Source organism: Kitasatospora sp. NPDC058063, assembly GCF_042885395.1.
Lineage (GTDB): Bacteria > Actinomycetota > Actinomycetes > Streptomycetales > Streptomycetaceae > Kitasatospora > Kitasatospora lactacystinica.
In genome coordinates this window covers 132452-187913 of sequence record NZ_JBHVSD010000014.1, presented here as the reverse complement: position 1 = coordinate 187913, position 55462 = coordinate 132452, and the positions used below count along the sequence as shown (strand labels likewise).

The window sequence follows — 55462 nt, the reverse complement described above, 5'->3', positions numbered from 1 at the left end:
CGACGAGCCGACCGGCGCTCTGGACTCGGCCTCGGCCGAGGACGTGCGCGAGCTGCTGCTGGACCTGAACAGCGACGGCCAGACCATCCTGCTGGTCACCCACGACGTGCAGCTGGCCGCGAGCACCGCGCGCCGCACGATCGAGTTGGTGGACGGCGCGGTCGAGCGGGACGTCGTCAACGACGGCAGCGGCGCCGGCCCGGCCGCCCGCACACCGCTGACCCGTCCGGCGGGAGAGGTCCGATGACACTGCGCAAGCCGCCGATGCCCCGGCGCGTCCTCGAGGTCGGTTTCCGGGCCGTGGCCCGCCTGCTGCCGGCGGTGAGCCGGTGAGCGCCCTGGGCAAGGTCGTACGTTCCGGCGTGGGCCGCCGTCGGGTCCAGTCCCTCGTCCTGGCCCTGACGACGTTCGCCGCGGTGACGTCCTCCGTGCTCTCCCTCGGGCTGCTGACTGTCGTTCAGGCCCCGTTCGAGCACGCTTTCCGGGCTCGGAACGGGGCGCACCTGGCGGTCCAGTTCGACGGCTCGAAGGTCACGGCCGCGCAGGCCGCCGCCACCGCTCACGCCGCCGGCGTCACCGAGGCGGCCGGGCCCTACCCGGTCGCCGCCGCCCTGGACACGACGATCGGCACGGACTGCTCCGAGCAGGACTGGGCCGGTCACGACAACGGTCCGATCACCGTCACCACCCGGCCCGACCCGGGCAGCACCTCCGGGATGGACCAGCTGGCGCTGACCCGGGGGCGCTGGCCGACGAGCCCGGACGAGATCGCCCTGCCGTGGCAGCACTACGCCGCCGACTGCTTCGGCGATTCGGTGGTGTTCTCCTCCCTGCCGGGCAGGCCGTCGTTCAAGGTCGTCGGCTTCGCCGGCTCGGTGACCGACAGCGCGACCGGCTTCGCCACCGCCGACGGTTTCGCGCGGCTCACCGCTGCCGGCGCCACGTCCGACGTCCAGATGCTCTACCGGTTCGCCAAGGCCGGGACCGCCGCCGACATCGCCACCGGCAAGCAGGCGGTGGCCGCCGCCGCGCCGGCCGGCGCGATCGAGAGCGGACAGTCGTACCTGACCGCGGAGCAGCAGGCGACCGGCAACGCCAAGGCCTACGTGCCGTTCCTGATCGCCTTCGGGATCCTCGGGCTGTTCATGTCGGTGCTGATCATCTCGATCGTGGTCAGCGGGGCTGTGGCCTCGGGAATCCGGCGCATCGGGATTCTGAAGTCGTTGGGCTTCACCCCTTCGCAGGTGGCCCGCGCCTACACCGCGCAGGCCGTGATCCCGGCGACACTCGGCGTGGTGCTCGGCACGGTCTTCGGCAACCTCCTGGCCGTGCCGATCCTGGACGGGGCCACCAAGCAGCTCGGCGCGGCCAGTGCCACGATCCCGTTGTGGGTCAGCGCCGTGGTGCCGCTGGGCACCCTGCTGATCGTCGGCGTCACGGCTTTGATCCCGGCACTGCGGGCCGGCCGGATGCCGACGGTACGGGCCCTGGTCGTCGGCCGCGCCCCCAGGGCCGGGGGCGGTCGGGCGGCGCAGCGTCTGGCCTCGCGGCTGCCGCTGCCCCGGGCCGTGTCGCTGGGGCTGGCCCAGCCGTTCGCCCGGCCGGCCCGGGCCGTCCTGGTCGGTGCGGCGGTGCTGTTCGGCGTGGTGAGTGTCACGTTCGCGGTGGGGCTGGAGTCCGGGTTCAACAAGTACCTGGACGCCAGCACCTCGGGCTTCAACGTCGCGTCGGAGTTCGTGATCCCCACGGCCGACGTGGGCGTGCCCTGGGGTCGCTACGGCCCCGACGACCCGCGCACCCCGCACCTGGACGCCGCCGGGGTGGCCGCCGCGCTCGCCGGGATCCCGGGCACGAAGACCGCGTTCGGCTGGGGCGAGAGCGGCGCGACCATGGTCGGCGCCCCGCCCGGCGGCGAACCGCCGAAGGTGTTCACGGTCACCGGCGACTTCTCCTGGACGCACCTGGAGCTGCTGTCCGGCCGCTGGTACGCGGCGCCCGGCGAGGCCGTGGTCGGTGACAAGCTGGCCACGGCGGTGGGGATCCACGTCGGTGACGACGTCACCGTGGTGCAGCAGAACAGGCAGCTGTCGCTGAAGGTCGTCGGGATCAACTTCGACACCAACCAGGGCGACTACACGGTCATGACGGATGCGGCCACCTTCACCGCCGCCGGTCTGACCCCGCACATCGACATGTTCAACGTCGAGCTGGCCGACAACGTCGACGGATCGGACTGGTCCACCTCGGCCGCCGCCGCGCTGACCCCGCTGAACGCCTCGGTCCAGCCGAGCTCGGGCGGGGGCAAGAACATCATTGTGATCACCATGGGCGCCCTGGTGGCCACGCTCACGCTGATGATGATCGCGGTCGCCGCGCTCGGGGTGCTGAGCACGGTGGTGCAGGACACCCGGGAACGGGTCCATGACCTGGGGATCCTCAAGGCCCTCGGGATGACACCCAAGCAGACCGTCGCGATGGTCCTGACCTCGGTTTCCCTCACCGGCCTGATCGCCGGGCTGATCGGGGTCCCGCTCGGGGTCGCGGTGGAGAAGGCGACGCTGACCCCGATGGGGAACGCGATCGGCCGGCACCTGCCGCCGAGCGTGTCCCACGTCTACCCCACCGGGCTGCTCATCCCCCTGCTGGCCGGCGGGATCGTGATCGCCCTGCTCGGGGCACTGCTGCCGGCCTACAGGGCGGCCCGGTCGCGGACCGCCACCGCGCTGCGGACCGAGTAGGACCGAGGGCGCGGCGCCCTGCGGATGCAGGCCCCGTCCGGGGCACCGCTGCCCTGTCGGGACGGTGGAGGCGCCGCCCCGCAGGATTCCCCGGGTTCCCCGGGTCGTGATCCTCCCTGCGAAGCCGAGGACACCGACGGCCCTCCCTCGCTGGACCCCGCCCGGTGAACGCCCCGGCGTCGTACCTCGGAGCCCGGACGGGCGGGCCCGGCGCCAAGGCGTTCACCGGGCGTAGTCGACCTCGGGGAAGCCGGGGGAGGGACCGTCGAGCAGCCGCCCCCGGTCGCGGAGGTGGAGGTCGAAGAAGGCTCGCGGGTAGGCGCGTTGGAACGCCTGTGCCCGATGCCCGGGAATCGTCCCGACCTCTTGCTCCAGATCGGGCGGTGACATGCCCAGGAGAGGGGCGAGCAGCGGCAGGATCAGCACATCGTCGCCGAACGACAGGTGCGCGGCTCCCCGTACGGTCAGATGCAGGCGCCAGCCGCGCAGATGCGACCAGAACGCGCGCAGGGCGGGGTTGCTCTCCATGCCGCCCTTGCCCAGGGTGTCCACGACCAGGAACGGACGGTCGAGCCCGGCGTCCACCACCGGGCCCGCCGCGCCCCCGTCCAGGCTCGCTCCCGCCGTGATCCGCCCGTCGGTGAGCATCGTCGCGGCGGTGGTGGCGCCGCCCAGGGAGTGACCGAGCATCCCGACGCGCCGCAGGTCGAGAGCCCCGCGCAGGCCTGTGGGCAGCGGGGTGCGGCAGACGCCGGGGTGGCCACCCGAGCGGAGGACGGCGAGCCGGTCCAGGACGAACCGGATGTCGGCGGTACGGACCGCGAGGGCCTTGGCGTAGTCGCTGATCCCGCCCTGCGGATTCGTCTCGACGCGTCCACCGGGGAAGGCGACCGCCGCCGCGTCGTAGGTGTGGTCGACGGTGACCACCAGGAAGCCGTGACTGGCGAGGTCTTCCACGACGCCGGTGCCGAACGACCGTGACGCGTTGGCGCCGGGAGAGTAGAGCACGACGGGCAGGGGGCCCGGCGGGCCGCCGACGGGAGCCCCCTCGTGGCCGTGGGTGCCTCCCAGTCGTACCCGGCCGGGAGGCAGGCCGAGGAGGCTCAGGTACCGGTCGGCCGCCGCCGGAGGCATCCAGGGAACGGTGGGGCGGTCCGCGCGGCCGCGGGCGGGGTACCAGATGCTGATCATCAGCTCACGGCAGGGGCGGGAGGGCACCCAGGGGTCCGGCCGCGCGGTGTCGGCCAGGTGCAGCGCGATCGTACCCAGCGGGTACGGTCCGTTCGGGGCGGGCAGCTGGAACCGCACGGGTTGCTCCTGCGCCGGTCGCGCGACGGCCACCGGCGCGAGCGGACCGAGGGTCATGGCGGCGGCCAGTCCGGCGCACGAGGACAGCAGTGTTCTCCGATTCATGACTCCACTGTTTCGTCCGACGGGCCCGGCGGCTTCGCCCCCGGGAAGGAACCCGGTGTCAGCCCAGGAGGGTACGACGGGCATCGGCCGCGCGGATGACTCAGCCCGTGAGATGACGTCCTCCGGGCTGACTGGCCCCGGGCCCCCGCTTGGATAGCGTGGTCGGCATGGGCGACGGGGAGTCACGGCCGCTGGTGGCCGGACGTCTGCGGGACGGACAGTGGCACGGCGTGGACACGGTCGCGGCCGTGCTCCTCGCCCTGGCGTTCGGCGCGAGCGAGACGCTGAGCGGTGGCTGGGGCGCGGGAGCCGTGGCGGCGCTGGTCTGGCTGCCGATCGCGGTACGGCGCAGATGGTCCGTCCGGGTTCTGTACACGGTCCTGGCCGGAGCGGTCCTCGCCATGGCGTTCACCGGATGGGAGGAGTCCTGGGTCCCCGTCGGGGCCGCCCTGTACACGGTGGCGGCGCAGGAACCGCGGCGCCGGTCCGTGACGGCGCTCGGCTGCTCGCTGGGCGCCGTCGCGGCGGCCATGGCCCTCGTACCGCGACCGGTCCCGGCCTCCGGGGTCGCGTGGGGCATCGTCTTCGCCTCCTTCATGATGACCCTGCCCTGGCTGGTGGGCACCGCGCTGAGAGAGCAGCGGTCGTACGCGGAACTCGCCGCCCGGCAGGCCGTGACGGAGGAGCGCCTGCGGATCGCCCGCGAGCTCCACGACGTGGTGGCCCATCATCTGACTGTCATCGCGGTACGGGCCGAGGTGGCCCGTGCGGTGGCCTCCACCAACCCGCAGGAGGCCGAGCGGACCCTCGCACTGGTCGGGACAGCGGGCCGGACGGCGCTCACCGAGATGCGCCGCATGCTCGGCGTTCTGCGATCACCCGGTGACGGAGCCGAGTCGGGGACCGCCCCCGGTCTGGCCGACCTGCCCGCACTCGCGGACGGCGCCGGCCCGCGCGTGGAGCTGTCCGTCGACCCGGATCCACCGCTCCCCCCGGGGGTGGAACTGGCGGTCTACCGGATCGTTCAGGAAGCCCTCACCAATGTCGTCAAGCACGCGGGATCGGCGGACTGCCGGGTGAACCTCTCCCGGACGGGCCCCGAGGCCGTCGAGATCGAGGTCGTCAACGACGCGCCGTCCCGGCTCCCGTCCCGGTTCCCGCCCCGGTTCCCGCCCGGGCGTCCTGGCGGCGGGCACGGACTCGTCGGGATGCGGGAGCGGGCGGCCATGTGCGGCGGGACCCTCTCCGCCGGCCCCCTGGCGACGGGCGGATTCCGGGTGCACGCGCGGCTGCCCTGCGGATCGGAGACAGCACGGTGAACCGGCCGGTCCGGGTCCTCATCGCCGATGACCAGGCGCTGTTGCGGGCGGGCTTCCGCCTGCTCATCGAGAACGCGCCCGACCTCACCGTCGCAGGCGAGGCCGTCAGCGGCGAGCAGGCCGTCGAACTCGCCCTGCGGCTGCGGCCCGACGTCGTGCTGATGGACATCCGGATGCCGGGCACGGACGGTCTGGAGGCCACCCGGCGCATCTGCGCGGACCCGGACGCCGCCGGCACCCGGGTGCTGGTCCTCACCACGTTCGACCTGGACGAGTACGTGTACGCGGCACTCCGCGGCGGAGCCAGCGGATTCCTCCTGAAGGACATCCTCCCCGCCGACCTGCTGACAGCCTTGCGGGTGGTCGCCGCCGGCGACGCCCTGCTCGCGCCCACGGTCACCCGCCGTCTGATCCGCGAGTTCGCCGGACGCCACGAGCCGCGCCCGCGACTCACCCGGGAGCTGGCGGGCCTGACCCCACGGGAACGGGAAGTGCTCCGATTGGTGGCCCGGGGACTGCCCAACCGCGCGATCGCCGAGCATCTGGGGCTGAGCATCGCGACCGTCAAGACACATGTCCGGCGGCTGCTGGCCAAGCTCCACGCCCATGACCGGGCCCAGATGGTCGTCATCGCCTATGAGACAGGCGTGGTCACCGCAGGCGGGAACCCCCCGTCCGCGGGCTGACGCCTCACCGGCCGGGACGGTGTACCTGCGGACTCCCCCGGCGGTGGGTCGTGCCGACCCCGCGCGGTTCCGTGTGCGGCGGTCCTCGACCTCGGTGCGGCGCTCGGCCGGTCCGGCCGCGACGACGCGTTCGACCAGCCGGCCGGGGTTGGTGCCGCTCTCGCGACGGCCCGGGCAGTGATCCGGACACCGAATCGCCGCCATGCGGAACCTGGGAGCCGATCGGCATCAAAGCCTTCGATCAGCAGGCGATTTCTTGAACAGAACGTTAAATACAAGGCCCTGCCCCGTATTTGGGTGTAGGCTCTGAAGCACAGAGGGTGGTCCGAAGGGCCGGCATGACGATGATGCCGACGAATCACCCCGGACAGGGGGAGCACCATGATCTACAACATCGAGGTCGCGCGGGCCACGATCGACGAGCGTCTGCGGGAGGCCGAGAAGTACCGCCTCACGCGCGCGCTCCGGCTCAAGAGCCGCGCCGAGCGCACCACCCGACGCGCACACCGGGCCCTGGCAGGTCTGATCGGCCCGGCCGTATGAGCATCACCCTCGACGGGCCGCCACCGCAGCACCGGTGACGGCCCGTCCGCCATCTGCAAAGTGAACCGGCCCCCGGGCGGTCTTCCACGGCACCGGAGCATGTGGGGCGAGCATGTCGTCGAACTACAACTCCAGACCGCTGATCCCGGAGATCACGGTCGAGGGCGATCGGGCCGGGCGGATCCGTAGGCGGCAGACCGTCGGCGAGCTGCTGGCGCTGGAGGTGGGGCTGCCGGAGGACTTTTTCTCCCGGGACCGATGAGTTCGGGTGGCGCCGGCGGTCAAACCTGAGAAAGCAACGACAGCCGACCAGGGAGACCTGAAATGTCCAGCACCGCCACCACCACGACCACCGCCACCGCCACCGCCGCGAAGTCCGGCACGGCCGTGGTCCGGGTGGCCTGGACGCTGCGGGTCCTGCTCGCGCTCTTCTTCGCCCTGGCCAGCGCGCTGCCCAAGCTGCTCGCGCTCCCCGCCGCCACGACCGTTTTCGACGCCATCGGGGCAGGCCACTGGTTCATGTACCTGACCGGACTCGTGGAACTGGCCGGAGCGGTCGGCCTGCTGGTCCGCCGGCTGGCCGGGCCGGCCGCGATCGCGCTGATCATCTTCCTGGCGTTCGCGTTCATCACCCAGCTCACCGCCATGCACGGCGAGAACGCCGGGACCCCGTTCATCTTCATGGTGCCGCTGGCCGTCATCGCCTGGAACCGGCGCGCCGAGACGGCCGAGCTGCTCGGCCGCTCGCGCTGACCTGGTGCCTGGGGGTCCGTCAGCAGAGGGCCGACGTCGCGGCGCCCTGTCTGGTCCGGCGGGTGGCCGCTCGTGCAGTGGACCGAGCGCGGGCGTACCGGTCAGGGGCTGCGCGGGCGGCTGGTGGGGATCGTGCTGGTGGACGAGGACACCGGTGCGCCGATCGGGGCGGCGCGGGCGCTGGTGCGCGGCGTTCTGCATGTCCTGGACGCTCTGTCGGGGTTCGCCGGGTCGGCCTTCCGGCCCTTCGCCAGGCAGCGCAGGGTGCGGGCGGAGGCGCGGTCGTAGTGGAGCGTCGGCATCGGCATCTCCTTCGTCGGGGCATGCAAAAGGGCCCGCCTCCCCGGTGGTGGGGAGACGGCCCTTGGTGCGGGGGGCGGGTGGACGCGTTGTTCGTCGGGCTCAATATTGCGGTTTCGTGCTTGCCCGGAAGCGGGATCCGGCTACGGCGAGCCGTCCTGAGCTTGCGAGCGACTCCACGCCACATCGCGGTGTCATTCCAGACATCCACCGACTCTTCTGACTCCCGAGTCACCGGCGGACCGCAGCATGGGGGCTCGGAAGCTCCCCTCGATCACCCCATCCCGTCCGTTGCCACTGCCGGAGAGAAGGTTGTCATGAGCGCATCTACCCGTACCAAGTTCGCCCGTTTCCTGGCCGTCCCCGCCCTTGCCATGGCGAGCACGATCCTCGCAACCGCGCCCGCGAGCGCCGGAGGACTCTCCATAGGCGTCAACGGCGCCACCGTCGCGGATGCCGGGCGGACACTGAACGTCTCCGTCAGCTACCGGTGCCTCCCGATATTCGAGTGGGTCAAGATCACCGTCCAGGCCACGCAATCCGCCGTATCGGGCGTCGGCTCGGTCCGGCTCCCCTGCACCGGCGGGGAGACCGTGACCATTCCGGTGGGCGTCACCTCGCCCGGTGACACGTGGATCAGGTCCTCGGTGAACGTGGTCGTGCACATCTACGACGCCGAGCTCGACCGCGGCGGGGCCGCCGCCACCGTCGTCGCCAACTGACCGGCGTCCACGGAAAACGAAACGGCCGGTCGATCCGAGGATCGACCGGCCGTCCCGGCTTGTCGGGGCCCGCCCTCCACCCGGGCACTTGTGCACCGGCAGCCCGGCCGTGTCATGCGCACCCGGTCGGCCCCTTGCCTCGGGCCACCCCGCCGGCCTTCGGCGGCAGGGCCTTCCTGCTGCGCCGCCCGAGATCGACCATGCCGTGGTCACCGCGCTGCTCCAGTTCCGGATGGCCACGACCGAGCAACTGCGCACACTCCACGTTCTCCCGGTCGACCTCGATCAGGAGCACCGGCACGTCCGCGCCGCGGTCGCGCAGCACCAGGTCGGTGAACAAGGAGCAGCAGCGCGGGATCGCGTGCTCGACCTCGGTGGAGAACGCGGCCAGGTGCCCGTAGCCGCCGCGGGCGGGAAAGCCAGCGCCTCCACACCGCCCTGGCCGCCGACGGGAGCGCCGTCGGCGTGCCCGGGCCGCGGGCCGGGACCGGGACCGGGACCGGGACGTGGTCGACGCCAGCGGCGGCCGTGGGGCACCCGGCATTCGGCCCATCGGGCCCGCCCTCCAAGGGCGACCCCTGCGCGTCCCTGTCACGGCACCGGCCCGAAATGGCTATGCACATGGTTATGAGAATCACCTGCCGCGCCGCTCTCGGCGTCCCGTTGATGACCGCCGCCGCCCTGCTCCTGCTCCTGCCCGCCGGCCCGGCCACCGCAGCCACCGGAAACCTCTACCTCAACAACGAAGAGGTCTACACGGACCCCTCCGGCTGCTACCCCCTGGAGGACTCCAGCATCGTCGACAACAACACCGACACGGCCGTGACCGTCTACTCGGGTCCGGACTGCAACGGAGAGGAGCTCGGCCGCATCAGCGCCGGTGACGACGAGATCACCACCGGCGCCCAGAGCCTCTTCATCCCCTGATTCCCCGCCCCGATCCCGCCATCAGCCCCGGACCGGCCCGGATCGTCTTTTCGCAGATGTAAACGGTTTGGCGTTGCCGTTCGACTTCTGGGCATGAGGCGTCAGGTAACCCAACTGCTCGGCTGGACCCCGGTGGTGCCCTTCGTGGCACTGGGCAGTCAGCCCTCGTGGATCGTGCTGGCCCTGCTCGGGGCTCTGGGGGTGGCGGCGCGGCAGCTGACCGAGTGGCAGCGCCGCCGCACCCTGGTCGCGCTGGTCGAACGGTCGCCGCTGGGCACCCTCGTGGAACAGGAGAGCGAAACGGGCGGACCAGGCATGCGGGTCCAGGTCGGCGTCCGGCCGACCTGGGGAGCACCGGACACGGACAAGCAGAGCCAGGGGGCCAAATGACCGAGACGGAGAACAGGCGAATCCCGACGGATGTCGCCGAAGCCGTCACCGTTCTCTTCCGGGCGGTGTATCGCGACGTGCTGGCCTCAACCATCCTTCTGGCCGGCCGGACGAACGCCGCCGACCTCGTCCAGCACGCCTTCCACGAAGCCGCGCTGCAATGGGACGAGGTCGGCACCCGCCCGCTGGACGGCCAGAAGGCGTGGCTCAGGACGGTGTGCCGCAACAAGCACATCGACGGCCTGCGCCGGGACGCGACCTTCAACAAGATCCGCATCGACGTCTGCGAGTTCTACACCACGGCCCCGCACGACCCGGCAGACGTCATCGTGGCCCGCACCGCGCTCGACCGCTGCTGGACGGCGATCCAGGCCATGCCCCCGGCCCAACGGGACGCCGTCCCCGCGCCGAGCGAGGCCTTCGTCCAGGAGGAACTGGACAAGCTGGTGGCCTGGATGAGCACGCCGGCCAGGCCCGCCGTCACTCCCCCGGTCGTGCCTCCCCCGGCGCAAGACATCAGGTTCCTGAACATCGCGGAAGCCGCCGCCCTGCTGCACGTTCCGAAGCTGACCGTCGACCGCCTCGTTCCGTCGGAGGCAACCAGGTCCCTGGCCCCGGTGTCACGGTGATGCGCGGCCTTGACCATGGCCGCGACGTCCAGCGGGCAGCTAAAGTCCGTCACTCCCACACGCCGGACAGGCCGCTCGTACCAGTCGGCTGCTGGGTGGTCACCCGTCAGCGACAGGCATGATCAAGGGCTCGGTGGCCCATCCACACCGCAACATCGCATACCCTCAGCGCGCTGACCGTCTCCGGCAGGTCCGCAGCCTGCCGGAGGTCGAGCAGCAGGCGGTGCAGGGAGCGGTCGTCCTCGCGCATCGCGGCATGCAGCGAAAGCCAGAACGGGCGCGGGCGGCCCAGCGCGCAACGCACCACCGTGTCGTAGACCGGAAGCAACTGCGGACGCTTACGGGCCAGGATCTTCCCCGCGATCACCCAGCCCAGCCCGTGCTGGGACTCCAAAAGCCGCCACGCCTGACCCGCCGGCGAACCGTCGGCCACCGTGGCGGCGTCAACGTGCGCCAGGTCCACGCCAGCCGGGATCGCGGACAGCAGGTCAGCCAGTTCGTCGCCGAGCGGGCCCTCCAGCATGCCCAGCTTCAGCTCGACCGGGATGGACACCGAGAGGGTTTCCACCGCGATCAAGTCCTCCGCCGTGATCCGACCGGCGATCTCCGGGCGATCTCCGCCACCGGCCAGATGCTCGAACCGGCTCCCCGTGAATGGAGCCGCATCAGGCGGCAGGCCAATCCCGTAGTAGCGGCGTAGGTCTCCGACGACACGCTCGGCATCGACCAGCGCGCGCAGCCGCTTCCCCAACAGTGACACCGGGGCCCCGGCCGTCTTGGCGGGAGAGAACATGGGTACTCCGTCCGACGCTGCGGTGCTGCAGGGCTGGGCGCACACCCTGAACATGGGCACCGGCCAGTATCGGGACGACTACGCCCACAACACAAGCCAGGGCGCCCCGGTGTACACCTACGCGCAGACCGGGCAGTCCAACCAGTGGTGGTGGGTGGCGAACAACGACGGCAGCACGGTCACCTTCTCCTCCTACGAGACCCAGCAGTCCGGCGGCCTCGACGCCTGGTGGTACCGCAACCTCACCCGCGACAGCGGCAACCGCGGCGTCCTCGGCCCCCAGCAGCGCTGGGGCGCCGGCATCGGCTTCGGCACGCTGCCCGGTGAGGAGCGCCGGTGGTACGCGGACGGTGACGCCGGGACGTACATCCACTCCAACGCCTGGAACGGCGACTGCCTGACCGCCCATGCTGGAAGCCAGGTGACGATCGAGGGCTGCCGTGGTGGTGCAGACAGCATGCCTGGGCGGGCAGTGCCCGCCTGCGCCTGGCCCACTGGCGGCCCTCTCAGGTGCCCTTCCGCCACTGGGCCGATCACGTCGGCGTGCAGATCACCGGCCCGGTCGACATCCGCCGGATGCGCAAGAGCGTCAAGGTCGAGAAGGCGGGACGACGACCACCAGGAGACCTTCCGCGGTCACTACGCCCAGGACACCACCCTGCGCGTCATCTCCGGACGCGTGATCGCCCAGGCCCAGCAGCACTGGCTCGACCAGGCCCGCCCCGTACGACTCCCCTTTCAGCACCACCGGGTCGCTGTGCGAGGTCGTGCCGCTGCGCTGCCTGGAGTGCCGCAACGCCTGGATCCTGCCCCTACCTGCCGCAGCTGCTGCTGTTAGCCGACCATCTGCAACGGGTCCGCCTGTGCGCCTGGCGCCCGCGCAGTTCGCCGCCCGCTGGGGCCGGTCCCGGCGCAAAAGCGACGTGGAGCTCCGATCCTGCTCTCCGGGGAGGGGAGGTCGGGCCTTTCGCCGGCCCCGGGTCAGCGGACGATGACGACCTTGCCCGCGACGGTGCGCGACTCGGCCAGGGCGAGCGCGGCCGCGGCCTCGTCGAGGGGGAACTCTGCGGCGACCTGGGCGGTGAGCGTGCCGTCGGCGAGCAGGGCCAGCACCTGGGTGAGGTCCTCGCGCAGCCGGGCCCGGAAGGCCGCGGGGCGGCGCCTGCCCGCCCACAGGTTGTAGAAGTGCGCGGAGCGCCCGTTGGGGAGCAGGTTCCACAACACCAACCGGGCGAACAGGTTCAGCACCGGGAGCCGCGAGTCGCCGGCCTCGTCCTTGGTGGCGGCGGTGCCGTAGGACACCAGGACCCCTCCGCGGCGCAGCAGTTGCCAGGACCGCGCCAGTCCGGCGCCGCCGACGTGGTCGAACACCGCGTCGACGCCGTCGGGTGCGAGTTCCCGGATGCGCTGGTAGGCGTCCGGGTCGCGGTAGTCGACCGGGGTCGCACCGAGGGCGCGGACGGTGTCGTGGTGGCGTGCGGAGGCCGTGCCGATCACCGTGATCCCGGCGTGCCGGGCCAGTTGGACGAGGGTCGAGCCGACGCCGCCGTTGGCGCCGAGCACGACGATCGTCGCGCCCCGGGCCACCTTCGCCGTCCGGTGCAGCATCTGCCAGGCCGTCACGCCGTTGACGACCACGGTCTCGGCGTCGGCAGCTGTCACGCCGTCCGGCACGGGGACGGCGTCCCCGGCGTCGATCAGCAGGTGGCTGGCCCAGGCGCCGGTCTTGGTGACGGCGGCGAAGCGGCGCCCGGTCATCGCCGGGTCGACGCCGGGGCCGGTCGCGACCACCGTGCCGACCACGTCGTAGCCGGGCACGAAGGGGAAGGGTGGCTGGTCGTAGTACTTGCCGCGGCGCATCTGCTGCTCGGCGAAGGAGACGCCGGTGGCGTCCATCCGCAGCAGGACCCGGCCGTCGGTCGGCGGCGGGAGGTCGCGGGTGCGCAGCCGGAGGCCGTCCGGCTCGACCTCGCCCGGCAGGACGACCTCGATGGCGCGGGTGATGACGGCGTCGTTCATGGCGTGCTCCGTTCGGCTCAGCATTGCTTACGGTCGTAACGTTACGCGCGTAAGCTCACGGCACACAAGGCCTGTCGGCTGTAAGTTTTCACCTGTAAGCTCACGGCATGGGAAACGAATCGAGCACACTGTCCGCCCGCCCCCGCAACCGCCGGGGGGAGGGTGCCCGTCTCCGCGAGGACATCGTGGCCGCCGCGGTCGAGCTGCTCGACGAGACCGGCAGCGAGAGCGCCGTCACCCTGCGGTCCGTCGCCCGCCGGGTCGGGATCGCCGCCCCCTCGATCTACCGCCACTTCCCCGACCAGCCGGCCATCATGCTGGCCGTGGTGCAGCAGGCCTTCGACCAGCTGGAAGCACAGCTCCGCGCCGCCGTGGACGCGGCCGGCGAGGACCCCCGGGCACGTCTGCTCGCCTTCTGCCACGCCTACCTGGGCTTCTCCGAGGACCACCCGGAGCGCTACCGCACCATGCTCGGCGGCGTCTGGGTGCCCGTGCTCCAGGACACCGCCGTGACGCAGGAGGACATGGCCACCCTCGGCATGGCGCCCCTGCACCTGCTCGCCGACGTCCTGGCCGAGTGCGCCGCCGCCGGCCTGGCCGCCACCGACGACCCCTGGGCGGACGCCGTCGCCCTGTGGCTGGGCCTGCACGGGCTGGCCCACCAGCGGGCGGTGACGATCGCCTTCCCCTGGCCCGAGGGAATCGCCGACCGGCTGATCTCCACGCTGGCGCACCTCAAGAGCCAAGGCCCGTCCGATCATTGATCATGCGGCGGCGAGTCGAGCCGAGCTCGCGGTTCGTCACCAGGAGCGCCCACGTATATCGCTGGCCGCCCCGGACGGGTCGGCCCTACGCTCCCGGGGTCAGGTGTTCCTCGAAGGGGTGGGCATGATTCGTAGTTCCACCGTCCGGGCCGTCAATGCGTTGACCGCGCGCTGGGCTGCCGCTCTACCGGAAGGCGGCACGGCCTTCACCACCGCCGGGGTGTGGCCGCTGCTGGCTCTGCTGGCAGACGGCGCAACCGCCGCCGTCCGTACGGAACTTGCCGATGCCATCGGCATCCCGGCAGACCGGGCTGCGGGCGAGGCGCGGAGCCTGCTGGCCGCGATCGATGCGATGCCCGGCGTGCAAGGGGCGCTCGGCCTGTGGACCCACGAAGCTCTGCCGATCGAGCGGAGCTGGCTTGCCGCGCTCCCCGAGCGCGTCCACGGACAGCTCACCGGCGACGCAGCCTCGGACCAGGCTCGACTCGACGCCTGGGCGGCGACGTGCACCGGCGGACAGATCCCGTCGATGCCGGTGACCGTCGGGAAGGACACCCCACTGGTGCTGGCCAGCGCCCTCACGGTCCGTACCGACTGGATCCGGCCGTTCGAATCCGGCGGCCTGGAGGCGGCGGCCGGCCCCTGGCGGGGCAGGGACATGGCCGGCCTGTTCCGGGTCACCGCACTCCTCGACCGCGTGGGAGTCACCCAGACCCCGACAGGTCCCGTCACCGTGCTCCACGTTCTCGGCGCCCAGGGAGTCGATGTCCACCTGTTCCTGGGGACGGAGGACGCCCAGCCAGGACATGTGCTGGCGGCAGCGGTGCGGACCCTCGACAACCGGAGGACAGTACTCCCGGGCGGTCAACTCCCCGACGGCGCTCCGGGCCCCGGGCTGACGGTCGAGCGTGTTCCCAGCCTCGACGGCGAATCGAAGCTGGTGGTGGAAACCGTGCCCTTCACCGTCACCGCCCGCCACGATCTGCTCGAGGACCCTGAGCTGTTCGGCCTCCGAACAGCAACGGACGGAACCCGAGGTCACTTCCCCGGCATCAGCGCCGAGCCGTTGGCGGTCGAGGCCGCCGCACAGACGGTGACTGCCACGTTCGGCGCCCGCGGCTTCCGTTCCGCGAGCGTCACTGCCCTGAGCGTGGCGGGCGTGGGGCTACCGCCGCGGTACCGCTATCGCGCCCGCATAATCAGCGCTCGATTCGACCGGCCGTTCGGCTTCCTCGCCGTCCACCGCACCTCACGGCTCGTCCTGAACGCCGGCTGGATCACCGAACCCGACGCCTTCGAGGAATCGTCCTGGGAATGATGAGCCCGTGAAGCAACGGACGGCACGGGGCAGCGTCGGACGGTCGGGTGCGGTGTGAAGGACGCCCGCCCGAAGCGGCACGAGTGCGGCGGTGTCGTGGCGGCGAAGGAGCTTGCTCGCCGACCGCTCCTCGGGGTCGTGGTGCCCGCCCGGCAGGTGGCCACCGCTGCGCAGCCGTTGCGCGAACGGCGCGGCCGGCGCCTCCGGCCTTGTGCCTCCCCGAGCAGCCGCGTGGATCCGACGCCACCATCTCGGACGACCGGCGCCACGAGGAGCGGACGCAACGCCGGCGGTGCCGCGTCGTGCGGCACCGCCGGGCGGGGCGAGGGGCCTGCGGCAACAGACGGGGCCTCGGGTGGTGCGTGGCGACCGTCCGGACCAAAGGACATGATCACCATGGCCATGCGCCGTCACACCTCGCGGAGGCCCGCCAGCGGGGCCGCGTTCTGCATCCACCTCCCCGGGAACCGCACGCTCGGCGTGCCCTGGATCCTCCCGACCGGCGTCGCGGTCGTCGTGCTCGTCGTCCTGGGCTACGACGTCCAGGCCGCCATCGCGGCGGTCCTCGCCACGGACGCGGTCGCTCGCGAGCTCGGCCAGTCCTCCTGACGGTCCGGTTCATCCGCCGTGGCGGTGCCGCACGCCTGCGGCACCGCCGCGCACCGTGAGGAGGTACGCCGTGCCACGTCGTGAGAACCCCATCGACCCGCACGCCCCGTACGCGGGGCTCGCCCTGCTGCTGCGCCGGGCCCGGGAGGAGGCGGGGCTGCCTCCCTACGAAGCCCTGGCGCATCGGACCGGTTTCTCCGTGTCGGCGCTCGCGCAGGCCGCCTCCGGCAGACGGCTGCCCAGTCTGACGGTGACCGTCGCCTACGGCACCGCCTGCGGCGGCGACCGGGAGTTCTGGGCCGCGCAGTGGAACGTCGCGCGCACTCGCCGTGCCGATGCCGGGTTCTCGGGTTCAGGCCCCGCACTGCCCCCTGACCCCAGCGGTTGCCGGACGGTGGGAGAGTTCGTGCAGTGCCTGCGCGAGCTGAAGGCCTGGGCCGGCGAGCCGTCGCTGGGGTGGGTCTCCCGGCACATGTCCAGGCATCTCGACACCCACGCGGGCCGAAGCACCGTGGGCGACGCGCTGAACCTGCGGCGCCGCAGCCTGCCGCGCCTTCCTCTGCTCGTCGGCTTCGTTCGGAGCTGCCTGCACTTCGCGGCCTCGTACGGGGGCCGTGGCGGCGGACCGGGCGTTCTCGAGTGGTACCGCGGTGCCTGGCACCGACTGCGGCGGGCGCTGTCCGAGGTGGCCCGGGAGGAGGGCGGGGGCCGCTCTGCGACGGCACCGGGCAAGGAGGCCGAGCTCGTCCGGTGGCGTCAGTCGAGGCCGCTCGTCCCCCTGGACTCCGGTCTCCCGGCCGAGGTCGTGACGCTCGCGGACACCCTTCGGGCAGTGGTCCGTTCACGGCAGTGCTCGATCCGCCAGGTCGCCGGGGCGGTCTTCGTCAGCCCCGCCACGATGTCCCGCTACCTGAACGGTCACCGGGTGCCGCCTCGGGATGTCGTCGACAACCTCGCGGCCTTCGCGGCTCCCGGCCCCGGCGACGGGACGGCCCTGCGCACGATGCTCCATGAGCTCCTCTGGAAGGCGCTGAACGCGACCGGCCCGAGGACGCCGCTGACCGTCGAGCTGGCGAAGCGGTTGAATGACACCCACAGCCGTATCGGGGCCCTGGACGCGGAGGTCACCAGGCTGAAGTCCGAGGTCACCGATCTGACGACGCTTCTCCAGCAGGCGTACGAGGACGCCCAGCGGCTCGGCGCAGCCAGGCGCGGTACATGGGGGAAGGCTCCGGTTTCGGTGCCGGTGCCCGTGCCGGTTCGCGGTGACGTGTTCGCCGGCCTCAGGGCTCAGGTCGCGCCGCAGCCGCGCAGGCTGGCGGTGCCGGTGCGCCGGCCGTCGGGGTCGGCGAGGGTGGCGAGGGTGGTCCGCACCGGGGCGCCGTCGTCGGGCTCGGCTGCGGCAAGGGGCTCACAGCCGGTGCCTGCGGTGGCAGGGAGCCGGTCTGCCGTTGCCCCGTAGGACGGTGGCCTGGCCTGTGACCAGGACGGTGCCAGAGGCCGTCGGTCGAGGCAGGTGTCCCGGCAGCCGGAGCCGAGGAGGCCCTTGAGCGCGCCCCCGCCGGGGCAGCCGAGCACGGTGGTTCCCCGGGGCGCCGGGTCTGCGACCGGCGACCGGCGACCGGCGGCCGGAGGGCAGTGCGCGGGGCAGCCGGCGACCAGGCGGCAGGCGGGCGGTCAGCGCCACGTCCGGCCGCTCGCCGCCACAGCCGGGCACGACGGCGTTCGTGCCGAGTTCGGACAGCACGAGCCGCACATCGTCCAGCACGGCGTCCTGCTGCCGGCCGTCCAGGCCGAGCGTCGGCAGCACCGACCTCGCCCAGCGCCGGACGGGCACCGATGTGGGCCCGCCCGGCGACGAGTTCAAGGCTGGCGATGGTGCTCATAGCGCCGTCCCGGTGGCCGAGCCGGAGCGGACTTCGAGGTCACTGCAGGATGCGCTCGCGTACCGGCCGGTGGAACGTGTCGGGCCTCAGTCCACGCACGGGATCCCGCCCGCCTTCACCGCCGGCCCCTGCATCGGCAGCCCCGCCGCCGGGTCGGCGGAGGGATCGCCGGCCGCGGTGGCCGAGGGGACGGCCGTCGGCGCGGGGGTGCGGGAGACGGCGAGGGTGAGCAGGATGCGCCCCGCGGGGACGGCCGACGAGAAGAAGGCGTTCACCCCGTAGCGGGCGGCGAGGCGTTGTGCGTCGGCCTTGGCCCCGGACCCGTAGGCGACGGTGGTGGCCCGGGTCCTGGCCGGGGCGTCGCCGATCCGGCCCGCCTGGTAGCCGAGTTCGGCCAGCGCCCTGGACTCGTTGGCCGCCGCGCCCGCCCCGGCGGCCGCGTTGACATCGACCACCGCCTTGGGCGCCGTGCTCGGGGTGGCGGAGGGCGACGGGGCCGGTTCGCCCGGCCCGTCCCCGGGCGGCGCGGCGGCCGGCGGGGCCGGCGCCGGCTCGTGGTTGAAGAGCTGCCGGACGATCTTCCTGATCAGGTCCGGGTTGACGGTGTTGACCTCCTGCCCGCCGACCGTCCTGAAGCCGCTGATCGGCAGGGTGTTGAACTCCACGTTGCCGCCGGTCAGGTTGGGCGCCTGCTGGGCGAAGTCGAGGATGTTCCACTCGTTGTCGATGACCACGTCCTTCTTCACCACCGCGAACAGCTTCTGCATCTGCCCGAGGTCGTTCAGGATGCCCTGCTGCTTGAGCTTGTACTCGACGGAGGAGAGGAACGCCTGCTGCCGGTGGGTGCGGTCGAGGTCGCCGTTGGTGAGGTGGTGGCGCTGGCGGACGAAGGAGAGTGCCTGCGCGGCGTTGAGGGAGCTGATCCCGGCCGGGAGCTTGAGGCCGGTGCCGCCGCCCTCGTGGGTGGCGGTCCGGGCGATGATCGGGTCGTCCACCGGGTGGTTGAGGCAGACCTGGATCGGCTCGACCGCCTTGGCGATGTCGTAGAAGCCGATCAGGTTCACCTCCGCGAAGTGGTCGATCGGGATGTCCAGGAGGCTCTGCACGGTCTGGATGGTGGCCGAGCGGCCGGCCTCGCGGCTCTGCCGCTCCAGCAGCGCCTTGGAGAGCCCCTTGCCGGCCAGCTTCTGCTCGGCGGCCTCCTTGGCGATGCCGTACGCCTCCTTGATCTTGTGCATCCTCCCGTCCGCGCCGACGGTCTGCACGTAGTCGTCGCGCGGGACGGAGAGCGCGGTGACCCTGCCGCCGTTGGCCGGGATGTGCAGCACGATCAGGGCGTTGGTGTTGTACCCGCCGATCCCGCTGGAGCCGGCGTGCAGTTCGTCCTCGACGAACTGCTTGGGCAGGTCGTTGCCGTCCATGTCCTTGCGGCTGTCCAGGCCGATCAGCAGCAGGTTGACGGACTTGTCGAGGTGCGGCGGGGCGTTCTTCTTGGCCTCGCTCAGCGCGGAGGACTTGACCATGCCGTCGTCCAGGCTGCGGTACTCGTACCAGGTGAAGCCGCTGGCGCCGAGCACGGCGACCGAGACGGTGCAGGCCAGGGTGCGCCCGGCGACGGTCAGCGGGGCGGCGGCGCGGCGCGCGGCCTGCCCGCGCTGACCTCGCTGACCTCGGCCGCCGGTACGGCTGTTGCCGCGCTCAGCCACGGCGGCCCCTTCCGACCGGGACGGCCGTCCGGCCGGTTCGTCGGCGCTGCTGTACCACCCGGCGGCGGGTCGGCACGGCGCGGACCGCGACCACGGCGAACGCCACCGCGACGGCCGCGGCCATCACCGGGAAGGCCCCGACCACCCAGCGCAGCGCGCCGGTGCCGAGGTTCTTCCCCTGGTACGTCCCGGGGTGCGCGAGGTACTCGACGCCCGAGGCGGTGAGCAGCACCACGACCGGTGCGGCCGTCACCACCCACCACCGGCCCGCCCGGCTGCACAGCAGTGCGGCGGCCGCCGTCCCGAGCACCGCGCCCACCGCGAAGAGGAGGCTGACGCCCGGTCCGTCGACCTCGTCCGCGACCGCCCCGAGCAGCGGCAGCCCGACCGCCGAGAGCACGGCCGCCGTCCCGCCGCGACGACGCGCCTGCTGGCGGCGGCGGGCCGCCCCGGGGCGCGGTGTCCGGGCCGCCCGGGGCGCCGCGGCGCCCGCGGGGCTCCCCGGACCGCCCGCACCGGCCGCCCGGGAGCGCTGCGCGGGCAGGGCGCGGTCCTCGGTGCGCGGTCCCGCGTCCTGGTACGGCGTTCTCGCCCGCTGACCGGCCATGCGCACTTCCCTCGATCGTTGCGGCCGCGGCGGAGCGATCGCGCCGCCGCGCGTGCCGGGACGCCTTCGGTCCTGGTGGCGTCCTGGTGGGGACCCCACCCTCTACATCGCTGTAGAAGATGGCCTGAGCATACGAACCCATTTCAGCAAAGTCATCCGCCGTCACCCGGCGGCGACGGACCGCCTGGTGGGCCGTCGTTAGGATGGTCACGATCCCCGCCACGTCGGCACACCATCAGGAACGCATCAGAGGAGCAGAGCGTCACCATGTTTGAGAGTCTGAAGAACCTCGCGGACAAGGCCACCGACCTCGCCCGCGAGCACGGCGACGTGATCGGGCAGGGCCTGGACAAGGTCGGCGACGCGATCGACGACCGCACGGACGGCAAGTACAGCGGGCAGATCGACACCGGCGTCGAGAAGGCGAAGGACTTCCTGCGCAACCTCGACGGCGACCAGAAGCCCGCCGAGTAACCTGCCGCAGGGAGCGATCAGCCGCACGGCGCTCGAACGGGCGCACGAGCGAACGGGGAGGGGCGGCAGCGGTGAGCGAGGAGAAGAAGGGGTCCGGCCGGGGACGCTGGCTGGTGATCGGCGTCGTGGTGGTGGCCGGACTGGGTCTCGTCCGCGGCAACGGCCACGACGGCGCGGCCTCCGCCGACCCCTCCCCGACCGCCGCCTCCGGCCCCTCCCCGGGCGCCGCGCCGTCGGCCGGCTCCTCCGCTCCGCCGTCGAAACCCTCGAAGCCCTCGGGCCGCTACGACCCGGCCGACTACGCGGCACCGGTCCGCCAGTACGCCGCCGAGGCCGGGGTCAACCCGCAGCTGCTGATGGCGATCCTCTACAACGAGGCGTACAAGCCGCACGACCCCGAACTCGAACGGGCCTGGCAGCGCGGCAAGCCGGACGCCTCGTTCGGCATCGCCAACATGCACCGGGCCGCCTTCGACGACACCAAGCCCGGCCGCCCGTTCGCCTCCCGGCAGTGGGAGGAGCTCCCGGACGACCGGAACCTGGCCGTCCAGGCGGCCGCCTGGCACCTGCACGACCTCGCCGCGCAGTTGCCCGCCCGCCCGGGCGTGCAGCTCACCCGGGACGAGCTGGTCGCCCTCGGCTACAACGCGGGCGCGGGCAACATGCTGGCCTTCGCCCGGGGCGTCAAGATCGGCTCCCAGGCGCAGTCCTACCTCGACCGGCTGCGCGACAACTGGTCGAAGTCCGGCGAGGCCGTGGCCTGACAGCCTCCGGCGGTCAGCTGACGCCGATCCGGGCGGACCAGACCCTCCGCCAGGCCAGCGCGTCGGCGACCCCCTCGGCGATGCCGCGCCGCGGCTGCCAGCCGAGCAGGTCCCGTGCGGTGTCCACGACGGCGTAGCAGCCGATCACGTCCCCGGGGCGCGGGCCCGCCTCCCGCACCTCCAGGCCGGTGCCGACGGCCTGCTCGAAGGCGGCGATCAGTTCCCGCACGGTGGTCCCGTCCCCGGTGCCGACGTTGATCACCCGGTAGCGGTCCGCCACGCCCGGGGCGATCACCTCGTCGAACCGGAGCAGCGCCGCGACGTGCGCCTCGGCGAGGTCCTGGACGTGGACGTAGTCGCGGATGCCGGAGCCGTCGCGGGTCGCCCAGTCGGTGCCGGTCACGGTGAACGGGGTGCCCGTGGTGTGCGCCTCGATCAGCTTGCCGAGGGCGTGGGTGGGCCGGAGGTCCTGGAGGCCGGTGCGCAGCTGCGGGTCGGCGCCGATCGGGTTGAAGTAGCGCAGGGCGATGACCCGCTGGCGCTCGGCGCCCTCGCCCCGGGTCCAGTCCTGGAGGACCTGCTCCATCATCTGCTTGGTGCGCGCGTACGGGCTCCCGGCGTCGACCGGGCTGCTCTCGTCGACCCGGGCGTCGGGGGTGGGGGCGTAGATCGAGGCGGAGCTGCTGAAGACGACCCGGGTGCAGCCGTGGCGCTGGAGGGCCTCCAGGAGTTCGACGGTCTTGGCGACGTTCTCCCGGTAGTAGTACAGCGGTTTGGCCACCGACTCCGGTACGACGATCTTCGCGGCGCAGTGCACGGTGGCGTCGATGTCGGGGTGCTCGGCGAAGATCCGGTCGAGCAGGGCCGCGTCGGCGATGTCGCCCCGGTAGAAGACCCGGTCCGCGACGAATTCGGTCCGGCCCCGGGACAGGTCGTCCAGCACGACCGGGGTGATCCCCCGGTCGAGCAGGGCGGAGGCGACGGTGCTGCCGATGAAACCCGCGCCGCCGGTGATCAGGACCTTCTTCATGCGCGGACGCTCCCTTGCGGTCGTCCGGGCGCCCGGTGGCGCCCGGTGACCGGAAGGGACGTCGGTTCGCACCCGGCCGGTTCCACCGCGGGTGCGTCCCCGTTCCCGGGGCGGGCGGTGCCGGGCGGCTCAGCCGCGGTGACGGCGCAGCCAGAGCCCGGTGGCGACCAGGACGACGGCCGCGCAGGCGGTGCCGATGGCCGCCCAGGCGGTGGCGTCGGAGGTGGTCGCGTGGGCGGGGCCGGGCGAGGCCTCCCGGGCGGAGACGGGGGCGGCGGTGGTCCCCGTCGCGCCGGTGCTCTCCCGGAGCGGGGCGGGGGTCACCCCGGCGGACCGCGGCGCGGTTTCGGACAGCGCCGTGGGGGGCGCCGGGTCGGTGATCTCGACGGTGTCGACGTCGAGCTCGCGCTCGCCGTGCCCGAGGGCGGGGAAGGCGCAGTCCACCGTCACCCGCCAGTGCCCGACCGGGAGGACCTCCCGGGTGGTGTACGTCCCCGGGCGGCCGGGGACGGTGACCAGGCGCCAGGGCCCGACGGTGCGGCCGTCGGAGGCCGTCGCGAGGAGCGTGCCGGCGAACTCCCCGGTCACCGGGTCGTGGTCGTTCTCCCAGGTGGCGACGGTGCTGACACGGCCGTTCTGCTGGCCGGTGACGTCCAGGTGGACGCTGTCGCCGTGGGCGGCGGCGGGTACGGCCGCGGACAGCAGGGCCGCGGCGGTGAGGGCGAGGGCGGCGAAGTGGGGGCGGGTTCGCATACGGGAGGGTCCTCGGGGCGGTGTGGGGGGCAGGGACGCTGGGAACGGCCGGCGCCGGGAGCGGCTGCCGCTGGGTGGGCGGCGGCCGTTCCCGGCGCGACGGACCTGCCGGCCTGCGGGCCTCGCGGCGCGCGGGCGTCGGCGGCTCGGGTCGAAGGGTCGGCCGGCGTACGGGCCGACCGGTTTTACGGGCTCACGGGAACAGCCTTACCCCGAACGGCTCACGAGGTCTTCGACAGCGACCAGTTCTGGTAAGGGCTGCCGCTTCGGCTGTCGCGGCTCCGATGGCCGGCCACCGCGGCACCGCCGCGCTCCGGGCCCGGGCACCGGCGCGCCGGCGTCCGCGGTGAGGGCGGACCCGCCGCCGGCTTCGGCGGGTCGTCGCGTCCGGGCGGCCGCGTCGGCGCGCGGCTGCCGGCCGGGGCGCCGGACCGGGCGGGCCGGGCGGGCGCGGCCCGTCGGATCAGGTCGGCGGAATTCGGCGCGATCTGGCTGATGGACACCTCATGGGGTGAGCCTGCGCTCCTGCGCCGGCGGAGCCCGCCGCCCGGGTGCCCCATCGCGTTCCCTCCTCGTGCGACGACGACCCGCGCGTCCCCGCGGTGGAGGGGGCCCGGGTCTTCCGACACTCCGGAGAGCGGGAGGGGCGACCGGGAATAACAGAAACCTCTTGCAGAATTCCCCGGACGGTTCGACGGCCAGGTTCGATCGCCCGGTTCGGCCGGACCGCGGCCGGACCGCGGCCGGGCACACCGGAGCCGCCCCGGACGGCGGCCGGTGCGCGGCGCCGGCATCCGGACGTGCCTGCACCGAGCGGAATATGACGAATCGTCAGACGGGCCGAAGGGTCAGGCCGCGGCCTTCACCGGCTCCACCCCGAAGGCCGCCACGCCCACCCCGGAGCGCACCGCCGCACCCACCCCCGGTCGCACCGCCGCCACCCCACCGGCGCCGCAGCCCCCGTGCAACCGGGCCAGCCCGGCCGCCAGGACGACCCGGTCCCCGGCGAGCCAGAGCCGCAGGGCCGCGGAGAGCGCGGCGCTGGCCGGCCCGGCCGCGGGACCGCCGGTCCGTACGAGCCGCTCGCCGAGCAGCGGCAGCAGGTCCGCGACCGGCGCGGGCAGCCACAGGGTGAGCGCGAAGGGTGCCGGCCTGGCCAGAACGCGCAGCAGCGGCAGGCCGCAGGCGTCGTCGTGCAGTGCGGGGATGACCTCCAGCAGCCCGTCCACCGCCACCTCGGAGACGTCGCCGCCGTGCCCGCGTGCGAGCTCACGCAGCAGTGCCCGCTCGGCGGCGGTGATCCGGACGGTCAGCATGACCTCGTCGCAGTCCATGGTCCCGGCCCCTGTCGTGGAGAGTTCGTGGTGTGGTCGTTGCGTCGTGGTGTCAGTCCTGTGCCAACAGGGTTCCTGCCCCGATCCGGCCGTCCGATACCGGCGCTATCAGGCCGTAGTGGCCGTCGAAGCGGCGGTAGAGCACCCGCGCCCGGTGGTCGCCGGGGTCGGTCCAGCCGACGAACGGGCGACCGGTGAGCCAGAGCCGGCGGGCCGCCTCGGCGAGGTCGAGCGGGGGCATCGCACTGGTGCCCGCGGCGCACAACTCCAGCGTGCCGCCCGGCGAGCAGCGGTGGACCAGGCCGTCCCGGCCGGTGGCGGCGTCCGCGAAGAGGTGGAACCGCCGGTCGAGGGCGAGCAGTTCGAGCACGGCCTGCTCGGGGCTGCGGCGGGCGGGCACGACCGCCTTGTGCCGGGCGATCCGCCGCTGGGCGAGCGGGCGGTCGGCGAACTGCGGGCGGTAGGCGCTCTCGTACGCGGCGGCGAAGCCGATGTCGCCCTGCTCGCGCAGTCGGACGGCGCGGCCGGCCAGCGTGCCGAGCACCAGGTCGACGGACTCCCGTGCGGTGCCGGTGGCCAGTTGCACCCGGACATGTCCGACGCCCGTCAGTTCGACGTCCGCCTGGGCCAGTGCGGGCCGGGTCACCGACCGGTGGCGCGAGCGGGTCAGCCGCAGTCGCAGCGCGCGAGTGTCGGGGCCGAGCGCCGTGGCGGTGGCCAGCGCCCGGGCCCGGGCGTACTCGGCGTCCTCGCGGGGCAGCTCGCCGCGGATCTCCACCCGGACGTCGAGGGCCGGCCGGTGGCGCAGACGGGTCATCAGGTTCCTCCTTCTCCGCATCCATGCTGTCCCTCGCACGCCCGTGCGGCGAGGGTCCAAAGACCCTGCCTCGCAGGCAAGCCGCGGACCACCCGGACGGACGCATCCGCGCAGGTCAACACGGGGTTTCGAGCACGCACGAAAGGGTCGATCCACTCGGCCGTTGGAGTGATCCCCGCACATTCGGCGCAACGCTCGGGAAACCGGCGCGTTTGCTCAACGTGCGCCCTCCCGCCGGGGGCGCGCGCGGGGCCCGCGCTGGGCGGTCCCCCGGCTCCCGGCCGGCCCGCCGTTGCCGCCCGGCATCGCCCGCACCGGCCACTCTGGTTGAGAGGTAGTGTCATGTCCCTGCTGACCGAAACGCGGAAGCTGATCGTCCCCCCGAGAACCGTTCCCGGCCCGTCCCCGCTGGCCCGCTCCGCCGTCCCGCCGCTGGCCCCCGGCGCCCTGCCCGGCCTCGGGCACGCAGGCGCCCTGCTGCGCGACCCGCTCGGCTTCCTCGGTTCGCTCGCCCGCCACGGCGGGGTGGTCCGCATCCGGCTCGGACCACGCTCCGTCTGCGTGGTCACCGACGCCCGGCTGGTCCACACCCTGCTCGTGGCACTGGCCCACGACTGCCCGCGCGGGGCCGTCCAGGACACCCTCAGGACGGCCTTCGGCGACGGCCTGCTGATGTCCGAGGGCCAGGCCCACCGCGACCGCCGCCGGACCATCCAGCCGGCCTTCGGTCCGGACCGGATGGGCGAGTACCTGGCCGTGATGCAGCAGGTCACCGAGGAGCGGGCCGGACGCTGGCGCCCCGGGCAGGTCCTCGACGTGGCCAAGGAGATGAACCACCTGGCGCTGGAGATCGTCACCCGCACGCTGTTCGACGCCCGGCTCAGCGAGGACGCCACCGTCGCGTTCCACCGGGCGCTGCCGGACCTGGTGAAGGGCCAGATCGTCCAGTCCCTCTACCCGAACCCGGCGCTCGCCCGGCTGCCGCTGCCCGTCAACCGGCGCTTCGACGACGCCGTGCGGGTGCTCAACCGGGTGGTCGACCAGGCCGTCAACCGCCGCGCCGCGACCACGGGCCCCGGAGCGGGCCGGCGCACCCTGCCCGCCCTGCTGCGCGCCGCGACCGACCCGGCCACCGGGCGCCCGCTCACCGAGGCCGACGTGCGGTCCGAGGCGATCACCATGTTCGGCGCGGGCACCGAGACGGTCTCCACCACGCTCACCTGGCTGCTGGACGAGCTGCTGCGCCACCCCGAGGCGGAGGCCCGGATCCTCGCCGAGCTCGACGAGCACCTGCCCGCGGGCACCGTCCCCACCCCGGAGGCACTGGCCCGGCTCACCTACACCCGCAGCGTCACCCAGGAGGTGGTGCGACTGCACGCGCCGAACGCCTTCCTGATGCGCACCGCCCAGGTGCCGGTCGAACTCGGCCCGTACCGCGTCCCGGCCGGCACCGAGCTGCTGTACAGCCTCACCGCGCTGCACCGCGACCCGGTGCGCTACCCGGAGCCGATGAACTTCCGGCCCGAGCGCTGGCAGGACGGCGGCGGCACCGGGCGGCCGTCCTTCCTGCCGTTCGGGGCGGGCAAGCACAAGTGCATCGGCGAGGCCTTCGCCTGGGCGGAACTGACCGTCGCGGCCGCGACGATCCTGCGCCGCTGGCGGCCGACGGCGGTGCCGGGCGCGCGGGCCCGCGAGGTGGTGTGGACGACGGTCCAGGCGCACGGCCTTCGGGTGCGGCTCGCGCCGCGCGGCGCGCGCTCCCCACGCGGGCGCACCGCGGCGGCCTCCCGAGAGGGCGATGCCGCGTCCTCACCGGGGGCCGCAGTGCCCTCCTCGCACGGTGAGCCGCCGCCGGTCCGGTGCCCCTTCACCGGCACCGCCTCCACGACCGGCCCCACGACCACCTCCACGACCGCTCCCACGGCCGCCCCCTCGGGTCCCGCCACCCCGGCCGGTCCGGCCTCCGCCGCGGGTCCGGCCGCTTCGGCGGGCGCCCGGCCGTCCGACGACCTGCGCCTCGCCGCCGACCGGCACGCCGACTGGGTGGTCCGCCGCGGCCTGCTCACCCCGTCGGAGCTGCCCCGCTACCGGGCCTACGGGCTGCAGAAGCTGATCGGCCACGCCTACCCCCGCGCCCGGGGCGCCGAACTCGACCTCCTGGTGGACATGCTGGGCTGGTTCACCATCCTGGACGACCGTTTCGACGGCCCGCCCGGCCGCCACCCCGCCGCGGCCCACGCCGTGGTCGACCCGCTGATCGCGGTCCTCGGCGGCACCCGCGGCGGGAGCCCGCCCGAGAGCCCGTCCGAGAGCCGCATGCTGGTCTCCTGGCGGGAGTTGTGGAAGCGGCAGACCGCTTCGACATCCCCCGAGTGGCGGGCCCGGGCGGCCCGGGAATGGCGGGCCTGCCTGGCCACCTTCCCCGCCGAGGCCGACCACCGCGCCCGCGGCACCGTGCCCGCCCTCGGCCTCGACCTCACCGACACCATGAAGCTGCGCCGGCACGGCAGTTGCCTCTACCCGTTCATGAACATACTGGAACGGGTCCACGGCGCCGACGCCCCGGCCGCACTGCACGCGGAGCCCGCGCTGCACCGGCTGCGCGCCAATACCGCCGACGCCGCCACACTGATCAACGACCTCTACTCACTGCGGCGCGAGGAGCGGCAGGCCGGGCCCGCGTTCAACACGGTGCTCACCCTCCAGCGGGCCCACGGCTGGACCCGCGGCCGGGCGGTCCACGCGGTGCGCGCCCGGGTGGCACGGCTGCAGCAGGAGAGCGAGGAGCTGCGCCGCGACCTGCTGCGCCGCCACCCGGCCGGGCGCTGGTACCTGGACGGCACCCGCGAGCTGGTCGCCGGCGTGCTGGCCTGGACCAGCACCAGCGACCGGTACCTGGTGCCGGACCACGGGCGGCGCCGGTGAGCCACCGGTTCCCGCTGCGCTACTTCCGGCCGCCGAGCGCGAACAGCAGCAGCACGAAACCGGCGAACAGGTGCGTGGCGAAGATGTAGATGCCCGCGCGGATCAGCATCGCCCTGCGGCGCCTCTTCTCGTCGCTCGTGCTGTCGCTCATGGTGGTGCTTCTCCTCGGATCGGGCGGACGGGCCGGGCGCGGCTCAGCGGAGCCGGCCACCGGAGGCGCGCAGCTCGGCGAGCAGCGCGCCCTGGTCGGTGATCAGCTCGGTCAGGATCCGCCGGGCCGCGCGCAGCAGCTCGGCGACGTCCGGGGTGCTGAGCGCGTACACCACGGTGTTGCCCTCACGGGTCGCCGTGACCAGCCGGGTGCGGCGCAGCACCGCGAGCTGCTGGGAGAGGTTGGACGGCTCGACCTCGATCTCGGCCAGCAGCTCGCGCACCGGCCGGGGGCCGTCCTGGAGCAGCTCCAGGACCCGGATCCGCACGGGGTGGCCGAGGGTGCGGAAGAACTCCGCCTTGGCCTGGTACAGCGGCACCGGCATCGTCCGCGCTCTCCCTCGGTTCCGGCTCGGTGGTTGTCCGGCCGGGCGGGAATCGATGCCGCGGCCGGTAGGCATCATCGCGACAGATGAAGATTTCTTCAAGTCGTCACAGTGCGTCGAGCGCCGGCAAGACCCCCGGCGGACCCTCGACAGACCTCCGGTCCGCCCTCGGCGGGGCCGCCGCCCGGCGCTCCCCCCGACCGCCCGCAGACCGCACCGCGACATGCAGAAGCCGAGCCCGGGACGCTGCCAACTCCCGGGCTCGGCAGTCACGGTGACGCGCCGTCAGCAGACTACAGGCACATCCACCGTGGCCGGCACCTGGCCGCTCCAGAACCCCTCGACGTCAAAGGACACGTGCACGGTGGACCCGCACGGCACGGTGGTCGAGATGCCGTCGACCCGCACCGTGGACACCTGGAACACCGTGCGGCCGTTCACCGTGCCGAGCGAGGCACCGCCGGTCACGTTGGCCGACAGGTGGGTCACCAGCTCCTTCGGCGCCGGCGGCCACGGGGTGCCCGGGGACGGCGGACCGGCCAGGCCGATCTTCCCGTAGATCGCGACGCCGTCGCCGGTCACGTCGGCGCAGGCGTACGTGGCCAGGCCCGCCTGGAGGCTGTAGGAGCCGCAGGTGGTGACGGTCGTGGTGGCGACGGCCGGGGCCGCGGCGAACGCGGGGACGGGGGCCGAGAGCAGGGCGGCGGCACCGACGGCGCCGGCGGCGATCCGGGCGATCCGGTTCATGGGTTCCTCCTTGGAGGGGACGGACGGACTGGGACAGGTGGTGTGGCACATATGACATTTCATAGGCCCACGACAGGAACTTTGCCATGCGATTCCTATGCGGTGACGCCGATTTACCCTTGGATACGAGGCCTCGTCCGAAAGCAGACCTTCGATGGCGCAATCACCCTCGAACGGCCGAACTTCCGCACCCTCCCAGGCAACGCCCACGTTGAGCCCGGATGAACCGCATCCGAACCGCCACCGGGACAGCCGCCGCAGCCGTCCTCGTCCTCCTCGCGCTGCTGGCCGCCGCGTCGCCGCCGGCCACGCTCATGGGCGCCGAGATCCGCCGCCTGCCCACCGCGGAACGCGTCCTCGCCCTCACCTTCAACGCCGCCTGGAACGAGACCGGGCTGGACACCGTCCTCGCCGTCCTGCGCGACCGCGACGCCCCCGCCACCTTCTTCCCGACCGGCGACTTCGCCGACCGCCATCCCCGCGCCGTCCGCGCGATCGCCGCCGCCGGGCACGGCCTCGGCAACCACTCCTACAGCCACCCCGACTTCTCCACCCTCGACGCCGACCGGGCCCGCGCCGAGGTGCGCCGCGCCGACACCGCGATCCGCCGCGCCGCCGGGACCGAACCGCTGCCGTTCTTCCGCTTCCCGTACAGCGCGACCACGCCGGAGGGCATCGCCACCGTCAACCGGCTCGGCTACGCCGACCTCGAATTCACCGCCGACACCAACGGCTACCTGGGCCCCGCCCACGGCATGACGGCGGACCGCGCGGTCGAGCGCGCGCTCGCCGCGCTCACCCCGGGCGCCGTCCTCCAACTGCACGTCGGCGCCTCGGAGGAGGACGGACCCGACACCTGCCTCGACGCCGAGGCACTGCCCCGCATCCTCGACGGCGCCCGCGCCCGCGGCTACCGCGTCATCGACCTGCGCACCCTGCTCGACCGGTGACCGGCCGGGGCCTTCCGTGCCCCGGCGCCACCCGCCCGGACGCGAGCCCGGGGAGCGGACCACCGCCGCCCCTGCCCGCCGACCCCACCCCGCCCCGCGGCGCCGTGCCGGACGGCACCGACCGGCCCCGTCGGCTCACCCCAGCGAGCCGCGCAGGGCGTCGACCCGGGCCACGGCCTCGGCGAAGGCGTGCCGGTCCAGGCGGCCGTCGTCCAGGGCGGCGGCCAGCGCCTCGGTGGCCTCCTCGCCCTGCCGGGGGTCCCGGGCGGAGCAGAGCAGCAGGTCCATCCCGGCCTCGGCGGCGGCCAGCGCCCGGTCGCCGGTGCCGCCGTACGGGGCGAGCGCCTCCGCCTCCATGGCGTCGGTGACGGTCACGCCGTCGAAGCCCAGCCGGCCGCGCAGCTCGCCCTGGATGATCGTGGACGAGAACCCGGCCGGGTGGTCCGGGTCCAGCGCCGGGTAGACCGCCCACGAGGCCATCACCAGCCGCACGCCCGCCGCGACGGCCGCCCGGTACGGGGCCTCGCCCCGGGAGCGGAGCTGCGACAGCGGGACGTTCAGGGTGACCGGACGCTCGTCGGTGTTCTCCCCCCGGGGCGCGGCGCCGAGGCCGGGGAAGTGCTTGGCGGTCGCGGCCACGCCGAGGCCCTGCTGGGCGGCGAGGAAGGCGCTGCCCAACTCCGCCACCTTGGCCGGATCCTGGCCGTAGGAGCGCTCGGGGTGGTCGATGAAGTTGTCCGGCTCGTCGTAGACGTCGAGCACCGGGGCGAGGTTGAGGTTCAGCCCGGCGTCGGCGAGGGTCCGGGCGGCGCCGGCCCCGGATTCGGCGGCCGCGGCGAGCGGGTCCGGCGCCAACCCGGTGCGGCGGGCGGAGAGTTCGGGCGCACCGGGCAGCCGGCGGACCTTGCCGCCCTCCTGGTCGGTCATCAGCAGCAGGGTGCGCGGGTGCGGCGCCTCGGCCGCGGCCTGTTTCAGTTCCGCGACCGACTCCGCGAGCTGCTCCGGACTCGTGACGTTCTCACCGAACAGGATCACCCCGGCGGCCCGGCCCTCCCGGATCGCCTGGAGCACCCCGGCCGGCGGCGTCGGGCCGGGGTACGACAGCACGATCCGCCGCCCGGCGAGCGCCCGCGCGTCCTCCTGCTCCTGGCCGGCCATCGCCGCACCCCTCTCGTTCGGAGCACCCGCAACGCCCGCAACACCCGGAGTGCCCGGAGCACCGTGCGGCCGGGCGGGCGCGCCGAGCGGCACCGGACCGAGCGCGATCCCCATCACGGCCAGCACCACCCCGAACTGGGCGACACTTCGGAACAGGGCCATCACGCCTCCCGGGCCGACATTTGACTTCGGCATGTCAACGTACCCAGGGGTGCGGCAGAGAACTCCCCTCTGCACCAGATTCATCCGATAATCAGTCTTAATATCCTCATCATCCTCACACCGGCGACGAACGGCGGACCAGCCGCCCCAGGACGGCGAGCCCCTCGGCGATCTCCGCCGTCGAACCCGCCGCGTACCCGAGCACCAGGCCCGGCGGGTACGGCAGCCGGGCGTGCCAGGACAGCGGCTGCACCTTGACCCCCTCGGCCAGGGCGGCGGCGGCCAGCTCGGTGTCGGTGCGCCCGGGTACCTCCGGAAGCGTCAGCATCAGATGGAGGCCCGCCGCCGCGCCGTGCACGGTGGCTCCCGGCAGATGGGTGCGGATGGCGGCGATCATCGCGTCCCGGCGGCGGCGGTGGCGGCGGCGCAGCAGCCGCAGATGGCGGTCGAGGTCGCCGGACTCCATCAGCCGGGCGAGCACCAACTGGGGCAGCACCGGGTTGCCGAGGTCCGCGAAACGCTTGGCGTCCAGGACGGCGTCCCGCAGCCGGGCCGGGACCAGCAGCCAACCGGTGCGCAGCGCCGGGGCGAGCAGCTTGGAGATGCTGCCCGCGTAACAGACCCGGTCCGGCAGGGCCGCGCGCAGGGCCGGAACGGGCGGCCGGTCGTAGCGGTGCTCGGCGTCGTAGTCGTCCTCGATGACCAGGCCGCCCTCCCCCGCCCAGCGCAGCAGTTCGCGCCGCCGGTCACCGCCCAGCACGACGCCGGTCGGGTACTGGTGGGCGGGGGTGAGCAGGACGGCCGGGGCGCCGGTGGCGCGCAGCGCGTCGACCCGGATGCCCTCGGCGTCGACCGGGACCGGCGGGGTGGCGGCGAGCCAGTGGGCGAGGTGCTGCCGGGCGCCGAGGGAGCCCGGGTCCTCGACCGCGACCTCGCCGATGCCGGCCCGGCCGAGGGCCCGGCCGAGCAGCGCGAGCGCCTGGGCCGTGCCGGCGACGATCAGCACCTCGTCCGGGTCGGCGCGGATGCCCCGGTTGCGGGCCAGCCAGTGGGCGACGGCCCGGCGCAGGGCCGGGGTGCCGCGCAGGTCGCCGTAGCCGAGGTCGGCGGCGGCGAGGTCGTCGAGGACGGCGCGTTCGGCGCGCAGCCAGGCGGCGCGGGGGAAGGCCGCGAGGTCGGGCACGCCGGGGGTGAGGTCGATCCGGGCGGGGGTGCCGCGCAGCAGGTCGAAGACCTCGGGGTCGGGATCGGCCCGGAACAGCGCGGGCGCCGGGCGGGGTGGCTCCGCCGCGGGCGGCGCCCGGTGCGGCGCCGCGGGGGCCGCGACCACGACCGTGCCGCCCCGCCCGCGGCCGACGACCTGCCCCTCCTCGGCGAGGCGCTGGTAGGCGTCGGTCACCACACCGCGGGAGACGCCGAGTTCGGCCGCCAGCACCCGGCCGGCGGGCAGCCTGCTGCCGACCGGGAGCCGACCGTCGGCGACGGCCTCGCGCAGCCGGCGGGTCAGCCAGTCGGTGAGCCCGCCGGGCGGGGCATCGGCCGTGTCGAGCTGCAGGAAGTCGGCGCCGGACTCTTTGGACCGGTCGGATGCCTCGGCTTTGGACCTGTTCACCGGACCATAGTGGCGGCGAGGGTGGGGCCATGACCACCGAAACACCCATGCTCACGGAAACGCCCACGACCACGGGGACAGCGGCATCGGAGCGCCCCGACGACCGCCCTGACGACCACCCCGACGACCGCCCCGACTACGTCCACGGCTACTCGCGGACCGAGGCGCGGCGCCTCGGCGACCAGGCCGACACCCTCGCCGACCTGCTGCACGCGGGCACCGCCTACCCGGCCGGCAGCCGGGTGCTGGAGGCGGGCTGCGGGGTGGGGGCGCAGACCGTGCACCTGCTGGCCGCCAACCCGGGGATCCGGCTGACGGCGGCAGACCTCTCGGCGGAGTCGCTGGCCCGGGCCCGCGCCCGGGTCGCCGAGCAGGCACCCGCCGCGGACGTCACCTGGCACCACGGCGACCTGCACCGGCTGCCGTTCCCGGACGCCTCGTTCGACCACGTCTTCCTGTGCTTCGTGCTGGAGCACCTGCCCGACCCGACGGCCGGGCTGGCGGCGCTGCGCCGGGTGCTGCGGCCGGGCGGGACGATCACGGTGATCGAGGGGGACCACGGCTCGGCCTTCTTCCACCCGGAGAGCCCGGCGGCCCGGCGCACCGTCGACCACCTGGTCCGGCTGCAGGCCCGGGCGGGCGGCGACGGCCTGCTCGGCCGCCGCCTCCACCCGCTGCTGACCGCGGCCGGCTTCACCGGGGTGTCGGTCCGCCCGCGCACGGTCTACGCCGACGAGGCCGACCCGGCCCTGATGGAGGGGTTCACCCGGCGTACCTTCGTCGCGATGGTCGAGTCCGTCCGCGCGGACGCGGTGGCCGCCGGGCTGACCACCCCGGAGGACTTCGACCGGGGCATCGCGGAGCTGCACCGCGCGGCCGGGCCGGGCGGGACGTTCCACTACGCCTTCTTCAAGGCGGTGGCGGTCAACCCGTAGTCGCCACGCAGGACGGGCCGGGCCGGGACGGGCTCGGGCCGGAGCGGAGCGGAGCCCGCGGGCGGGGTCGTGGACGGGGGTCTCGACCGCACCCGCGGGAGCCACCGCCCCAGCGCCCCGACAAGCTGACGACCCACCGCCCGACCGATCCACCGGATACGGAGGCGGGCCGGGACGGCACGGGCACCGGCCGGGCCGCTCGGAGCTACTCCGGGCTGTCCCCGAAGTCCGCCAGCAGGGTGCGCATCACCTCGACGAACGCCGCCCGCTGCGCCTCGTCGAGGCCCGCCAGCATCCGGTGCTCGGTGGCGAGGTGGTCGGGCAGCGCGCGGTCGATCAGGGCGTGCCCCTCGGGGGTGAGGGCGACCTCGCGGCTGCGGCCGTCCTGGTCGCTGCGGGTGCGGGTGACCAGGCCGCGGGCCTCCAGCCGGTCCAGCCGCTGGGTGATGGCACCGGAGGTGACCATCGAGGACTGCATCAGTCCGGAGGGGGTGAGGCGGTAGGGCGGGCCGCTGCGCTTGAGGGTGGCGAGCACGTCGAAGGAGGCGGCGTCCAGTCCGTGCTCGGCGAAGGTGCGGTTGAGTGCCGCGTCCACCAGCCGGTAGAGGCGTTTGAGCCGGCCGAACACCTCCATCGGGGAGACGTCCAGGTCGGGGCGCTCGGCACCCCATTGCGCGACGACGCGGTCCACATGATCTGCCACGGGTTCAGGGTAGGCGATCCCCATCGGATTCCTTAGTGGTGAGGTAACTGTGAGCCACATCACTCACCCGATGCGGTGAAGAATGCCTTAGCGCTGAGATACATTGCCTTAGTGCTAAGAAATCGCCTCGCCCTCGTCCTGCTGACGGCCCTCGCCCCGGCGGTCTGGGGCACGACCTACCTGGTCACCACCGAACTCCTGCCGCCCGGCCGCCCGCTGCTCGCCGCCGTCATCCGCTGCCTGCCCGCGGGGCTGCTCCTCGTCGCCCTCACCCGCCGTCTGCCGCAGGGAAGTTGGTGGTGGCGTTCACTGGTCCTCGGCGCCCTCAACATCGGGGTGTTCCAGGCCCTGCTCTTCATCGCCGCCTACCGTCTGCCCGGCGGCATCGCGGCCACCGTCGGCGCCGTCCAGCCACTGGTCACCGCCGGGCTCTCGGCCCTGGTCCTCGGCGACCGGCTCACCCTGCGCACCGTGCTGTCCGGCATCGCGGGCGTCGCGGGCGTCAGCCTGCTGGTGCTGCGGGCCAACGCCCAGCTGGACGCGATCGGAGTGCTCGCCGCGCTCGGCGGCGCCGTGGTGATGGCCGCCGGCATCGTCCTCTCCAAGCGCTGGGTCTCCCCCGCGCCGATGCTCGCCACCACCGGCTGGCAGCTCACGGCCGGCGGACTGCTGCTGGTGCCGGTCACGCTGCTCTCCGAGGGCGCGCCGCCGTCCCACTACACCCTCGCCAACGTGCTCGGCTACACCTACCTGTGCCTGATCGGCGCGGCCGTCACCTATGCGCTCTGGTTCCGGGGGCTGCGCGCGCTGCCGCCGACCTCGGTCTCCTTCCTCTCGCTGCTCAGCCCGGTGGTCGCCACCCTGCTCGGCTGGCTGGCGCTCGGCCAGGACCTCAGCCCGCTCCAGGCGTTCGGCGCGCTGGTCGTGCTCGGCTCACTGATCGCCGCCCAGACCCGACGGACCAGCACCGCGCCCGAGCCGGCGCCCGGAACCGGGCCGGCGGACGCTCCGCGGCCCGTCCGCGAGAACGCCTGACCCCGTCCCACCGGCACCGTTCCCGCACCCACCGATCCCCACCGTTCCCCACCACCACCGATCCCCACCACCTACAGGGAGTACCCCATGCGCATCACCGTGTTCGGCGCCACCGGCAACGTCGGCAGCCGGGTCATGGCCGAAGCCCTGGCCCGCGGCCACCAGGTCACCGCCGTCGTACGGGACCCGGCGAAGCCGCACGGCCTGCCGTCCGCCGCCGCCCTGGCCGTCGGCGACGCCCGCGACCCCGAGGACGTCGCCCGGATCGCGGCCGGACAGGACGTGGTGATCACCGCCACCCGTCCGCGGCCCGGCAGCGAGCACGAACTGGCCGTCGCCACCAAGGGCCTGCTGGCCGGGATCGCCGGCACCGGCGTACGGCTGCTGGCCGTCGGCGGCGCGGGCAGCCTGCTCGTCCCTGGCGGCGGCGGGACCACCCTGGTCGACAGCCCCGGCTTCCCCGACGAGATCCGGCCGATCGCCCGGGCCTGCGACGAGCAGCTCGGCCTCTACCGTGCCGCCGGCCCGGACGTCGACTGGACCTACCTGAGCCCGGCCGCGCTCCTGGAACCCGGCGTGCGCACCGGCCGGTTCCGGACCGGCCACGACGACCTGCTGGTCGACGCCGAGGGCAACTCGGCGATCTCCATGGAGGACCTCGCCGTCGCACTCCTCGACGAGGCCGAACAGCCCGTCCACCGCCGGGCCCGGTTCACCGCCGCCTACTGAGCCCTCGACGGCCTGGAGCCCCCGCCACGGCGGGGGTGCACCCAGCACCACCCCGAAGACGGTAGTGGGGATGATCGATCATCAGGCCGGGGCCGGACAGGATCGTTCCCGTGACCGAGCCTGAGACCAAGACCAAGACCCCTGGCAAGAGCAAGACCGCAGCCCAGCGCGCCGAAGCCGCCCCGCCCCGCGTCCGGCGCACCCGTCGCGCCGCCCTGGCCGCGGCGGCCGCCGTCCTGGCCGGCCTGGCCGTGCCCTCCACCGCGGGCGCCGCCACCGGCCGCGACCCGGGCGACGCCGCCCCGGCGCCCGCCCGCTACACCCACCAGACGCTGAACTGGCAGCCCTGCGCCCGGCAGCCCGCCCTGGACTGCGCCACCATGACCGCCCCGCGCGACTGGCACCACCCCGGTGTCGGCGCCGATCTGACCATCGCCGTCTCCCGGCACCGCGCCACCGGCCCGGCCGAGCGCAAGGGCACCCTGCTGATGGCGGCCGGCGGCCCCGGCGGCACCGGCCTGCTGCGCCCGGCCAATCTGGCCGCCGGCGCCCCGGCGGTCGCCGCCGCGTACGACATCGTCGGCTTCGACCAGCGCGGGGTCGGCGAGAGCACCAAGGCGGTCTGCCAGACCGAGGCGGAGATGCAGGAGTTCCTGGCCGGCGACTACCGCGACCAGTCCCCCGCCGCGATCGACCTCGTCATCGCCAACTCCAGGAAACTGGCCGCCAGTTGCCAGGAGCGCAGCGGCGACCTGATCCCCTACCTGACCACCGAGCAGACCGCCCGCGACATCGACCTCTTCCGCGGTCTGCTCGGTGAGCGCAAACTCAGCTACTACGGTCCTTCCTACGCCTCGATGATCGGCGCCTACTACGCGACGCTCTTCCCGCACCGGGTCGAACGGATGGTGCTGGACAGCAACATCGGCTTCGACGGCACCTGGGAGAAGTACGAGCTGGGCCAGCCGATGAGCTTCCAGCGCCGCTTCGACGAGGACTTCGTGCCCTGGCTCGCGGCGCGGGACACCACCTACCACTGGGGATCGACGCCGGAGCAGGTGCGGTCGCACTGGGAGCAGCGGCGCGCCGCACTGCACGATTCCCCCATCGTCGAGGGCTCGGTGACGATCGGCCCGAACCAGTTGGACAGCCTCGCCATGTCGGCGATCTACCGGGCGTCCGACTTCCCGGAGCTGGCCCGGATCCTGGCCGCCGTCGACAACTGGCAGGGCCTCGACCAGGCGACCAGGACGGCGGTCGCGAAGGTCTTCGCCAGCTACCTCTCCCCGGAGTTCCTCGCCGAGTACTTCGCCGTGACCTGCAACGACACCCCGTGGACCAGGGACCTGGACACCTGGATCGAGCGCGGCGCCGAGAACACCGCCCGCTGGCCGCTGGCCGGCGCCCGGACGCTCGCCTTCAGCGCGGTCTGCGCCGCGTGGCCGGTCGCCCCGGCGCCGGAGGTCAAGGTGACGGGCGCCCGTCTGCCGACCACGCTGATGCTCAACTCGGTGCACGATCCGGCGACGTACTACGAGGCGGCGCTCGGCGCCCATCGCGCGCTGCGCGGCTCCAGGCTGGTCACCGTCACCGGGAGCGGAGACCACGGCCAGTACCCCACGTCCAACACCTGCGTCAGCGGGGTGGTCGAGCGGTACCTGCTGGACGGCGAGGCGCCCGCTCGCGACCTCACCTGCGCCTCGCCGCAGGCCGGTTGACCAACCTGGTGCTCAACTCCCGGGCCGGGACCGCAGCCTGGACCGGAGCCAGGAGAGCCCGACCACCAGCCCGGCGAAGCCCCCGACGGCGAGCTTGATCCCGGCCTTGGCGACGATCCAGCCGATCCATGGCACGGACCAGCCCAGCCAGTGGAACACGGCCAGCAGCACCGCCGCACCGCACACCGCCGCGAGCACGGTGACCGCGACGGCCGCGGCCCGCGAGAGCTCCCGCGGGCCGTCGGCGCGCTCCCCCGCGGCCGTGTCGTCCGCCTCGCCGGCCGGGCTGTTCACCATCTCGTTCGTGTCCCCCACAGTCATGGGGCGATGATACGCGTCAGCGGCAGGCGTGGTGGGTGTCGCCGAGGTGCTCGCCGGTCTCGCCGTCGGGGAAGCTGACGGCCAGGGTGACGCGGTATTCGTGGACGTCCTCCCGGTGGCCCGGCACCCGTGCCCAGGCCAGCGAGTGCACCTCGGCCTCGGGGGCCTGCCGGCACCAGGCGGCGGCCTCCTCCAGGACGGTGGCGGCCGACCGCCCGGTGCACACCACGGCGGTGTACGCGGCGACCGCGACGTCCCCACCGGTACGGCGGGCGCGCGACACCGCCCGGACGGCCGCGGCGGCCTGGGTCAGGTCACGGGCCAGGTCGTCCACCACCCGAGGGGGCGCCGGCAGGACGACCGCTCCCTCGGCGAGGGTCTCCGGCAGGTTCGCGCTCACGGTCTGGACCTCCATCCGCATCATCACGCGGCACAGCATGCCGGGCGGTGATTCCTGGCATGCCCACTTTCACCAGAACGTCACCCGTCCAGGGCCGAGTCGGGGCGGCGCCCTGGCGCCCCGGCGCCCGCCCTGGTAGGGGGCGCCGGGCCGGGCGCCCGACGTTCCGGCAGGTCAGGAGGGCGGGCGGTGGGCGCCGCCGGGGAGCCCGAAACACCGGGCACGCACCACCCCTGTGCTCCGAACCGCCGTTCCGGCGCCCGGGAGCGCCCGTCCCACCGCAGTGGCCCCTCGGTCAACTTTCCGCATCGAAAGGCGAGTTGGCACCGGATGGCGGACGGGGAGGCGGCCGGCGAGGCAGCCCGGAACCGCGCGGCCCCCGGCCGCACCCCCGCTGAAGTGCCGAGTTAACCCCTCGGAGGGCCCCGATCCGCCTCCCGGTCACCCTGTCCCTGTCAGATCGTCGTGATACTAATCGTCCCGGTGGCGGGCCCGGCCCTCGGCCGGACGGGCACCATGACGACAGCTCAACCGTTCCGGGAAGGTCCGGGCGGCGACGGGGAGGGGTAGCGGATGACGGTGCGGATCGGCAAGGCCGAGGGCGGACGGAAGCTCCGGATCGGCAAGCGGCTCACGGGCACGGCGGCGGCCTTCGTCGCGCTGGCCGCGCTGACCGGTTCTCAGGTGACGGGCATCGGGCTCGCCCCGGTCGCGGTCGCCGACGCCGGTCCGGCGAACGGCGCCGACGGCCAGGGCGTCGGCCGTTCCCTTCCCGACGGCAGCCCCTCGACGGACGCCCCCGGCACCTTCGGCACCGGTGTCCCGGCCGACGGCGGCGGCACCGTCCAGCTCCCGCAGCCGCCCGGCGCGCTGCCCGGCGCGCCCTCGGCCGGCCCGTTCGCGGCCACCGGCCCCGCACTGCCCGCCACCGTCCTCGCCGCCTACCGCCAGGCCGAGGCCTCGCTGGCGCAGCGTTCGCCGGGCTGCCACCTGCCCTGGCAACTGCTCGCCGCGATCGGCCAGGTCGAGTCCGGCCAGGCCAACGGCGGCCGGGTGGACGCCGCCGGCACGACCCTGACACCGATCCTCGGCCCCGCGCTGGACGGCAACGGCTTCGCCGCGATATCCGACACCGACGGCGGCCGCTACGACGGCGACGCCCGCTGGGACCGCGCCGTCGGGCCGATGCAGTTCATCCCGTCCACCTGGGCCTCCTGGGGCGTGGACGCCAACGGCGACGGCAAGGCCGACCCGAACAACGTCTTCGACGCCGCCGAGACGGCCGGCCGCTACCTGTGCGCGGGCGGCCGCGACCTCGCCGACCCGGCGCAGCTCGACCGGGCGGTGCTCAGCTACAACAACTCGGGCGAGTACCTGCGGACGGTGCGCAACTGGATGGCGCACTACGGCAGCGGCACGGTGACCACCGTCCCGAACCGCCCCGGGTCCCCGGTCCCGCCCACCTCGCCGCCCACGCCGAACCCGCCGGGGCTCCCGAGCCTCCCCGGGGGCGGTGGCCCGACCACGACCGCGCCCAGTACGGACCCGCAGCCGACCGCGCCGGTCACGCCCGCCCCGGAGCCGTCGCCGAGCGCCCGGCCGACGACGACCCCGAGCGCCACCGCCACGCCCACGCCCGGCGGTTCGACCTCGCCCTCCGCGACGCCGACGACCACCCCGAGCGGCGGCACCTCGCCGACGGCGACCCCGACCGGCACTCCCACGGGCACTCCGACCGGTACGCCCACCACCTGCCCGGACCCGTCGGCCACGCCGACCGGCACGCCCACCCCGACGGGCTCCCCGTCGCCGACGGCCACGCCCACCGGCACCCCGACGGCAACGCCCCTCCCGGGCTGCCCCACCCCCGGCCCGACCGCGACCCAGACGCCGGGGGCGACCGCCGGCGCCACACCCGGCCCCGCGTTCTCGCCGTCGGCGGCCCCGACGAAGTGACCCGAGGGGCGCGGTTCCTTCCCGGGAACCGCGCCCCACGGCTCGTCACGGGCGGCCCACGGGTCGTCAGGGGCGGCCCCGCCCCGGCCTGTCACGACCTCCCGGCCCCGGCCCCGCCCGCGGAGTCGAGCGCCGAGTAGCGCCGACCGACCGTCGGCGGCGCCCCCGGCGCCGGGGTGGATCCCCACCGGGCCGGTGAGCGCGGTCTTCCCGCCGCGGAACGCACCCGTGCCGACGCTCCGGCCCGACGCTCCGCGTCCGGGCCGACCCGCTACCGCGTCCCGGCCGCGCGGTGCTCGCGCCAGCGGCCGAGCATCCCGTGCAGCTCGTCGATCATGAACTCGAAGAAGGCGGCGCTCTCCGCCAGCCGCTCCCCCGCCACGGTGCCGGCGCCGACGGTGGCCTCGCCGTCGCGCAGCACCCGGATCCAGCGCAGCATGTTCTCGTCGCGCCGGGTCAGCGACTCGAACCAGACGTCGTTGAGCACCCGGTAGCGGTCCCGCCGGGAGCCGGGCTCGCGCTCCTTGGCGACCAGGCCGATCTGGATCAGGTAGCGCATCGCGCCGGACACGGCCGCCGGGCTGATCCGCAGCCGTTCGGAGAGTTCGGCGGAGGTGAGCACTCCGCTCTCCTCCGCCATCAGGCAGGAGAAGATCCGGGACGGCATCCGGCCCATGCCCGCGACCACCAGCTCCGCGGCGAAGCGCTCGACGAAGTCCGACAGCGCCTTGTCCTCGCGCTCCTCCTCGGGCTCCCCCGGCCCCTTCGTTCCCTGCACCACCCTGAGCCCCTTTCCGGTGATCACTCGTCCCTGTCGAACTTTAACGCTTCCCAATATTCACGTTTTTCTGAAACTACGATAGCTTCACAACCATGACCAAGGCCATCACCCTGTCCGGCCTCCGCAAGACCTTCGGCCGGACCACCGCGCTGGACGGCCTCGACCTCACCGTCGAGACCGGCGAGGTCCACGGCTTCCTCGGGCCCAACGGATCCGGGAAGTCCACGACCATCCGCGTCCTGCTCGGCCTGCTGCGCGCCGACGGCGGCAGCGCCCGCATGCTCGGCAAGGACCCGTGGCACGACGCCGTCGAGCTGCACCGCCGCCTCGCCTACGTGCCCGGCGACGTCGAGCTCTGGCCCAACCTCACCGGCGGCGAGGCCATCGACCTGCTCTCCCGGCTGCGCGGCCGGCTCGACCGCCGCCGCCGCGACGAGCTGATCGAGCGCTTCGCCCTCGACCCGACCAAGAAGGGCCGCAGCTACTCCAAGGGCAACCGGCAGAAGGTCGCCATCGTCGCCGCGCTCGCCTCCGACGCCGAGCTGCTGCTGCTCGACGAGCCGACCTCCGGCCTCGACCCGCTGATGGAGGTGGTCTTCCAGGACGTCGTGCGCCAGGCCAAGGAGGACGGCCGCACCGTCCTGCTCTCCAGCCACATCCTGGACGAGGTGGAGAAGCTGGGCGACCGGGTCAGCATCGTCCGGCACGGCCGGGTCGTGCAGAGCGGCACCCTCGACGAGCTGCGCCACCTCACCCGCACCACCGTCGAGGCCCGGACCCTGCGCCCGGTCCCCGGACTGGAGGCGCTGACCGGCGTGCACGGCCTGCACACCGACGGCGACCGGGTCCGGTTCTCCGTGGACGGCTCCCAACTCGACGCCGCCGTACGGCTCCTGAGCGCGGCCGGACTGCGCGGCCTGCTCAGCCACCCGCCCACGCTGGAGGAGCTCATGCTGCGCCACTACGGCGACGAGCCGGCCGCCGACGGGCACCGCGCCGACGACGGGCACCGCGCCGACGGCGAGGCCCTGCGATGACCGCCACCGCCGCCGGACCGGCCACCGGCCGCGCCGCCGCCCCTCGCCGCACGGCGACCCGCAGCACCCTGGCCGGCACCACCGCGCTGCTCCGCTTCGCCCTGCGCCGCGACCGGCTGCGGCTGTCCGCCTGGGTGCTCGGCCTCTGGCTGGTCACCCTGTCCACCGCCAACAGCGTCCACACCCTCTACCCGACCGCCGCCGACCGCGCCTCCATCGCCCACGGCTCGGACAACCCGGCGATGCTCGCGATGAGCGGACCGGCCCACTACCTGGCCGACTACACCTGGGGCGCCATGCTCGGCCACCGGATGCTCGGTCTGCTGGCCGTCCTGGCCGGACTGCTGAGCGTCCTCACCGTCACCCGGCACACCCGGGCCGAGGAGGAGAGCGGCCGCGCCGAACTGCTCCGCTCGGCCGCCGTCGGCCGGCACGCCCCGCTCGCCGCCGCCCTGGCCACCGCCGCCGTCGCCGACCTCGCGCTCGGCCTGCTGCTCGCGGCCGGCCTGCCCGCGCTGGGCGTCCCCGGCATCACCGCCGCCGGGTCGGCGCTGTACGGCGCCGCGACCGCCCTCGCCGGGCTGCTGTTCGCCGCGGTGGCCGCCGTCACCGTCCAGCTCGGCGCGCACGCCCGGACCGCCTCCGGACTCGCCCTCGCCGTGCTCGGCGGCGCGTACGCGCTGCGCGCCGCCGGGGACGCCGGCTCGGGCGCGCTCTCCTGGGCCTCCCCGATCGGCTGGCTGCAGCGCAGCTACCCCTTCGTGGACGACCGCTGGTGGCCGCTGCTGCCCGCGCTCGCCCTGGCCGCCGCGACCGCCGCCGCCGGGTTCGCGCTCAGCAGCCGCCGCGACCACGGCGCCGGCCTGCGCGCCGCCCGTCCCGGCCCCGCCACCGGCAGCCCGGCCCTGGGCACCCCGTTCGGCCTGGCGCTGCGCCTGCACCGCGGTCTGCTCGGCGGCTTCGCGGCTGCCCTGCTGCTGGTCGGCGCGATGTACGGCTCGCTGCTCGGCGACGCCGACTCGATGCTGGGCGACGTCGACCGGATCCGGGAGGTGCTGGAGCGGCTCGGCGGACACACCCTCGCCGACTCCTACGCCGCGCTGACCATGCTGGTGGTCGCCGTGCTCGGCGGCGTCCACGCGGTGCTGGCCACGCTGCGCCCGCGTGCCGAGGAGAGCGCCGGACGGGCGGTGCCGGTGCTGGCCACCGGCGTGTCACGGTCGGCCTGGCTGGGCGGGCACCTGGCGGCGGCCCTGCTGGGCTCCACCGCCGTCCTGCTGGCGGCGGGCGTGGGCTTCGGCCTGGCCGGGGCGCTGTCCAGCGGCGACGGGGGCGCGTTCCTGCGGCTGACCGGCGCGGCACTGGCCTTCGCGCCCGCCCAGTGGGTGACGGTGGGTTTCGCCGCCGCGGTGTACGGCTGGCTGCCCCGGGCCACGCCGCTGGCCTGGCTGGTGCCCGGGTACGCCTTCGTGATCGGCTACCTGGGCCCGCTGCTCGACCTCCCCGCGGGCCTGGAGCGGCTCTCCCCGTACGGCCGGGTGCCCCGGCTCCCGGCGGCCGCGATGGACTGGACGCCGCTCGCCGTGCTCACCCTGGTCGCGGCCGCCCTGATCGCCCTGGCCCTGGCCGGGTTCCGGCGCCGCGACATCGACTGACGCCGGGGCGGCGGGGCTCCGGCCCGACAGGGCTCCGGCCCGACAGGACGTCAGGACGCCGGAACGCCGGGGAGCCGGAACCCGCCACGGGCGATCAGAGGTGCTTGACCAGCTCCGGCATCAGGTCCTGGAAGGTCCGCCCACTGGCCGGCTGGCCGATCGCGGCCATCTGCCAGCCGGTCTCCGTGCGCTGCACCTTCGCCATGATCTGCGCGGTGTACGGGCCTCCGCCGGTGAGCGTGTAGCGCGCCAGCTCGACACCGGTGGTCTCGTCCACGAGCCGGCAGAACGCCGCCTCGACCTCCTGGAAGGTCTGCCCGGTGAAGGAGTTGACGGTGAAGACGATCTGGTCGACCTCGGCGGAGACGGTGGTCAGGTTGACCGTGATCGACTCGTCGTCGGTCGCGTCACCCGCGCCGCCGACCAGGTTGTCCCCGCTGTGCCGGACCGAACCGTCGTTGCTGTTGAGGTGTTGGAAGAACACCACGTCCACCGGCCGCCCCTGGGCGAACAGCACCGCCGAGGCGTCCAGGTCGATCTCCCGGCCGGCGGCGAGCAGCTTGGCGAGGAAGCCCTTGCGCTCCGCCGCCTTCCAGCCGAGGCCCATCCGGACCAGGCTCAGCTGCCCACCCCCCGGCTTCTCCAGGCTGATCTTCTGCCCCTTGGCCAGCGAAACGCTCATCGCGTCCTCCTCCGTTCTGCCACCGTCCGTGCCGCGAATCTACAGCACTGTAGAGAATTTATGATCATCGACGGTGCCCTGCGAGCACCTGTACCCCGTACTCCCCCGGACCTCACCCCGACAACGGTCCGCACACTGAGGGAACCGGCGGTCCGACGTCTGGCGTAGCCGTGGACCGCGACCGGACGGCCGGGGCGGCACACGGTCTAGGGTCGGCCCCGGGACGGCGCCCGGCAGCACCGACGCGCCGTCCACGCGCCGATCGCGGTGCCCACGCCCCACCGTGCCCACGACGGAGAAGTACCCACGACTCGCAGTGCTCACGACCGTTCCCGGGCCGTGCCGAAGCGCGCCGCCCGCTCTCGCTGGGGGGACCACCATGCCCGAGCAGCACGAAGGAACCGAACGGCACGACGAAACCGAACAGCACGCGACACCGCGGCCACCGGAGGGATCCCGCCTCGGCCGGCGCCGGCTGCTCCGGGCCGGCCTCGGCGCCGGCGGCGCGCTGGCCACCGTCCGGCTGCTGCCCGGCGGCACGGCCTGGGCCGCCCCGGCACGGGACCACGAATTCGGCACGGCGCAGTACGACGGTCTCTGGCCGTCCTCCCACGCCGGGCTGCGCGCCGGAACCGCCCCACAGACCTGGCCGGACTGGACCCGCTACGCCCGCATCGCCGACGGCACCTTCAACGAGCCCGCCGACATGCAGAGCGCCGTGGACGCCCTCAAGGCGCAGGAGGTCAGCGTCATCGAGCTGGACACCCTGCTCTCCGACTGGCTCACCGACGCCCAGTTCGCCGCCCACATGGCCGAGGTGAAGCAGTTCACCGGCCTGGCCCACGCGGCGGGCCTCAAGGTCGTCATGTACTACCCGTCGCTGGAACTGATCTCCCCCGGCGGGGAGAAGGGCCGCTCCTTCTACAAGAACGACCAGGGCAAGAACTGGGTCCAGCGCGACCTCGCCGGCAAGCCCAACGTGTTCTACGGCAGCGTGGTGGTCTGGGTCGACCCGGGCGACGAGAGCGTCTGGCTCAGCCCCAACTCGCCCTGGCGGGACTACTACCTCAACCGGATCAAGGGCGTGGCCGCGACCGGCGTGGACGGCATCTGGCCGGACGTCCCGATCTACTTCGACGGCGTGCTCTCCTGGTGCGACGCCTCCACCTGGGGCGCGGCCGCGTTCAAGGCCGACACCGGCCTCGCCCTGCCCAAGGCCGCGAACTTCGCCGACCCGGTCTTCCGCCGCTACGTCGAGTGGCGCCACCGCAACCTGCTCCGCTTCCAGCTGGACATCGCCGACGCCGGCCGCTCGGTCAACCCCGACCTGGTCACCTTCGTCGAGACCGTGTCGATGGACTACCGCTACGCCACCTCGATCGGCCTGGACGGCGGCTACCTGCGCCAGGCCCCCGGCGCCGTCAGCCAGGTCTGGGAGGTGGACATCCTCGGCAACTACGACGGCATGCGGCACGCCACCGCCGCCGACTGGGTCTGCCTGATCTCCATGTACAAGTACGCCCGCGCCGCCAGCGGCACCAAGCCGGCCTGGGCGTTCTCCTACGGCTGGCAGGCCGACGACGCCTCGCTGGTGATGTCCCAGCTGATCGCGGCCGGCTGCAACCCGTACGAGGTGAAGACCCCGTTCAAGAACGACACCGTGGACGCCGCGATGCGCACCCGGATGTACCGCTTCGTGCGCACCAACCAGACCAGGCTCTACGACCCGGTGTCGATCGCGCGGGTCGGCGTCTACCACTCCGCGCCGTCCCGGGACTACGTGTCCCCCGGCGAGGGCAACGGGATGTACGTCAACGCCACGGCCCCGGCCGGGATCGCCGACTGGTGGGGCGGCGACGACCCGGGGATGAGCTGCGCCTCGCTGCCCTGGCTCGGCGAGTTCCGGGGCACCGTCAAGGCGCTGGTCTACGCCCACGTCCCGTTCGACACGGTGCCCAGCCCCGGCCTGACCGCCGACGACCTGGCCCGGTTCAAGGTCCTGCTGCTGCCCAACCTCCAGGCGGTCTCGGACTCCGAGGCGGCGCTGCTGCGCGGGTTCGTCGCGGCCGGCGGGACGATCGTGATCACCGGTCCGGCGCCCACCGCGCTCGACGAACTGGGCGGCCAGCGCACCGAGTTCGCACTATCCGACGTGCTCGGCCTGCGCAGGGCCGACCCGCTGCCCGCCACCCGGCAGAACTCCTACGGCAGCGGCAGCTGCTGGTACGTCAAGGCGCTGCCCGGGCTGAGCTACCTGACCAAGACCGACCAGGCCTCGGCGGACCAACTGCTCACCGCCGTCCGCCAGTCCGCCCCGCCGGAGGTCACCCTCGCCGGGGACCGCCGGATCTTCCTGGACGCCCGACGGCTCGGCAGCGACACCGTCGTCCACTTGGTGAACTTCACCAACTTCGGCGACACCCCGGCGGCGTTCCGCAGCGCGCCCGCCAACTGCACGCTCTCCTGGGCCCTCCCGGCCGGGGCGAGCGTCTCCGCCGTCACCGTCGCGAGTCCGGACGGCACCGACCCGGCGCCCAAGGCCGTCCCGTACACCGTCACCGGCGGGACGGTCAGCGTGCCGCTGACCGTCGCGCAGTACTCGGTGGTGACGATCACCGTCGGCCAGGCCGTCTAGCGAACCGGCGCCGGGATGCGCCAGAGGGCGGCGGGGCCGGCCTCGCCGCCCGGGGCGGACTCGAAGGCGATCCACCGCCCGTCCGGGGACCAGCTCGGCGCGCCGTCGTAGGCGCCGTCGTCGCGGGTCACCCGGACGGGAGTGCCGCCGGCCGCCTCCAGCACGAAGACCTGGGCGTTCGGCAGGTCGCCCAGGGTGGAGGAGAAGACCAGGTAGCGGCCGTCCGGGGACCAGCTCGGGTCGGTGTGCTCGCCCGGCGCCCCGGTGACCCGCCGCAGTCCGCCGCCGTCCGGGTCCACCGTCCACAGCGACCAGTCCTCGCGGCCCGCACTCCGCCGCTGGAAGACGATCCGGTCGCCCGTCGGGGACCAGTTCGGCTGCCGGTTGTCGGTGCCGGTGCCCCGGCCGTCCACCAGCAGGACGGGAGCGCCGCCGCCGCGGCGGACCTTCCAGAGCGAGTCCTGTTGTTCGGCCGCGCCGCCCGGCACGGCGGCGTGCTCCGGCTCCCGGCTCTGCTGGAAGACGATCCACTCGCCGTCCGGGGAGAAGCTCGGCTCGCTGTAGCCGCTGCCGTCGGCGTGCCCGGTCACCCGTTCGGGGGCGCCGCCCGGCCGCATCAGCCAGATCTCGTCGTGCCCGGACTCCCGGTCGGTGGCGAAGGCGAAGGCATCTGCAGCGGCGTTCCAGCTGGCGCCCGGGAGGTTGACGGCCGCCCGGTCGGGGTCCGCCAGCACCGTGCGCGGGGCGCCGCCGTCCAGCGGCAGGACGCCGAGGGCGGCGTCGCCCTTGTTGTAGCCCCCGCTGAACTCGGTCAGCAGGACGGAGCGGCCGTCCGGGGCGAAGGCCGGGTTCTGCGCGCTGCGGCCGCCCCCGGCGCGGTAGAGCAGCTGGGCGCCGTCGGCGCGGCGCTCGGCACCGGCCGGGGGCGCACTGTCCGAGGGCGCGGCGGCCGACGGCGCGGCGGCCGACGGTGGGCCGGTCGGCGAGGCGCCGGCCGGCCCGGGCCCCGGCCGCTCCTCGTCGGCGGAGCCGGAGCCCGGACCCGTACCGCCGCAACCGGTCAGCAGCAGCGCGGCGGCGGCCACGGCCGCCGGAAGCACGCGATTCCTCATGCCTCACACGCTAGTTGACGCTTCGTCAGTCGTCGTACGCCGCCGGGCGGACCGGGCTCCGCCGGACGGCAGGTGTCGCCGGTCTCCCACGGGCCCGCGGTCGGGCGTCACCCGGCGCCGCGCTCCAGCCGCACCAGCGCGTCCACCGCGACCCGTCCGCCCGCGCCGGCCCCACCGCCCTTGTGCCCGGGCTCGCCGCCGACCGTGCGGTGCACCCGCTCGGCCCGGACGGGGCGCAGCCCGCGGTCGGCGAGGTCGGCCAGGACGTCCTCGGGGGTGAAGAGCACGGCCGGATCCTGCGGGCCGCCGACGCCCTCGGTGAGGTTGCTCAGGTCGTGCCCGATGACGAGCAGGGTGCCGCCGGGGGCGAGCGCGTCGGCGGCGCGGCGCAGCGCGGCCCGGCGGCCCGAGGCCGGGATCTGGAGGTAGGCGACCAGGACGAGGTCGTAGCCGGCGGCGGGGGCATCGAAGGCGCGGGCGTCGCCGTGGCGCCAGGTGAGCCGGTCGGCGACCTCGTCGGGCAGGTCGGCGGTGAGCCGTTCGGCGCGCTCCAGGGCGACGGCGGAGAAGTCCAGTCCGGTGACCTCCCAGCCCTGGGCGGCCAGCCAGATGGCGTTGCGGCCCTCTCCGGCGGCGAGGTCGAGGGCGTGGCCGGGGGTGCGGCCGGTCAGTTCACGGACCACCCACTGATTGGGCGCCGCGCCCCACACCAGCTCGCTCGCGGCGTAGCGGTCGTCCCAGTCCTGGCTGTCCATCGCGCCTCCTGCGTTCGACGGGCCTGCTCGTACCGGCCAACCTACCGGGCCCGCGCCACCCCGGCCGCCGCTGTCCGGAGCCGCCACCGCCGCTGTCCGGGGCCGCCGCCGCCGGGGCCGGAGGCGGTCCAGCGGGCGGACACCCTTGACGGCGAATATTGGTCCAGTCCAATCTGTTCAGTCGTGACGTGCACGGGCCGGCCGCCCGTCGTGTCCGCGCACCGCTCGTCAGCACGTGTCACCAGCCCGCGCGCCCCCACCGCGCCCGGGCCGGCTCCCCTCGGCCCGTCCGGGCCACCGCACCGCCGGAACCCCCACACATCCGGAGGACCCACCGCATGCACGATCGCGTCATGCCCGCACGGCCCGCCAACCCCGCCGGGGAGCGTGCCGGCCGCCGGGCCGCCCAGCGCAGACGGGCCACCGCGCTGGCCCTGGCCGCCACCCTGACCACCAGCGGCGCCGCCATCGCCCTGACCTTCGGCTCCGCCTCGGCCGCCCCGGTCAACCTGCTGGCCAACGGCGACTTCGAGACCGGCACCCTGGCCGGCTGGACCTGCTCCAACGGGTCCGTCGTCACCACCCCGGTGCACGGCGGGAGCCGCGCGCTCAGCGGCGCCGCCTCGGCCGCCGACACCGCGCAGTGCCAGCAGACCGTCGCCGTCCAGCCGAACACCACGTACACCCTGGCCGGCTGGGTCCAGGGCAGCTACGTCTACCTGGGTGCCACCGGCACCGGCGTCAACTCCTCGGCCTGGACGCCGGGCGGGACCGGCTGGAACCAGCTGAGCACCACCTTCACCACCGGTGCCACCACGACCTCCGTCGCGGTCTTCACCCACGGCTGGTACGGCACCGGCACGTACTACGCGGACGACCTCACCCTGACCGGCCCGGCCGGGCCCACCGCGACCGCCAGCCCCACGGCCACCGCCAGTCCGACCGCCACGGCCAGCCCGACCGCGACCGCGAGCCCCACGGCGACCGGCAGCCCCACCGCCACCGGCAGCCCGACGGCGACCAACAGCCCGACCGGCACCCCCACGACCACCACCCCGACCCCGACGGCCACCGCGAGCGGCCCGGCCGGGGACGGCAAGGTCACCACCCCGACCGGCTTCGCGGTCACCAGGACGACGTCCAACGCCGTGGTGCTCACCTGGCAGCCCTCCACCCTCACCAGCGGTGACGGCGCCGTCGCCTACAAGGTGTGGTCCAACGGCCAGCTCGTCGCCACCTCGATGGGCACCTCCGTCGCGGTCAGCTCGCTGCTGCCGGGCAAGAGCTACACCTTCAGCGTCCAGGGCTACTCCGGCAGCCACGCCTCCGCCCAGTCCGCCCCCGTGAGCACCACGACCGCGGCCGCCCCGGCCCAGCAGCCGGTCCGCTCGGCCTACTTCGACCAGTGGGGCGTCTACGAGAACGCGTACAACGCGAAGAACGTCGACACCAGCGGCGCGGCGGCCAAGCTGGACGTCGTCCACTACGCGTTCGCCAACATCGACCCCACGAAGTTCACCTGCTTCCAGGCGGTGAAGGCCTCCGACTCGGCCAACGAGTCCAACCCGAACGCCGGTGACGGCGCGGGCGACGCCTACGCCGACTACCAGGCCGACTACGGCGCCGGCACCAGTGTGGACGGCAGCAGCGACACCTGGGAGCAGCCGCTCAAGGGCAACTTCAACCAGCTCCGGCAGCTGAAGGCCAAGTACCCGAACCTGCGCTTCACCATCTCGATCGGCGGCTGGACGTACTCCAAGTACTTCTCCGACGCGGCGGCCACCGACTCCTCCCGCAAGGCCTTCGTCTCCTCCTGCGTCGACATGTTCCTCAAGGGGAACCTGCCGACCGGCGTGGCCGGTGACGCCTCCGGCGGCCCGGCCTCGGCGGCGGGCCTCTTCGACGGCGTCGACCTCGACTGGGAGTACCCGGGCTCGGCCGGCGGCCACACCGGCAACCACTACTCCGCGGCCGACAAGCAGAACTACACCCTGCTGCTCAAGGAGTTCCGCACCCAGCTGGACACCCTCGGCGCCGCCCAGGGCAAGCGGTACCTGCTGACCGCCGCGCTGCCCAGCGGCCAGGACAAGGTCGCCCAGCTGGAGACCGACAAGATCGGCGCCTACCTGGACTACGCCGACGTGATGTCCTACGACATGCACGGCGCGTGGGACGCCACCGGCCCGACCAACCACCAGGACCCGCTGCACGACAGCCCGGCCGACCCGACCACGCCGATCACCCCGGGCACCCGCAAGTACAACGTGGACACCACGATCGCCGCGTACACCACCGGACTGCCCGAGTACGGCATCCCCGGCGGCTTCCCGGCGAACAAGATCGTGCTGGGCATCCCGTTCTACTGGCGCGGCTGGACCGGCGTCCCGGCCGGCTCCAACTACGGCCTGTACCAGAGCGCGACCGGTCCGACGGCGAAGAAGCCGCTGAGCCAGGAGGCCGGCCTGGCCGCCTGGAAGGAGCTCAACCCGACCGCGGCGCAGACCCACTGGGACCCGGTCACCGAAAGCAGCTGGGTCTACGACGGCACCAACTTCTGGACCGGCGACACTCCGCAGGCCGTCCAGGCGCGCGGGGCCTACGCCAAGAGCAAGGGCCTGGGCGGGCTGTTCGCCTTCTCCCTGGAGAACGACGACGCCTCCGGCACGATGCTCAACTCGATGGACAGCAGCCTGCGCTGACGCTCCGTCGGCCAAAAGTGCATGAGCGCATGAGCGCATGAGCGGCGGCCCGCGCGGAAACTCCGCGCGGGCCGTCCGTGCCTCCGGGCCCCGACCGCCCGGGAGCCGGCGCGGCTCAGCGCGGCGGCACCGGGTCCGTTCCGCCGGCGCCCGGGCGGCAGCGCAGCAGTCGTCCGGCCGTCAGCCGGGCCCCGCGCAGCGCGCCGTGCCGGTGCAGTGCCTGCACCGCGTAGGTCGAGCAGGACGGCGTGTACGGGCAGCAGGCCGGACGCCGGGGGCTGACCTCGGTGCGGTAGTGCCGCACCGCGCCGTACAGCACTCCGGCCGCGAACCCGCGCGGGGCGGGGGCCGACGGGTCGGCCGTCCGGCGTCCGCGCGCGCCGGTGAGGGCGAACCGGACGCCGGAGACCATCATCACCGGGATCAGGGCGATCAGGCAGGGGTCGGCGAACTCGCAGCAGCCGTCGAGGCAGCAGTCCGCACCCTCGTCCCGGAGGTGCTTGCGCCGCCGGGCCTTGGCCTCGTCGTCCGGGCGGTAGCGCTTCCGGTACTCCTCCCACATCCGGCGCTGCTTCTTCCGCCGGAGCCGTTCCGAGGTGGGCAGCCACAACCAGGCGCGCTCCGGGCGGGCCGGCGGGTAGTGGGCACCGAGATCCGGCGTCGGGTCGGACACTGCTGAGAATCCCCTTGTTCCTTCCGCCGGGGCCGGCCCCCGACGATCCGGGCCAGATTATCCGAAGATCACCTGGCCGGATCCCGGCGGAGGCCGAGCCGACACCGAGCCGGCACCGAGCGGATTCCGCCTGCTCAGCCGCCGAGGTTGAGCGAGGGGAAGAGGTCCTCGAACGGCTGGGTGGTCACCGACACGCTCCGGGAGAACGGATTGTCGAAGTCCCAGATCATGAACAGCAGGAAGGCGATCAGCACGCTGAAGCAGAGCGCCAGGGTCAACTCCCGCGGCGTGCGCCGGATCTGCAGCGCGAACAGCATGCCGACGGTCACCACCGCACCGCCGATCAGACCGAGCCAGACCACCCCGGGCATCGTCGGCCCGGCGTTCTGCCCGCGCGAATTGCGGGCCTCCGAGGCCTCGCTGACCCGGTCCATGATCGGCTGGTAGGACTGCGACTCCAGGTCGGAGGCGGGCGCCCGGGTGGCGACGTCGTTCTGGAGCTTCTGGAGCAGCTGGTCGCCCTTCTCGGTGATCGCCCCGTTCTCCTTCATGTAGTCCCACTCGGTGTTCACGACGTACGAGACGTAGGCGTCCACGTCGGCCCGGACCTGGTCCCGGAACTCCACCGGGTAGATCACCGCGCGGTCGCTCACCTCGCGCAGCGACTGCGCCTCGCGGAACAGGTCGTCCTGTGCGGCGCCGCGCGCCTCCCAGACACCCGCGATGGCGAGACCGAGGACGATCGCGTAGACCACCCCGATCATCATCGTGATGTACTCGATGACGTCCGGGGTCTCGTCGGTGCTCTCCTCGATCGGTCGGCGCTGCCTGAGCACCACCACCGCCACGACGACGGCGCAGGCCGACGCCATGGCGATGATCAACGCCACCCACTCGGACATGGGAACTCCCTTCTCTGGCTTGGCTTGTGACGGACAGGAAAAGGTTCAGGGGGACGGCCCCGGGCCGACCGGGCCCGGGGCGGGGCGGCAGGGGCGGGGCCGCCACCGGCCGGGAGCCGGTCGGCGGACCGCCGGGAGACGGTCAGGACGGACCCGAGCGGCCACCGCGTCCGCGGCCACCGCGACCCGGCCGCAGGGCAGCCGCCGCGATCACGGCGGGGACCATGATCATCAGCATCGTGGTGGTCATCGAGATGCCCTGGTGGCGCCGGACCATGGGCGCGGGCTTCGTCGCCGGGGCGTGGAACACCGGTCGCGCCGACGGGGTCGGCCACAGCGGGCTCGGACGCACCGCGCTCGGCGAGGCCGCGGGGCTGGGCGCGGCCGGGCTCGGGGCCGCCGGCACGGGGACCACGGGGGCCGGAACGGGCACAGCGGGCACGGGGGCGGGCGGAGCCGGCGCCGGAGCGGGCGGCGGCGCGGGGACCGACGGCGGTGCGGGGGCCGGCGACGCCGGGGGCGCGGGTGACGCGGGTGCCGGGGTGGGGGCCGGAGTCGGACCGGGCGACGACGGGGTCGGCGTGGGCACGGGCGGTGACGGCGTGGGGGCCGGACTCGGGCTGGGAGTCGAACTCGGGCTCGGGCTCGGACTCGGCGATGGACTCGGGCTCGGAGTCGCACTCGGGCTGGGAGTCGGGCTGGGGCTCGGCGACGGGCTCGGGCTCGGCGACGTCGGCGTGGGGCTCGGAGTCAGCGTGGGGCTCGGCGACGGCGTGGGAGTGGGCGACGGCGTCGGGGTGGGTGTCGGCAACGGCGTCGGGGTCAGCGTGGGAGTCGGGGTCGGCGTACGCGTCGGTGTGGGCGTGGGGGTGAGCGTGGGCGTGGGCGTCGGCGTACGCGTCAGCGTGGCTGTCGGGGTCGGCGTACGCGTCGGCGTGGGGGTGGGGGTGGGCGTCGGGCTGGGGCAGGGATGCGGGTGGTGATGGTGGTGGTGCCAGCCGTGGTCCCCCCACCAATCGTCCCCCCACCAGTCGTCGTCGTGGTCGTCACCGCCGTGCCCCGGCCCGACCTGCCCGGGCCCGGCCTGCCCCTCGACCGGCCGCCCGGGCTCGCTGCGCAACCCCGTCGGGCGCGGGGGCGAGGAGAAGGGCGTCGACGGGAAGGGCATCGAGGGGGTGGGAAGCGCGGTCGTGGGCGGCAGGAAGAAGGGCGGCGCGGTGGGCTTCGAAGTCGGCTTCGGGCTGGGCTTCGAGGTGGGCTTGGGGCTGGGTTTGGGCGGGTGGCAGGGGTGGTGCCCGTGCGGCGGCCTGGGCCCGTGGTGCCCCGGACCACCGGCGCCCGGCGCGACGC

Annotated in this window: 55 protein-coding genes (1 of these 55 only partly in view); 31 read left to right on the top strand and 24 right to left on the bottom strand. The window is 74.0% G+C overall.

Annotation, left to right across the window (positions count from 1 at the left end; translation table 11 throughout):
• Positions 1–247 carry the 3' portion of an ABC transporter ATP-binding protein gene (locus ACFVUY_RS24565; protein WP_387694730.1) on the top strand. Its footprint begins 500 nt before the window's first position, so the window shows 247 of its 747 coding nt (coding positions 501–747); its start codon lies beyond the left edge, outside the window; its stop codon occupies positions 245–247.
• Positions 248–329: 82 nt separating this feature from the next.
• Complete coding sequence (locus tag ACFVUY_RS24560) at positions 330–2738, top strand: ABC transporter permease (RefSeq protein WP_387733253.1); 2409 nt, start codon at positions 330–332, stop codon at positions 2736–2738.
• 222 nt (positions 2739–2960) lie between these two features.
• Here the strand turns inward: ACFVUY_RS24560 and ACFVUY_RS24555 are convergent, their stop codons facing one another.
• Positions 2961–4151 carry an alpha/beta hydrolase family protein gene (locus tag ACFVUY_RS24555; RefSeq protein WP_387733251.1) on the bottom strand — a complete coding sequence of 397 codons (1191 nt, stop codon included), beginning with the start codon at positions 4149–4151 and terminating at the stop codon, positions 2961–2963.
• A 167-nt stretch (positions 4152–4318) separates the two neighbouring features.
• Here ACFVUY_RS24555 and ACFVUY_RS24550 point away from each other — a divergent pair, with 167 nt between their 5' ends.
• The 7 genes from ACFVUY_RS24550 (at position 4319) to ACFVUY_RS24520 (ending at position 8474) form a co-directional block, all read left to right on the top strand.
• Positions 4319–5470 (top strand): sensor histidine kinase, encoded by a 1152-nt coding sequence (locus ACFVUY_RS24550; protein ID WP_387733248.1) that lies wholly within the window; start codon positions 4319–4321, stop codon positions 5468–5470.
• Positions 5467–6156 (top strand): response regulator, encoded by a 690-nt coding sequence (locus ACFVUY_RS24545; protein WP_387733245.1) that lies wholly within the window; start codon positions 5467–5469, stop codon positions 6154–6156. The genes ACFVUY_RS24550 and ACFVUY_RS24545 overlap by 4 nt, the downstream gene beginning before the upstream one ends.
• Positions 6157–6537: 381 nt before the next feature.
• A complete protein-coding gene (locus tag ACFVUY_RS24540) occupies positions 6538–6699 on the top strand; it encodes a hypothetical protein (RefSeq protein WP_387694725.1) in 162 nt (53 codons plus the stop codon).
• A gap of 112 nt (positions 6700–6811) precedes the next feature.
• Positions 6812–6961: a hypothetical protein gene (locus ACFVUY_RS24535; RefSeq protein ID WP_387733242.1), complete on the top strand. Its 150-nt coding sequence runs from the start codon at positions 6812–6814 to the stop codon at positions 6959–6961.
• 62 nt (positions 6962–7023) lie between these two features.
• A complete protein-coding gene (locus ACFVUY_RS24530) occupies positions 7024–7452 on the top strand; it encodes a DoxX family protein (RefSeq protein WP_387733239.1) in 429 nt (142 codons plus the stop codon).
• Between the two features lie 72 nt (positions 7453–7524).
• Positions 7525–7740 carry a hypothetical protein gene (locus tag ACFVUY_RS24525; protein WP_387733236.1) on the top strand — a complete coding sequence of 72 codons (216 nt, stop codon included), beginning with the start codon at positions 7525–7527 and terminating at the stop codon, positions 7738–7740.
• 329 nt (positions 7741–8069) lie between these two features.
• The gene (locus tag ACFVUY_RS24520) at positions 8070–8474 is read left to right on the top strand and encodes a hypothetical protein (RefSeq protein WP_387733234.1); all 405 of its coding nucleotides are present in this window, start codon (positions 8070–8072) and stop codon (positions 8472–8474) included.
• Between the two features lie 112 nt (positions 8475–8586).
• Here ACFVUY_RS24520 and ACFVUY_RS24515 read toward each other — a convergent pair whose 3' ends face one another.
• On the bottom strand, positions 8587–8814 hold the full coding sequence (locus ACFVUY_RS24515; RefSeq protein WP_387733232.1) for a hypothetical protein: 228 nt from the start codon (positions 8812–8814) through the stop codon (positions 8587–8589).
• A gap of 287 nt (positions 8815–9101) precedes the next feature.
• Here ACFVUY_RS24515 and ACFVUY_RS24510 point away from each other — a divergent pair, with 287 nt between their 5' ends.
• The 3 genes from ACFVUY_RS24510 to ACFVUY_RS24500 all read left to right on the top strand — a co-directional run bounded on the left by ACFVUY_RS24510 (position 9102) and on the right by ACFVUY_RS24500 (position 10420).
• On the top strand, positions 9102–9401 hold the full coding sequence (locus ACFVUY_RS24510) for a hypothetical protein (RefSeq protein ID WP_387733229.1): 300 nt from the start codon (positions 9102–9104) through the stop codon (positions 9399–9401).
• A 93-nt stretch (positions 9402–9494) separates the two neighbouring features.
• Positions 9495–9791 carry a hypothetical protein gene (locus ACFVUY_RS24505; protein WP_387733226.1) on the top strand — a complete coding sequence of 99 codons (297 nt, stop codon included), beginning with the start codon at positions 9495–9497 and terminating at the stop codon, positions 9789–9791.
• Positions 9788–10420 carry an RNA polymerase sigma factor gene (locus ACFVUY_RS24500; protein ID WP_387733223.1) on the top strand — a complete coding sequence of 211 codons (633 nt, stop codon included), beginning with the start codon at positions 9788–9790 and terminating at the stop codon, positions 10418–10420. The genes ACFVUY_RS24505 and ACFVUY_RS24500 overlap by 4 nt, the downstream gene beginning before the upstream one ends.
• 106 nt (positions 10421–10526) lie before the next feature.
• Here ACFVUY_RS24500 and ACFVUY_RS24495 read toward each other — a convergent pair whose 3' ends face one another.
• A complete protein-coding gene (locus ACFVUY_RS24495; protein WP_387733220.1) occupies positions 10527–11213 on the bottom strand; it encodes a DUF6308 family protein in 687 nt (228 codons plus the stop codon).
• On the opposite strand from ACFVUY_RS24495, the gene ACFVUY_RS24490 reads away from it, so the two are divergent.
• Positions 11212–12051, top strand: coding sequence for a hypothetical protein (locus tag ACFVUY_RS24490; RefSeq protein ID WP_387733217.1), 840 nt, complete (start codon positions 11212–11214; stop codon positions 12049–12051). The genes ACFVUY_RS24495 and ACFVUY_RS24490 overlap by 2 nt on opposite strands.
• 143 nt (positions 12052–12194) lie before the next feature.
• On the opposite strand, the gene ACFVUY_RS24485 is transcribed toward ACFVUY_RS24490, so the two are convergent.
• Complete coding sequence (locus tag ACFVUY_RS24485; RefSeq protein ID WP_387733214.1) at positions 12195–13232, bottom strand: medium chain dehydrogenase/reductase family protein; 1038 nt, start codon at positions 13230–13232, stop codon at positions 12195–12197.
• A gap of 107 nt (positions 13233–13339) precedes the next feature.
• Between ACFVUY_RS24485 and ACFVUY_RS24480 the strand changes: the two genes are divergently transcribed.
• The 4 genes from ACFVUY_RS24480 to ACFVUY_RS24465 all read left to right on the top strand — a co-directional run bounded on the left by ACFVUY_RS24480 (position 13340) and on the right by ACFVUY_RS24465 (position 17385).
• Complete coding sequence (locus ACFVUY_RS24480) at positions 13340–13996, top strand: TetR/AcrR family transcriptional regulator (protein ID WP_387733211.1); 657 nt, start codon at positions 13340–13342, stop codon at positions 13994–13996.
• 103 nt (positions 13997–14099) lie between these two features.
• Complete coding sequence (locus tag ACFVUY_RS24475) at positions 14100–15314, top strand: serpin family protein (RefSeq protein WP_387733209.1); 1215 nt, start codon at positions 14100–14102, stop codon at positions 15312–15314.
• A gap of 396 nt (positions 15315–15710) precedes the next feature.
• Positions 15711–15923, top strand: a complete 213-nt coding sequence (locus tag ACFVUY_RS24470; RefSeq protein WP_387733207.1) for a hypothetical protein — start codon at positions 15711–15713, stop codon at positions 15921–15923.
• A gap of 70 nt (positions 15924–15993) precedes the next feature.
• Positions 15994–17385 carry a helix-turn-helix transcriptional regulator gene (locus ACFVUY_RS24465; RefSeq protein ID WP_387733204.1) on the top strand — a complete coding sequence of 464 codons (1392 nt, stop codon included), beginning with the start codon at positions 15994–15996 and terminating at the stop codon, positions 17383–17385.
• 510 nt (positions 17386–17895) lie between these two features.
• Here the strand turns inward: ACFVUY_RS24465 and ACFVUY_RS24460 are convergent.
• The gene (locus tag ACFVUY_RS24460; protein ID WP_387733201.1) at positions 17896–19515 is read right to left on the bottom strand and encodes an LCP family protein; all 1620 of its coding nucleotides are present in this window, start codon (positions 19513–19515) and stop codon (positions 17896–17898) included.
• Positions 19508–20122, bottom strand: a complete 615-nt coding sequence (locus tag ACFVUY_RS24455) for a DUF6542 domain-containing protein (RefSeq protein WP_387733198.1) — start codon at positions 20120–20122, stop codon at positions 19508–19510. Before ACFVUY_RS24455 ends, ACFVUY_RS24460 begins: the two co-directional genes overlap by 8 nt.
• Before the next feature lie 267 nt (positions 20123–20389).
• On the opposite strand from ACFVUY_RS24455, the gene ACFVUY_RS24450 reads away from it, so the two are divergent.
• Together ACFVUY_RS24450 and ACFVUY_RS24445 are read left to right on the top strand one after the other, a co-directional pair.
• Complete coding sequence (locus tag ACFVUY_RS24450; RefSeq protein ID WP_359902610.1) at positions 20390–20596, top strand: antitoxin; 207 nt, start codon at positions 20390–20392, stop codon at positions 20594–20596.
• Between the two features lie 71 nt (positions 20597–20667).
• Positions 20668–21360, top strand: coding sequence for a lytic transglycosylase domain-containing protein (locus ACFVUY_RS24445; RefSeq protein ID WP_380552371.1), 693 nt, complete (start codon positions 20668–20670; stop codon positions 21358–21360).
• Between the two features lie 13 nt (positions 21361–21373).
• Here ACFVUY_RS24445 and galE read toward each other — a convergent pair whose 3' ends face one another.
• The 4 genes from galE to ACFVUY_RS24425 form a co-directional block, all read right to left on the bottom strand.
• Positions 21374–22390, bottom strand: a complete 1017-nt coding sequence (gene galE, locus ACFVUY_RS24440) for a UDP-glucose 4-epimerase GalE (RefSeq protein WP_359902616.1) — start codon at positions 22388–22390, stop codon at positions 21374–21376.
• Between the two features lie 129 nt (positions 22391–22519).
• Entirely contained in the window at positions 22520–23143 is a 624-nt protein-coding gene (locus tag ACFVUY_RS24435) for a hypothetical protein (RefSeq protein ID WP_387733195.1), read from the bottom strand.
• A gap of 848 nt (positions 23144–23991) precedes the next feature.
• A complete protein-coding gene (locus ACFVUY_RS24430) occupies positions 23992–24477 on the bottom strand; it encodes a hypothetical protein (RefSeq protein ID WP_387694707.1) in 486 nt (161 codons plus the stop codon).
• A gap of 52 nt (positions 24478–24529) precedes the next feature.
• Positions 24530–25294 (bottom strand): sigma 54 modulation/S30EA ribosomal C-terminal domain-containing protein, encoded by a 765-nt coding sequence (locus tag ACFVUY_RS24425; protein WP_387733192.1) that lies wholly within the window; start codon positions 25292–25294, stop codon positions 24530–24532.
• Between the two features lie 342 nt (positions 25295–25636).
• Between ACFVUY_RS24425 and ACFVUY_RS24420 the strand changes: the two genes are divergently transcribed.
• Positions 25637–28219, top strand: a complete 2583-nt coding sequence (locus tag ACFVUY_RS24420; RefSeq protein WP_387733189.1) for a cytochrome P450 — start codon at positions 25637–25639, stop codon at positions 28217–28219.
• Between the two features lie 19 nt (positions 28220–28238).
• Here ACFVUY_RS24420 and ACFVUY_RS24415 read toward each other — a convergent pair whose 3' ends face one another.
• The 3 genes from ACFVUY_RS24415 to ACFVUY_RS24405 all read right to left on the bottom strand — a co-directional run bounded on the left by ACFVUY_RS24415 (position 28239) and on the right by ACFVUY_RS24405 (position 29502).
• Positions 28239–28370, bottom strand: coding sequence for a DUF6126 family protein (locus ACFVUY_RS24415; protein WP_387694704.1), 132 nt, complete (start codon positions 28368–28370; stop codon positions 28239–28241).
• A 43-nt stretch (positions 28371–28413) separates the two neighbouring features.
• Positions 28414–28755 carry an ArsR/SmtB family transcription factor gene (locus tag ACFVUY_RS24410; protein ID WP_387694703.1) on the bottom strand — a complete coding sequence of 114 codons (342 nt, stop codon included), beginning with the start codon at positions 28753–28755 and terminating at the stop codon, positions 28414–28416.
• A gap of 285 nt (positions 28756–29040) precedes the next feature.
• Entirely contained in the window at positions 29041–29502 is a 462-nt protein-coding gene (locus ACFVUY_RS24405) for a hypothetical protein (RefSeq protein WP_359902635.1), read from the bottom strand.
• A 221-nt stretch (positions 29503–29723) separates the two neighbouring features.
• On the opposite strand from ACFVUY_RS24405, the gene ACFVUY_RS24400 reads away from it, so the two are divergent.
• Positions 29724–30452 carry a polysaccharide deacetylase family protein gene (locus tag ACFVUY_RS24400; RefSeq protein WP_387733186.1) on the top strand — a complete coding sequence of 243 codons (729 nt, stop codon included), beginning with the start codon at positions 29724–29726 and terminating at the stop codon, positions 30450–30452.
• A 135-nt stretch (positions 30453–30587) separates the two neighbouring features.
• Here ACFVUY_RS24400 and ACFVUY_RS24395 read toward each other — a convergent pair whose 3' ends face one another.
• A complete protein-coding gene (locus ACFVUY_RS24395) occupies positions 30588–31772 on the bottom strand; it encodes a glycoside hydrolase family 3 N-terminal domain-containing protein (RefSeq protein WP_387733183.1) in 1185 nt (394 codons plus the stop codon).
• Between the two features lie 115 nt (positions 31773–31887).
• Complete coding sequence (locus tag ACFVUY_RS24390; protein WP_387733180.1) at positions 31888–33384, bottom strand: PLP-dependent aminotransferase family protein; 1497 nt, start codon at positions 33382–33384, stop codon at positions 31888–31890.
• A 29-nt stretch (positions 33385–33413) separates the two neighbouring features.
• Here ACFVUY_RS24390 and ACFVUY_RS24385 point away from each other — a divergent pair, with 29 nt between their 5' ends.
• Entirely contained in the window at positions 33414–34319 is a 906-nt protein-coding gene (locus ACFVUY_RS24385; RefSeq protein WP_387733177.1) for a methyltransferase domain-containing protein, read from the top strand.
• A 205-nt stretch (positions 34320–34524) separates the two neighbouring features.
• On the opposite strand, the gene ACFVUY_RS24380 is transcribed toward ACFVUY_RS24385, so the two are convergent.
• Entirely contained in the window at positions 34525–35022 is a 498-nt protein-coding gene (locus ACFVUY_RS24380) for a MarR family winged helix-turn-helix transcriptional regulator (protein ID WP_387694698.1), read from the bottom strand.
• 111 nt (positions 35023–35133) lie between these two features.
• Between ACFVUY_RS24380 and ACFVUY_RS24375 the strand changes: the two genes are divergently transcribed.
• The 3 genes from ACFVUY_RS24375 (at position 35134) to ACFVUY_RS24365 (ending at position 38504) form a co-directional block, all read left to right on the top strand.
• Entirely contained in the window at positions 35134–36057 is a 924-nt protein-coding gene (locus ACFVUY_RS24375; RefSeq protein WP_387733174.1) for an EamA family transporter, read from the top strand.
• A gap of 87 nt (positions 36058–36144) precedes the next feature.
• Positions 36145–36786: an NAD(P)-dependent oxidoreductase gene (locus ACFVUY_RS24370; protein ID WP_387733171.1), complete on the top strand. Its 642-nt coding sequence runs from the start codon at positions 36145–36147 to the stop codon at positions 36784–36786.
• Positions 36787–36896: 110 nt separating this feature from the next.
• The gene (locus ACFVUY_RS24365; RefSeq protein WP_387733168.1) at positions 36897–38504 is read left to right on the top strand and encodes an alpha/beta hydrolase; all 1608 of its coding nucleotides are present in this window, start codon (positions 36897–36899) and stop codon (positions 38502–38504) included.
• A gap of 12 nt (positions 38505–38516) precedes the next feature.
• Here the strand turns inward: ACFVUY_RS24365 and ACFVUY_RS24360 are convergent, their stop codons facing one another.
• A complete protein-coding gene (locus tag ACFVUY_RS24360) occupies positions 38517–38825 on the bottom strand; it encodes a hypothetical protein (RefSeq protein ID WP_387694694.1) in 309 nt (102 codons plus the stop codon).
• Positions 38826–38841: 16 nt separating this feature from the next.
• Positions 38842–39225 (bottom strand): hypothetical protein, encoded by a 384-nt coding sequence (locus ACFVUY_RS24355; protein ID WP_359902661.1) that lies wholly within the window; start codon positions 39223–39225, stop codon positions 38842–38844.
• A 573-nt stretch (positions 39226–39798) separates the two neighbouring features.
• On the opposite strand from ACFVUY_RS24355, the gene ACFVUY_RS24350 reads away from it, so the two are divergent.
• The gene (locus ACFVUY_RS24350) at positions 39799–41181 is read left to right on the top strand and encodes a lytic transglycosylase domain-containing protein (RefSeq protein ID WP_387733165.1); all 1383 of its coding nucleotides are present in this window, start codon (positions 39799–39801) and stop codon (positions 41179–41181) included.
• A gap of 271 nt (positions 41182–41452) precedes the next feature.
• Here the strand turns inward: ACFVUY_RS24350 and ACFVUY_RS24345 are convergent, their stop codons facing one another.
• Complete coding sequence (locus tag ACFVUY_RS24345) at positions 41453–41962, bottom strand: GbsR/MarR family transcriptional regulator (RefSeq protein ID WP_387733163.1); 510 nt, start codon at positions 41960–41962, stop codon at positions 41453–41455.
• Between the two features lie 92 nt (positions 41963–42054).
• Here ACFVUY_RS24345 and ACFVUY_RS24340 point away from each other — a divergent pair, with 92 nt between their 5' ends.
• Together ACFVUY_RS24340 and ACFVUY_RS24335 are read left to right on the top strand one after the other, a co-directional pair.
• The gene (locus tag ACFVUY_RS24340) at positions 42055–42999 is read left to right on the top strand and encodes an ABC transporter ATP-binding protein (protein WP_387733160.1); all 945 of its coding nucleotides are present in this window, start codon (positions 42055–42057) and stop codon (positions 42997–42999) included.
• Positions 42996–44654, top strand: coding sequence for an ABC transporter permease (locus ACFVUY_RS24335; RefSeq protein ID WP_387733158.1), 1659 nt, complete (start codon positions 42996–42998; stop codon positions 44652–44654). The genes ACFVUY_RS24340 and ACFVUY_RS24335 overlap by 4 nt, the downstream gene beginning before the upstream one ends.
• Before the next feature lie 94 nt (positions 44655–44748).
• Here ACFVUY_RS24335 and ACFVUY_RS24330 read toward each other — a convergent pair whose 3' ends face one another.
• Positions 44749–45336 carry a TerD family protein gene (locus ACFVUY_RS24330; RefSeq protein ID WP_359902675.1) on the bottom strand — a complete coding sequence of 196 codons (588 nt, stop codon included), beginning with the start codon at positions 45334–45336 and terminating at the stop codon, positions 44749–44751.
• Between the two features lie 379 nt (positions 45337–45715).
• On the opposite strand from ACFVUY_RS24330, the gene ACFVUY_RS24325 reads away from it, so the two are divergent.
• On the top strand, positions 45716–47971 hold the full coding sequence (locus tag ACFVUY_RS24325; RefSeq protein ID WP_387733156.1) for a hypothetical protein: 2256 nt from the start codon (positions 45716–45718) through the stop codon (positions 47969–47971).
• Here ACFVUY_RS24325 and ACFVUY_RS24320 read toward each other — a convergent pair.
• Positions 47968–49083, bottom strand: coding sequence for a hypothetical protein (locus ACFVUY_RS24320; RefSeq protein WP_387733153.1), 1116 nt, complete (start codon positions 49081–49083; stop codon positions 47968–47970). The genes ACFVUY_RS24325 and ACFVUY_RS24320 overlap by 4 nt on opposite strands.
• A gap of 107 nt (positions 49084–49190) precedes the next feature.
• On the bottom strand, positions 49191–49838 hold the full coding sequence (locus ACFVUY_RS24315; RefSeq protein WP_387694687.1) for a class I SAM-dependent methyltransferase: 648 nt from the start codon (positions 49836–49838) through the stop codon (positions 49191–49193).
• A gap of 338 nt (positions 49839–50176) precedes the next feature.
• Between ACFVUY_RS24315 and ACFVUY_RS24310 the strand changes: the two genes are divergently transcribed.
• A complete protein-coding gene (locus ACFVUY_RS24310; protein WP_387733150.1) occupies positions 50177–52537 on the top strand; it encodes a glycosyl hydrolase family 18 protein in 2361 nt (786 codons plus the stop codon).
• 115 nt (positions 52538–52652) lie between these two features.
• On the opposite strand, the gene yidD is transcribed toward ACFVUY_RS24310, so the two are convergent.
• Positions 52653–53210 carry a membrane protein insertion efficiency factor YidD gene (yidD, locus tag ACFVUY_RS24305; RefSeq protein WP_387733147.1) on the bottom strand — a complete coding sequence of 186 codons (558 nt, stop codon included), beginning with the start codon at positions 53208–53210 and terminating at the stop codon, positions 52653–52655.
• 134 nt (positions 53211–53344) lie between these two features.
• Positions 53345–54112, bottom strand: coding sequence for a hypothetical protein (locus ACFVUY_RS24300; protein ID WP_359902690.1), 768 nt, complete (start codon positions 54110–54112; stop codon positions 53345–53347).
• A gap of 224 nt (positions 54113–54336) precedes the next feature.
• Here ACFVUY_RS24300 and ACFVUY_RS24295 point away from each other — a divergent pair, with 224 nt between their 5' ends.
• A complete protein-coding gene (locus tag ACFVUY_RS24295) occupies positions 54337–55095 on the top strand; it encodes a hypothetical protein (protein ID WP_387733144.1) in 759 nt (252 codons plus the stop codon).
• Positions 55096–55462 lie beyond the last annotated feature (367 nt).

Coding starts and splice junctions, on each gene's coding strand:
- ACFVUY_RS24555 (WP_387733251.1), bottom strand. CDS start 4,151: ATGAATCGGAGAACACTGCTGTCCTCGTGCGCCGGACTGGCCGCCGCC.
- ACFVUY_RS24550 (WP_387733248.1), top strand. CDS start 4,319: ATGGGCGACGGGGAGTCACGGCCGCTGGTGGCCGGACGTCTGCGGGAC.
- ACFVUY_RS24540 (WP_387694725.1), top strand. CDS start 6,538: ATGATCTACAACATCGAGGTCGCGCGGGCCACGATCGACGAGCGTCTG.
- ACFVUY_RS24535 (WP_387733242.1), top strand. CDS start 6,812: ATGTCGTCGAACTACAACTCCAGACCGCTGATCCCGGAGATCACGGTC.
- ACFVUY_RS24530 (WP_387733239.1), top strand. CDS start 7,024: ATGTCCAGCACCGCCACCACCACGACCACCGCCACCGCCACCGCCGCG.
- ACFVUY_RS24520 (WP_387733234.1), top strand. CDS start 8,070: ATGAGCGCATCTACCCGTACCAAGTTCGCCCGTTTCCTGGCCGTCCCC.
- ACFVUY_RS24510 (WP_387733229.1), top strand. CDS start 9,102: ATGAGAATCACCTGCCGCGCCGCTCTCGGCGTCCCGTTGATGACCGCC.
- ACFVUY_RS24505 (WP_387733226.1), top strand. CDS start 9,495: ATGAGGCGTCAGGTAACCCAACTGCTCGGCTGGACCCCGGTGGTGCCC.
- ACFVUY_RS24500 (WP_387733223.1), top strand. CDS start 9,788: ATGACCGAGACGGAGAACAGGCGAATCCCGACGGATGTCGCCGAAGCC.
- ACFVUY_RS24490 (WP_387733217.1), top strand. CDS start 11,212: ATGGGTACTCCGTCCGACGCTGCGGTGCTGCAGGGCTGGGCGCACACC.
- ACFVUY_RS24495 (WP_387733220.1), bottom strand. CDS start 11,213: ATGTTCTCTCCCGCCAAGACGGCCGGGGCCCCGGTGTCACTGTTGGGG.
- ACFVUY_RS24485 (WP_387733214.1), bottom strand. CDS start 13,232: ATGAACGACGCCGTCATCACCCGCGCCATCGAGGTCGTCCTGCCGGGC.
- ACFVUY_RS24480 (WP_387733211.1), top strand. CDS start 13,340: ATGGGAAACGAATCGAGCACACTGTCCGCCCGCCCCCGCAACCGCCGG.
- ACFVUY_RS24470 (WP_387733207.1), top strand. CDS start 15,711: ATGGCCATGCGCCGTCACACCTCGCGGAGGCCCGCCAGCGGGGCCGCG.
- ACFVUY_RS24455 (WP_387733198.1), bottom strand. CDS start 20,122: ATGGCCGGTCAGCGGGCGAGAACGCCGTACCAGGACGCGGGACCGCGC.
- ACFVUY_RS24450 (WP_359902610.1), top strand. CDS start 20,390: ATGTTTGAGAGTCTGAAGAACCTCGCGGACAAGGCCACCGACCTCGCC.
- galE (WP_359902616.1), bottom strand. CDS start 22,390: ATGAAGAAGGTCCTGATCACCGGCGGCGCGGGTTTCATCGGCAGCACC.
- ACFVUY_RS24435 (WP_387733195.1), bottom strand. CDS start 23,143: ATGCGAACCCGCCCCCACTTCGCCGCCCTCGCCCTCACCGCCGCGGCC.
- ACFVUY_RS24430 (WP_387694707.1), bottom strand. CDS start 24,477: ATGGACTGCGACGAGGTCATGCTGACCGTCCGGATCACCGCCGCCGAG.
- ACFVUY_RS24425 (WP_387733192.1), bottom strand. CDS start 25,294: ATGACCCGTCTGCGCCACCGGCCGGCCCTCGACGTCCGGGTGGAGATC.
- ACFVUY_RS24420 (WP_387733189.1), top strand. CDS start 25,637: ATGTCCCTGCTGACCGAAACGCGGAAGCTGATCGTCCCCCCGAGAACC.
- ACFVUY_RS24415 (WP_387694704.1), bottom strand. CDS start 28,370: ATGAGCGACAGCACGAGCGACGAGAAGAGGCGCCGCAGGGCGATGCTG.
- ACFVUY_RS24410 (WP_387694703.1), bottom strand. CDS start 28,755: ATGCCGGTGCCGCTGTACCAGGCCAAGGCGGAGTTCTTCCGCACCCTC.
- ACFVUY_RS24405 (WP_359902635.1), bottom strand. CDS start 29,502: ATGAACCGGATCGCCCGGATCGCCGCCGGCGCCGTCGGTGCCGCCGCC.
- ACFVUY_RS24400 (WP_387733186.1), top strand. CDS start 29,724: ATGAACCGCATCCGAACCGCCACCGGGACAGCCGCCGCAGCCGTCCTC.
- ACFVUY_RS24395 (WP_387733183.1), bottom strand. CDS start 31,772: ATGGCCCTGTTCCGAAGTGTCGCCCAGTTCGGGGTGGTGCTGGCCGTG.
- ACFVUY_RS24385 (WP_387733177.1), top strand. CDS start 33,414: ATGACCACCGAAACACCCATGCTCACGGAAACGCCCACGACCACGGGG.
- ACFVUY_RS24370 (WP_387733171.1), top strand. CDS start 36,145: ATGCGCATCACCGTGTTCGGCGCCACCGGCAACGTCGGCAGCCGGGTC.
- ACFVUY_RS24360 (WP_387694694.1), bottom strand. CDS start 38,825: ATGACTGTGGGGGACACGAACGAGATGGTGAACAGCCCGGCCGGCGAG.
- ACFVUY_RS24350 (WP_387733165.1), top strand. CDS start 39,799: ATGACGGTGCGGATCGGCAAGGCCGAGGGCGGACGGAAGCTCCGGATC.
- ACFVUY_RS24340 (WP_387733160.1), top strand. CDS start 42,055: ATGACCAAGGCCATCACCCTGTCCGGCCTCCGCAAGACCTTCGGCCGG.
- ACFVUY_RS24335 (WP_387733158.1), top strand. CDS start 42,996: ATGACCGCCACCGCCGCCGGACCGGCCACCGGCCGCGCCGCCGCCCCT.
- ACFVUY_RS24330 (WP_359902675.1), bottom strand. CDS start 45,336: ATGAGCGTTTCGCTGGCCAAGGGGCAGAAGATCAGCCTGGAGAAGCCG.
- ACFVUY_RS24325 (WP_387733156.1), top strand. CDS start 45,716: ATGCCCGAGCAGCACGAAGGAACCGAACGGCACGACGAAACCGAACAG.
- ACFVUY_RS24320 (WP_387733153.1), bottom strand. CDS start 49,083: ATGAGGAATCGCGTGCTTCCGGCGGCCGTGGCCGCCGCCGCGCTGCTG.
- ACFVUY_RS24315 (WP_387694687.1), bottom strand. CDS start 49,838: ATGGACAGCCAGGACTGGGACGACCGCTACGCCGCGAGCGAGCTGGTG.
- ACFVUY_RS24310 (WP_387733150.1), top strand. CDS start 50,177: ATGCACGATCGCGTCATGCCCGCACGGCCCGCCAACCCCGCCGGGGAG.
- ACFVUY_RS24300 (WP_359902690.1), bottom strand. CDS start 54,112: ATGTCCGAGTGGGTGGCGTTGATCATCGCCATGGCGTCGGCCTGCGCC.
- ACFVUY_RS24295 (WP_387733144.1), top strand. CDS start 54,337: ATGATCATCAGCATCGTGGTGGTCATCGAGATGCCCTGGTGGCGCCGG.